This window comes from Pseudomonas sp. R5(2019), from assembly GCF_009905435.1.
GTDB lineage: Bacteria > Pseudomonadota > Gammaproteobacteria > Pseudomonadales > Pseudomonadaceae > Aquipseudomonas.
The window spans coordinates 1-48,603 of record NZ_JAAAMT010000046.1 but is presented as its reverse complement, the minus strand read 5'-3'; the positions used below and the strand labels follow the sequence as shown (position 1 = coordinate 48,603).

The window sequence follows — 48,603 nt, the reverse complement described above, 5'->3', positions numbered from 1 at the left end:
CCAATGTTGGCCAGAAGCCGAAGACGGCTTCCTCGAATAGGCCTGATACATAGATGCAAGCCGGGCAGCAGTGTTTGAAAGTGGGTTGACTGAGGAGGCGAGTCCATACATAGGAGCAAGGCTTGCCTGCGATGAAGACACCGCCTTGTATCAGGAGCACCGCGGCGCCTGTATCGCGGCGGTTCGGCGCTCCGACAAGCCCGGCTCCTACAGTTGGTAAATTTGGGTTTGTCAGCAGTCTGAAAAAAGCCCTCATCGAGGGCTTTTTGCGTTCGAGTGGATCAACCCAGCTCGACGATTTCGTAGTCGTGGGTGATCTCCACTCCGGCACGCCCGAGCATGATCGACGCTGAACAGTATTTTTCTGCTGACAGCTCAACCGCCCGCTTGACCTGGGCTTCCTTCAAGCCACGTCCCTTGACCACAAATTGCAGATGGATCTTGGTAAATACTTTCGGATCTTCATCGGCCCGTTCGGCTTCCAGGAAGGCTTCGCAGCTTTCCACGGCCTGGCGCGACTTTTTCAGAATGCTGACCACATCGAAGTTGCTGCACCCGCCCAGGCCCAGCAGCAGCATTTCCATAGGGCGCACGCCCAGATTGCGGCCGCCGCTTTCGGGTGGGCCGTCCATTACGACCACATGGCCGCTGCCCGACTCACCGAGAAACATGGCCTCACCGGCCCACTGGATACGCGCCTTCATCACCAGGACTCCACTGTAAAAAAGGTCGCCAGCTTAGCACAGCGCCCCATAACGCCGACGAACGCGCTTCAGAACGAAGTAAAGGAATCGATCAAGTATGTGCAGATACAAGCCAAGGCCTCTGCTAAGCTGCGCCAAATCGCTGGCGTCAAGCCGAAGGCGACTTGAATAAGAACTGTACTGCTTCGGTTTCACTCAATTCCGGGATAGCGCCATGGTCGTTCCAACCCTTGCACCCAAAATCAAAAATGTCGACAAACTCCTCGCTCACTGCCAACGTCGTCGCTATGCGGCCAAGAGCAGTATCATCTGCGCCGGTGATCGCTCTGAAACCCTGTCATTCATAATCAAAGGCTCGGTCACTATCCTGATCGAGGATGATGACGGCCACGAGATGATCATTGCCTACCTCAACGCTGGGGATTTCTTCGGGGAACTGGGCCTGTTCGAGCCGGCCGGTCAGGAACAGCAGCGCAGCGCCTGGGTTCGCGCCAAGTCCGAATGCGAAGTTGCCGAGATTACCTACGCCAAATTCCGCGAACTGGCCGAACAGGAGCCGGAAATACTGTATGCCCTGGGCAGCCAGATGGCTCAACGCCTGCGCAATACCACCCGCAAGGTCGGTGACCTGGCCTTTTTCGATGTCACCGGACGGGTTGCCCGCTGCCTGCTCGAGTTGTGCAAGCAACCCGATGCCATGACCCACCCTGATGGCATGCAGATCAAGATCACCCGCCAGGAGATTGGCCGGATCGTCGGTTGTTCACGTGAGATGGTTGGCCGCGTCCTCAAGGACCTGGAAGAACGCAGCCTGGTTCACGTCAAAGGCAAGACCATGGTGGTCTTCGGGACGCGTTAAGCGTCGACAGGGATGGCGTCGAGTGTTTCCCGGTATACCTGAAGCAGGTGCTCGATCAAGGGCGCCTGGGGAAATACTTCATGCAGCGCGATGTGGCTCTCGGCACGGCAGCGTTGCTCAAGATTGCAGATTTCATTGAACTGATTGACCGCAAAGACCATCGACTCACGCTCGTTATCCAGCAGCAAGGCACCGTGCACCAACACCACTGGACGCTTGCTACCCATGCCCTGGCGCCAGCGCTGGGCCGTACCGACGAGTTTTCGGCCATTCAAATTGACGTTATAGCGACCGTCACAGAATGCGCCCTCGATCGCACCGACACCCGCCTCACCGCCCCACTCGCTCAACAGACCACACAAGGGTTGGCAAAGTCGCTCGTAGGCAGCTTCGATCCGGCCATGGTCACCTTCGCTGCGCGGCGCGGCGTACACCAATGCGAGGTTCAGCACGGCAGGTGATTGGGGCACCGGCTCGCCACCGGTTTCACGCAACAGCACTGGCCAGCCGGAAATTGCCAGCTCACCGCAGGCCTCTTCGAAATCAGCCAACCGGCTCATGCGCCGAGGCATCACCAGCGCACGATCCGTCGGCTGCCAGCACAGCAAGCCATGGGATTGCTCGCCCGCACACACGGCAGCCAGCAAATCCTGTTCGGCATGCAGACCGGCTTCGACGGTCAAGGCAACAGGTTCAAACGTCATATCAGCAACCTTATCGATGCAAAAAAGCCGGCATCGCCGGCTTTTCAGTGGATCAGTCCAAAGGTGAAACGGTGATAGCCGCGGCGCGCTCCGGGAAGAACAGCCGCTGTAGCTCAAGCCCTGGGTCTTCGGCACGCATGAAGGCTTCACCGACCAGGAACGAATACACTTCGTTGATTTCCATCAACTCGACATCGGCACGGTTGAGGATACCGCTCTCGGTAATGACCAACCGATCACGCGGTACGCGGGGCAGCAGGTCCAGCGTGGTTTCCAGGCTCACCTCGAAGGTGTGCAGGTTGCGGTTGTTGATCCCCACCAACGGCGTATCGAGGATTTTCAACGCACGCTCCAGCTCATCGCCATCATGCACTTCAACCAGCACATCCAAGCCGACGCCCTTGGCCACCGACGCCAGTTCGGCCATTTTCACGTCATCCAGGGCGGAGACAATCAACAGCACACAATCGGCGCCCAATGCCCGGGCCTCGACGACCTGGTATGGGTCGATCATGAAATCCTTGCGGATGACCGGCAACCTGCACGCGGAGCGCGCCTGCTGCAGGTAGAGGTCAGCACCCTGGAAATAATCGATATCGGTCAACACCGACAGGCAGGTCGCACCGCCCTTTTCGTAGCTCACGGCGATTTCATCAGGGATGAAATGTTCGCGAATCACGCCCTTGCTCGGCGAAGCCTTCTTGATCTCGGCAATGATAGCCGGTTGCTTGCGCGCCGCCTGGTCGATCAGCGCCTGGGCGAAGCCACGGGGCGCGTCGGCCTGAGCTGCCAGACGCTCAAGCTCCAGCAGACTGACCTTGGCTCGCCGCTCGGCTACTTCCTCGGCCTTGCGGGCAAGAATGTTCTCCAGAACCGTCGGTACACTCATCCTTCATTCTCCTGCTTGAACACCGCGGTAAAGGCACCCAGCTCTTCGAGCTTTTCCCGGGCCAGGCCGGTGTGCAAGGCGTCGTGGGCCAGAGCCACACCTTCCCTGAGGCTCGATGCATGGTCAGCCGCATACAGCGCGGCACCGGCATTGAGCACGATCATTTCCGCGGCCTTCTGGCCATGTTCAGTCTTGCGTCGCCCCAGGGCGTCGCGGATCAATTCCAGCGAGGCAGCCGGGCTATCAACCACCAAGCCGTAGAGGCTCTGGCTCTTGATGCCCAGGTCTTCTGGCTGCACCCAGTATTCGGTGATCTGGCCGTCTTTTAGTTCCGCCACAAAAGTGGGGGCTGCGAGGCTGAATTCATCCAGGCCATCCTGCGAATGCACCACCAGTACATGCTTGCTGCCCAGACGCAGCAGCACTTCGGCCAGCGGCCGGCACAGGGCCTGGTTGAACACGCCGACGACCTGATGACGAACCCCGGCCGGATTCGTAAGCGGGCCGAGCATATTGAACAAGGTCCGCAGGCCCAGATCACGGCGCGGACCGGCTGCATGCTTCATGGCGCCGTGGTGCGCCTGGGCAAACATGAAACCGATGCCGACGCTCTCGATACAGCGTGCAACCTGTACCGGCGTCAGGTTCAGGTAGATACCGGCGGCCTCAAGCAGGTCCGCGCTGCCACTCTTGCCCGACACCGCCCGGTTGCCATGCTTGGCCACGGTGCAGCCCGCCGCCGAGACCACGAAGGCCGAGGCGGTGGAGACGTTGAAAATATTGGCGCCATCGCCGCCAGTCCCGACCACATCGACAACACCATCCAGGTTCTGCAGCTCGACCTTGTCGGCCAGCTCGCGCATGGCCGAGACCGCGCCGACGATCTCGTCGATGCTCTCGCTTTTCATGCGCATGCCCATCATGAAAGCGCCAATCTGGGCTTCAGTGCATTGGCCGGTCATGATTTCGCGCATGACGTCGCGCATTTCTTCGGTGCTCAGGTCCAGCTGGCTGACAATACGGTTCAGCGCGCTCTTGATATCCATGATCCGATCCTTAGCGGCTGCCGCCGGTCTGCTTGAGGAAGTTGGCGAACAACTCGTGGCCTTGCTCGGTGAGAATCGATTCAGGGTGAAATTGCACCCCTTCGATGTTCAGGGTTTTGTGCCGCAGGCCCATGATTTCGTCGACCGAGCCGTCTTCCAGCGCAGTCCAGGCAGTTACTTCCAGGCACTCGGGCAGGGTTTCGCGCTTGACCACCAGCGAGTGATAGCGAGTCACGGTGAGCGGGTGATTAAGGCCTTCGAACACGCCCTGGTCTTCATGAACGACCGGGCTAATCTTGCCATGCATGGCCTGGCGGGCGCGAACCACATCACCGCCGAAGGCCTGGCCGATGGATTGGTGCCCCAGGCAAACGCCCAGAATCGGCAGCTTGCCGGCGAAGTGCCTGATCACCTCCAGCGACACACCGGCTTCGGTCGGTGTGCACGGGCCTGGCGAAACGACGATGCGTGCAGGATTCAGCGCCTCGATCTGGGCGATGGTCATTTCGTCATTGCGGATCACTTTGACGTCCGCCCCCAACTCGCCGAAGTACTGGACGACGTTGTAGGTAAAAGAATCGTAGTTGTCGATCATCAACAGCATGGTCTGTTCCTCAGGCGTCGGACGCGGGGGTTTGTTCGGCGAGCGCAACGGCGCGGAACATCGCGCGGCGCTTGTTCAGCGTCTCCTCCCACTCCAACAGCGGCACGGAATCGGCAACGATACCGCCCCCGGCCTGTACGTGCAGTTCACCGTCCTTGATCACCGCGGTGCGAATGGCAATGGCGGTGTCCATGTTGCCATTCCAGGCCAGGTAACCGACTGCGCCGCCATACACGCCGCGCTTGACCGGCTCCAGCTCATCGATGATTTCCATGGCACGGATCTTCGGCGCCCCCGACAAGGTGCCGGCCGGCAGGATGGCACGCAGAGCGTCCATTGCCGTCAGGCCTTGCTTGAGCTGGCCGGTGACGTTGGACACGATATGCATGACGTTGGAATAACGTTCGATGACCATTTGCTCGGTGACCTTGACCGAGCCGATTTCCGACACGCGACCGGTGTCGTTGCGGCCCAGGTCGATCAGCATCAGGTGTTCGGCAATTTCCTTGCTGTCCGACAGCAGGTCTTCTTCCAGCGCGAGGTCAGCTTCTTCGGTCGCACCGCGTGGGCGAGTGCCGGCGATCGGGCGGACGGTGATCAGATTGTCTTCAACCCGCACCAGGACTTCCGGCGAACTGCCAACGACATGGAAGTCGCCGAAATTGAAGAAGTACATGTAAGGCGTCGGGTTAAAGCAGCGCAACGCGCGGTAAAGGTCGATGGGCGCGGCCTTGAAGTCGATCGACATGCGCTGCGATGGCACCACTTGCATGCAGTCGCCCGCCAGGATGTACTCCTTGATGGTGTCGACGGCCTGCTCATAGTCAGACTGGGTGAAGCTGGAGCGGAACACCGGCTCGGCGGCTTGTTGACGGGCCAGGTCCAGGCCGCGGCGCGGGGTGATCGGCTGGCGAAGTTTTTCCATCAGCCCTTCGAGTTGGACCAGGCCTTGCTCGTAGGCGCCTTCGTTGGCCGGGTCGACCAGCACGATCGCGTGCATCTTGCCGGCGAGGTTGTCGAACACCACCACAGCGTCCGACACCATCAGCAGGATATCCGGCACGCCCAGCGGATCCGGGTTCGGGCATTTGCCCAGGCGCTTTTCAACGTAACGCACGCAGTCGTAGCCGAAGTAGCCGACCAGGCCACCGTCGAAACGCGGCAAACCGGCGATGGTCGGTACCTTGTAGCGGTTTTTGAAGGTCTCGACGAAATCCAGTGGGTCTTCAACGTCGTGACGTTCGACCTCGTTGCCGTCCTGGGTCACGACCACCTGATGGTCGTGAACGCGCATCACTGTGCGGCATGGCAGGCCAATGATCGAATAGCGACCCCATTTCTCGCCACCCTGCACCGACTCCAGCAGGTAGGAGTTGGGCGCATCGGCCAGTTTCAGGTAGATCGACAGCGGGGTGTCGAAGTCGGCCAGGGTTTCGCGGGCAAGGGGAATGCGGTTATAGCCGGCAGCGGCCAAACGCAGGAATTCTTCGCGGGTCATGATCAGCCTCGTGGCATGAGGTAAAAACGGTCAGGTATGCAAACGCGCCGGACAAGCCGGCCAGAAAGTAATCAGGCGCGCCAACGCCAACGGGCCAGGGCCTTGATGACTTTCATCCAGAGTTTGCGAGTGACCACCACGATGGAATCTCTTTGAGGGGGGGCTTCAACGTCCGCCAACGTTATCCCAGTGGCTGCATCTAAGCAACCGGGGAGCAATACGCGCAGGTCGTCTATGACCAACGCAGGCGACTCCTCGCTGATCGGGCGACCGTGGTTGTAGCCGTAGGTCAGCGCCACACAGGCCACGCCGGCGGCTTTTGCCGCCAGCACGTCGTTGCGCGAATCGCCGACGAACAAGGCCTGCCGAGGCTCTACCCCGGCCATTTTCATCACAAACAGCAAGGCTGCAGGATCAGGCTTTTGCTGCGGCAGGGTATCGCCGCCGATAATCCAGCGGAAATAGCGGCCAAGCTTGAGCTCGTCGAGCAAGGGCGCGACGAAGCGCTCAGGCTTGTTGGTGATCAGGGCCATTTCGACGCCTTGCTTGTGCAACCATTTCAAGGTGTCTCGTACGCCGGGATAGACCTCGGTGAGGTCATGGCTGTCGGCGTAGGAATCCATGAAGAGCGCCAGCGCCTGCTCGGTCTCGGCCTCGCCGATGTCGGCATGATCCAGGTCATTGGCCAGCGCACGACGCACCAGAACCCGGGCGCCGTTGCCGATCCAGAGCCGCACCGCGTCGATGCCGACCGGGGCGCGGCCCAGGGCGAGCAGCATTTTCTCCACCGCGGCGGCAAGGTCTGGGACTGAATCGACCAACGTACCGTCCAGGTCGAACATCACCAGCCTAGGCAAACTTCCCGGGAACAGCTGCTCGAAGCCACTCATGGCCGTGCCAGCGCCAGTTCGGCACGCATTTTCTCAATCACTTCGCGGTAGTCCGGGGTGTTGAAAATCGCGGAACCGGCCACAAAGGTGTCGGCGCCGGCTTCGGCGATTTCACGGATATTGTTGACGTTGACGCCGCCGTCGATTTCCAGACGAATGTCGCGGCCCGAAGCGTCGATCAAGGCCCGGGCTTCGCGCAGCTTGTCGAGGGTGCCGGGGATGAACTTCTGCCCACCAAAGCCTGGGTTGACGCTCATCAGCAAGATCATGTCGACCTTGTCCATGACGTATTTGAGCGCATCCAGCGGCGTTGCCGGGTTGAATACCAGGCCGGCCTTGCAACCGCCGTCGCGGATCAACTGCAGCGAACGGTCCACGTGCAACGTGGTTTCCGGATGAAAGGTGATGTAGGTGGCGCCAGCTTCGATAAAGTCGCCGATGATGCGGTCAACCGGCGAAACCATCAGGTGCGCGTCGATGGGTGCGGTAATGCCGTATTTGCGCAGTGCCGTGCAGACCATCGGGCCGATGGTCAGGTTAGGCACATAGTGGTTGTCCATGACATCGAAGTGAACGATGTCGGCGCCAGCGGCAAGGACATTGTCGACTTCTTCGCCCAGGCGAGCGAAATCCGCGGACAGAATGGACGGAGCAATAGCGAAGGGCTGCATGGCGAACCTGTTTTGGCTGAATCACGATGGCGCGCATTGTACCTCAGCCAAAGCGTTGCGGGCCGTGACCATCGCCAAAGCTGACGACGGTCACGGCCCGCCTGGCGCTCAAGGCAATCGACGCCTTATGCCACCTGCGTGCGCAGCTTCTCGCTGCGACCGCGCAGCCACTCCAGGGTCAGCAGCAGCACCACCGAGAAGGCAATCAGCAGGGTCGCGGCTGCGGCGATGGTCGGGCTCAGGTTCTCGCGAATCCCGCTGAACATTTGCCGTGGCAACGTGGCTTGCTCGGGGCCGGCCAGGAACAGCGTGACCACTACTTCATCGAACGAGGTCGCAAAGGCAAACAGGGCCCCGGAAATCACCCCCGGCGCAATCAACGGCAAGGTCACGCGGCGGAAGGTGGTGAGCGGCGAGGCGCCAAGACTGGCCGCCGCTCGCACCAGATTCTGGTTGAAGCCCTGCAGCGTGGCCGACACGGTGATGATCACAAAAGGTACACCGAGCACGGCGTGCACCAGGATAAGCGAGATGTAGCTGTTACCCATGCCCAGCGGGGCAAAGAACAGGTAGCTGGCCACACCGATAATCACCACCGGCACGACCATCGGTGAAATCACCAGCGCCATCACCAACGACTTGCCGGGGAAATCACCGCGGGTCAGGCCGATCGAGGCCAGGGTGCCAAAGACCATGGCCAGTACGGTGGCGGCCGGCGCCACAATGATGCTGTTTTTCAGTGCGCGCATCCATTCGGCCGAACCGAAGAAATCCTGATACCAGTGCAGCGAGAAGCCTTGCAGCGGGTAGACCAGAAAGCTGCCGGAGTTGAACGACAGCGGCACAATGACCAGCACCGGCAGAATCAGGAACAACAGCACCAGCCCGCAGAGTATGCGCAAGGTATAGAACCAGACCCGTTCCACGGGCGAAATGTAAGGGCTCAACATTTTGATTCTCCTCAGCTCAGGCGCAGGCGGCTGGCGCCGACCAGCCAGCTATAGATCAGGTACAGGATCACGGTGGCGAGCAGCAACAGCCCGCCCAGCGCCGTGGCCATACCCCAGTTGATGCTGGTGTTGGTGTAGAACGCAACGAAGTAGCTGACCATTTGATCGTTCGGGCTGCCGAGCAAGGCCGGGGTGATGTAGTAACCGATGGCCAGGATGAACACCAACAGGCAACCGGCCCCTACGCCTGCATAGGTCTGCGGGAAATACACACGCCAGAAGCTGGCAAACGGATGGCAACCCAGCGAGATCGCTGCACGCATATAGGTTGGCGAGATCCCTTTCATCACGCTGTAGATCGGCAGAATCATGAACGGCAGCATGATGTGCACCATCGAGATGTAAACCCCGACCCGGTTGAACACCAGTTCCAGCGGTTTATCGATAATACCCATGGCCATCAGTGCACTGTTGATCAAGCCACCGGACTGCAAGAGCACGATCCAGGCGGCGACTCGGACCAGAATCGAGGTCCAGAACGGCAGCAGCACCAGAATCATCAGCAGGTTGCTTTGACGAGCCGGCAAGTTCGCCAACAGGTAGGCCAGTGGGTAGGCCAGCACCAGACAGATGGCGGTGATCACCAGGCCCATCCAGAAAGTACGGGCGAAGATGTCCAGGTAGATGGCCTGATCGGGGGTGGCAGGTGCCAGTTCGCCCAGGTCATCGATACGGTGGTCGACGGCGGCCAACAGGTAGTAAGGGGTCACGCTGCTGGTGTTGCGCCGGATCGTCTGCCAATAGGCCGGGTCGCCCCAGCGCTCGTCGAGATTTTGCAGGGCTTCTTTATAAGAGGCCGGCTCGGTCTTGAACGGCAAGGCACGAGCGGTTTTTGCCAGCAGGCTGCGGTAGCCGGCCAGTTCCATGTTCAGACGCTTGGACAAATCGCCCAGGCTTTGATTTTTGCGGGACTCGGCCAGGTCTTCACTCAAGGCCTTGTACACCTGCTCATCGGGCAGGCTTTTGCCATCCCAGGCGGCCACGGCTTCAACAGTACGCGGCAGCCCATTGACCACTTCCGGGTTGCCAACGCTTTTGTAGAGCAGCGCAACGATCGGCACCAAAAAGACCAACAGCAGAAACAGCACCAGCGGCGCGATCAGGGCCTGGGCCTTCCAGCGGTTGACCCGCTCGGCACGAGCCAGACGCTGCTTCAGGTTGGGGCTGGCGTCCTGTTTCATAGGCACTGCGATGGCCATAGCGAACTCCGAAATCTTCTACGAGGGAAGCGTCACCCCGCGGGTGACGCTTCAACGACACTGTTACTTGGCAGCCCAAGCGTTGAAACGTTGCTCCAGTTGCTCGCTGTTGTCGGCCCAGAAGGCCACATCAATTTGCACCTGGTTGGCGATGTTTTCCGGCGTGGTCGGCATGTCCTGGAGGATGGCCTTGTCCAGCAGTGGCACTGCCTGGGTGTTGGCCGGCCCGTAGGCGATGTTCTGCGAGTAGGTTTTCTGCTGCTCGGGCTGAACGGTGAAGGCGATGAATTTCTTCGCCGCCTCAACGTCTTTGGCACCCTTTGGAATGGCCCAGGCGTCGAAGTCGTAGATGCCGCCGTTCCAGACTACTTTCAGGTTGCTTTCTTTTTGTACCGCGGCGATCCGGCCGTTATAGGCGGAGCTCATCACTACGTCGCCCGAGGCCAGGTACTGCGGTGGCTGAGCACCGGCTTCCCACCACTGGATGCTGGGCTTGAGCTCGTCGAGTTTCTTGAAAGCACGGTCCTGGCCTTCTTTGGTGGCCAGCACTTTGTAAACGTCTTTAGGCGCGACGCCGTCGGCCATGAGGGCGAATTCGAGGGTGTACTTGGCGCCCTTGCGCAGGCCACGTTTGCCCGGGAACTGCTTGGTGTCCCAGAAATCGGCCCAGCTGGTGGGTGCGGCTTTCAGTTTGTCGGCGTTGTAGGCCAGTACGGTCGACCACACAAAGAAGCCGACGCCACACGGCTGGATGGCGCCTTTGATGTAGTCTTCTTCCTTGCCGAACAGAGCCGGGTCGAGCTCTTCGAACATGCCCTCGTCACAACCGCGCGCCAATTCCGGGGATTCGACCTCTACCAGGTTCCAGGACACGCTCTTGGTATCGACCATGGCTTTGACCTTGGCCATTTCGCCGTTGTACTCACCGGCGACGATCTTGCCATTGCCGGCTTTTTCCCACGGCTCATAGAAGGCCTTGACCTGCGCCGCCTTGTTGGCGCCGCCGAAAGACACCACGGTCAGATCGGTTGCCGCCATCGCCTGGGCCGCGCCCAGCAAGCCCAATGTCAGGGCTGTGAATTTCAAGTGTTTGAGCATTTATTATTCTCTCCACAGTGCAGGGTTGGTGAAGCAGTCCTTCAGTTGACTTCCAACGGGTCGAGCGCCCGCGCGTGCTCGACCTGCCAGCCAAGCGGCACCACATCGCCCACGGCCAGGGCCGGGTCGAGTTCGGCGATTGGCTGTTTGACGAAGAAGTCGGTTTTGCCGCAAACCTCCAGGCGCACCCGCACGTGATCACCCAGGTAAATGAATTCGGCGACGCGCCCGGAGAACCGGTTGGCGCAGTTTTCGCTATGGCCATTGAGGCGTATGCGCTCAGGGCGAATCGACAGGGTCACCGGCTCACCCGGCTGGCCAACGTTGACGGCCAGCGCCTGGACCTTCTCGCCACGCGGCAAGGCAATCACGCATTGGTCACCGTTCTGGCTGAGCAACTGTCCGCTGATGCGGTTGTTTTCACCGATAAAGTTGGCGACGAAAGTGTTCTTGGGCTCTTCGTAGAGGGTGCGCGGGTCGGCAATCTGCTGGATTTCGCCCTGGTGGAACACCGCCACGCGGTCGGACATGGTCAGGGCTTCGCCCTGATCGTGAGTCACATACACCACGGTCAGGCCGAGGCGCTGGTGCAGGTGCTTGATTTCCATCTGCATGTGTTCGCGCAGTTGCTTGTCCAGTGCGCCCAGGGGTTCGTCCATCAGCACCAGCTGAGGCTCGAACACCAGCGCCCGGGCCAAGGCCACCCGCTGCTGCTGGCCACCGGACAATTGCGCCGGGTAACGCAGGGCAAAGGCGTCGAGCTGAACCATGTTCAACACCTTTTTGACCCGCTCGCTGACGTCGGTCTTGCTCAAGCCGCGCACGGTCAGCGGAAAGGCCAGGTTCTCGGCCACGGTCATGTGGGGGAACAAGGCGTAGTTCTGAAACACCATGCCGATGTCGCGCTTGTGCGGTGGCACGTTGTTGATGGCTTTGCCGGCCAGCTTGATTTCGCCAGCGGTCGGGGTTTCGAACCCGGCCAGCATCATCAGGCTGGTGGTCTTGCCGGAACCCGAAGGCCCAAGCAAGGTGAGAAACTCGCCTTTGCGAATTTCCAGGTTAAGGTCTTTGACGATCAGGTTTTCACCGTCGTAGCTTTTTTGCACGCCACGAAAGCTGACCAGAACCTCACCTGCCCCAGCGCTCGAATTCACCTCGCTCATACCCACACCTTTTATTGGATGACTGCCGTGGATCAAGCCTAGTGAAGGCTGCAGCAGGCGCAAATCGGGGGGCAAGAGAGATTGATATCAGCGTCTTGGAAGCAACGGGGTAGGGATTGCCCTACAGAGATGGCGTTTTTTGGATAGCGTCCAACGTGCGGAAATGGCGCTTGTGGTGTGTCAGGTAGATCACATCCAGCCTTTCGCGGCTGAAGCCGCTCCCACAGGGTTATGCGAAACGGGTGGAGACGTCGTTTTTAGAACAGGGCTGGCTTACACCAGCTTGTGCTCCATGGCGTACTTGACCAGTTCAGCCAGTGAGTTGACGTTGAGTTTCTGCATCAGGCGAGCCTTGTGGGTGCTGATGGTCTTGTTGCTCAGCGCCAGCTGTTGGGCAATATCGTTGACGTTGGCGCCCTGCGCCAGACGCTCGAAGACCGAGAACTCCCGCTCGGAAAGCAGCGAGTGCAAAGGCCGGGCGTCGGTCAGGCCGACTTCGAAGACCATCCGGTCAGCCAGTTCCGGGTCGATATAGCGCCCGCCATTGCCGACCCGGCGGATCGCGGTCAGCAGCAAGGCTGGATCGCTGTCTTTGGTCGCATAACCTGCGGCGCCGATTTTCAAGGCGCGGGCGGCCATCTGGGCTTCGTCGTGCATCGACAGCACCAGAATCGCCGGCGGGTTATTCAACGCCCGAATCCTGGGTATAGCCTCCAGGCCATTGACGCCAGGCATCGAGATGTCCAGCAGCACCACTTCACAGGGCGTGTGCCGCAGGGCCTCGAGCAGCTGTTCGCCATTGCCGGCTTCACCGACCACGAGCAGGTCCTTGGCCAGCCCGATCAGCTGCTTGATGCCTTCCCGAACGATGGTGTGATCTTCCGCTACCAGTACCCGAATCACTGCCGTTCTCCTGCATCAAAAGGGATGCTTACGCTCAAGGTTGTACCTTCTCCCGGCTCGCTGTCGAGCTCAAGGCTGCCGCCCAGCATCAATACCCGCTCGCGCATGCCGACCAGGCCAAAGGAGGTGGGCCGGCTTGTGGACGCCGCAAAGCCGCAGCCGTCGTCACTGATGGTGAGACAGAGCATCGAGCCATCCAGTTTCAGGCTGATGTGCACAGTATGCGCCTGGGCATGGCGCATTACATTGGTCAGCGCCTCCTGCAGGATCCGGAACAGGCCGATCGCCTTGGCATCACTCAAGGCTGGCAAATTATCCGGCACCTGCACCAGGCAGGGGATATGCGTGCGAGCTTCAAACCGCCGCGCCTGCCACTCGATGGCCGACCCGATCCCCGCGTCCAGGATCGGCGGGCGCAAGGCCGTGGCCACGTCGCGGATCAGCTGGAACAGCTGGGCGATCAGGCGCTTCATGCTGTTCAGCCGTTCGTTCAGGCCCGGGTCGAGGTGGGCGTAGGCCAGTTCGCACATGGAGGTTTCCAGCTTGAGTACGGTGAGCATCTGCCCCAGCTCGTCATGAACTTCCCGGGCGATACGGGCCTTTTCTTCTTCGCGAACGCTCTCCAGGTGCGCCGACAGCTCACGCAGTTGCTCCTGGGAGCTGGCCAGTTCATGTTCGATGCGCTTGCTTTCACTGATGTCCCAGACAATGCCATCCCAGACCACCCTTCCCTCGCCCAGTCCACGGGTGATGGCCTTGATATCCGCCCACCGTTCTTCGCCCTGGCGGGTCAGGATCCGGCCCTGCCACGACCAGTCGCTGTCGGTGTCCAGGGCTTGATCCTGGGTACGGTGATAAGCGGCGCGGTCGTCCGGATGGACGAGGCTGCGCAAGCCCATGTCCGGATGGCGCAAGGTGGCCGGAGAGTATCCGACCAGCGCCTCGCTGCCCTCGCTGATGTAGGCAAATTCAAGTTCGGCCCCGGGGCGCAACCGCTCCAGGCGAAATACCAACCCCGGCACGTTGGCAGCGATGCCCTGCAAGCGCGCTTCGCTTTCCTGCAGGGCCGCCAGCGCACGACGGCGCTCGGTGACATCGGTCAGAAACACCACCAGGTATTCGGCATCGCGAAAGCGCAGAAAACTCAGCGACACGTCAGCCGGCAACACGCTGCCATCGGCCCGCACGCAATTGGTTTCGAAGGTCGGCAACAGGTCATCGCTCGAGCGCGCCCGCCGCCACAGGCTCAACCAGCGATCCATGTGCAGGGTCGGGTCGAAATCGATCAAGGGCCGGTCAACGACTGCACCGGGCAAGTAGCCGAGCATGGCTTCGGCCGCACGGTTGGCGTAGCGCACATGGCTGTCCCAATTGACCCAGAGAATGCCCACGGTGCTCTGGTCGATCGAGAACTGGGCCAGGCGCAGCGCTTCTTCACTGGCGCGATGGCGCGCCAGGTCCTCGCGCGCGCCCAGCAAGCGCTGCTCCAGCCCACGCTTTTGCCGACGCAACAACATCACCACGACGGCGCTCGCAAACAACAGCCCGCCGAGCACCAGGCAGAGGTTCTGCCAGAACCGCGTGGAGTCGGTCAACCGCGGGTATCGGGGTTGCAGCCAGCGCTCGTGAAGCTTCTCCAGGTCCTTAGCCGGAACGGCCAGCAACGCTTGTTCGATGATCTCGGCCAACTGTGGCCAATCCCGCCGTGAAGCAACGCGCAATAACTGTGGCAAGCCGATATCACCCACCACCACCAGGTCGGAAAATTCCGCCTCGCGCGACAAGCGGCTCAACTGAGCCTCATCGATGACCGCATACCGGGCCTGATCGCTGAGCAGCAATTGCAGGGCCTGGCGCTCCATCGGTACGCCTTGCAGGTTCAGATTCGGATACGTGCTGCGCAGGTAGTCAGCTACCGGGCTTGGCATGCGCACGGCAACCCGGTCGCGGCTGTCGAGCTTTTCCAGGTCGACTGCCACGGCGCTGATGCGCGGGCCCACGACCAGTTGCGGCACCCGCATATAGGGATCGGAGAACAACCACAAACGCAGGCCTGCAGGCGTCTGGGTCATGCCCGGGGCCATATCGATCTCGCCGGCGCGCAAGGCTTTCTCCAGCGTCTCCTGGTCGGGGAAGTTACGCCAGGTCAGCTCCAGGCGCAGCAATCTGGCGATCCACTCGATCAACTCGACATTGGGCCCCGACAGCTGCTGCAGGCGCCGGTCAAACTGCGCATAGGGTGCTTGCAGGACCAGGCCAACCCGTATGTTCCGATGCTCCTGCAGCCATTGCTGCTGGGCCGGATCGAGCCGGACAACAGCGCCGGAAGCAGCTTCATCCGCCCAGGCAATCAAGGGAAAACACAACCAGCCGATAACCCACAGGCAGCACAAACGCATCATCTTGTGTCTCATCAATGAAGATCGCAGCTATTGCAGGCCATGGCTGTCCCTGACAAATACTATTAGGCTGCCGGTATTATTTCCGGCCTGGGTTTTCCAATGTTGCACACCTACCGCACACCGCTCATGGCGATGTGCCTTGCACTGATACTACCTTGTGCCGCCCAGGTCATGGCGGCCGACAGCGCAGACACCGCTCCCTCCGAACAGACACCCACCGAGCGCCAGCCACTGCCCGAGCGTAGCCAGGAAGACGCCGTGGCGCTGGAACGGCAATTGCCTGGTCAGGAACAGCAAACCCTGCAGGCGGGCAGCGATAACTTCCTCGCGCTCTTCAAACCGGCCAACAGCAGTGACCCACAGGGTGCGGTGGTGATTGTCCCGGGCACCGGGGAGAGCGCCGACTGGCCCCAGGCAATCGGCCCGCTTCGGCGCAAACTGCCCGACGCCGGCTGGCACAGCCTCAGCCTGACCCTGCCGGACCTGCTCAGCAGCGCTGCCCAATCGCGGGTCGAACCCACGGTCGCGCGCGTCGAGCAGAGCACACCTGCGACCCCCGCCGATACCGTCACCAACATTGAACAAGCCACTGCCGCCGAATCGGATGCTGCCGAAACCAGCCCGGCCCAGGACACGATCACCGATCTGGGCAATGAAGATGCGCAGCGGATCTTCGCACGGATCGATGCCGGCATTGCCTATGCCCAGCAGCAAAAGGTGCGCAGCATCATTCTGCTTGGACACGGCAGCGGCGCTTACTGGACCGCACTCTATGTGCAGCAGCGTCAGCCAGCACAGGTGCAAAAACTGGTGATGGTGGCCGCGCAGACACCGGCGATCGCCAATCAACGCCTGGATGATCTGATCGCCAGCCTGAAAATCCCGACCGTCGATGTGCTCTACGCCGGCACCCCACAGGCCGCCAAGGCAGCGCTTGAGCGGTTGCAAGCCAGCAAGCGGCAGAAGGACAGCGGCTATCGCCAGATCAAACTGAACACCCTGCCCGGCAACCAGGCCGCCGAGCAGGACCAGCTGGTGCGCCGCGTCCGGGGCTGGGTGGCACCCGCCGACAGCTGATCCAATACTTAGAAATCCCGGCGCTGGCGAACCAGCGCATAGGCCTGATGCAGATCGCGGGTGCGCTCGGTGGCCTCGCGCACCTGAGCCGGTGTCGCCCCATTGCCGGTCAGTTTGTCCGGATGATGGCGGCTGAGCAGACGCCGGTATGCGCGCTTGATTTGCGCCGGCTCCGTATTGGCCGCCACGCCCAGCAGGCGCAAGGCATCCTGGTAGTGGGTGCCGCGCCCGGCGGGCACGGCTTTCTGCGGTTCGTACTCCAGCGACAACCCCTGCACCCGGACCTGGCCCCAACCCAGCCATTTGCCCCACTGCACAATCAGCTCGCGCTCCTCCCGAGTGGCTCGACCGTCCGCCCAGATCATCCGCCAGCACGCCCGCAGCAGGCCTTCTGCCGTATTGGGTTGACGGCTCAGACGCAGAAGGTGCCCGCGCAAGCGATCACGTCCGGCCTTGCCGCGATTGAACGCGGTGATCGCCCGTTTGCGTGATCCGCCTTCCAGCCCCAACCGACGCATTTCCAGCTGGGCCTGCTGAATATGGCCATCGACGACCCGGCCTGAACTCTTGGCCAACCGCCCAAGCAATACAAACAGCACTTCGTCATCGCGCAGCGCCGAGCGGCCGCTGAGCCGCTCGAGCAGGTCAGGCCAGTCCTGCACGCGAAGTTGGCGATCCATCGCCTGCCCCAACAAGGCCCCCAGCAACGTACCGGGAATGCTCGCAATCGCAAACCCGGCTGCCGCGCCGATCAGGGTGACAGGCCACAGCATTCAGCGTTGCTCGGCCAGCAAGTATTCGACCTCGGCCAGACGCTCATGGGTGCCGACATCGACCCAGCGGCCGCCGAATCGCTCACCCGTGACCCGCCCCTGTGCCATCGCCCTACGGAGCAGCGGTGCCAGCTTGAAGGCCCCCGAACCTGCGCCATCGAACAATGCCGGATCCAGCACGGCAATGCCGCTGTAGGTCAGCTTTGGGTCTTCACCGTCGTCCCGTACCTGCCCATCGACCAGGGCAAAGTCACCGGCCGGGTGGTGCACCGGATTGTTCACCAGCACCAGGTGCGCGTGACCTGCCAGTGGCTTGCGCAGGGCACGGAAGTCGTAATCGGTCCAGACATCGCCGTTAACGATCAAAAACGGCTCATCGCCCAGCAGTGGCAGCGCCTTGAAGATGCCACCGCCGGTTTCCAGCGGCTCGCCTTCGGCCGAGTACTGGATGCTCAGGCCAAATTGCGCACCGTCGCCCAAATGGTCTTCGATCTGCTGCCCAAGCCAGGCGTGATTGATCACGATGTCATGAAACCCGGCGGCCGCCAGTGCGCGCAGGTGATACTCGATCAACGGCACGCCGGCCACCGGTACCAATGGCTTGGGGGTATGCAGGGTCAAGGGGCGCATCCGTTCGCCTTTACCGGCGGCCAGAATCATGGCCTTCATGACGAGGCCTCTGTGGCTACATTCAGGCTGGCGATCAGTTTGCCCAGTTCGGCCAGTTCCGGGCGGCAGGCGACCACAGTCTCTATGTAAGCAAAGAAGCGCGGCACATCGCTCAGGTAGCGCGGCTTGCCGTCACGGTGGCAGATGCGCGCGAAGATCCCGATCACCTTCAAGTGGCGCTGTACGCCCATCAGGTCACTGGCGCGACGGAAGTCTTCGAAGTCAGGCTGGACTGGAATATCCCGGTCACGAGCCTCATTCCAGTAGCGCTGGAGCCAGGCGCGCACGCGCCCTTCAGGCCAACTGAGGAAGGCATCCTTGAACAGGCAAGTGATGTCGTAAGTGACCGGGCCATACACCGCATCCTGGAAATCCAGCACACCGGGGTTGGGCTCGCTGAGCATCAAGTTGCGCGGCATGTAGTCGCGGTGCACCAGCACCTTGGGCTGAGCCAGGGCGCTGTCGATCAACAGGTCGCTGACGCGCTGCCACAGGGCTTGCTGGGTGGCGTCGAAACCATGGCCCAGGTGCTGGCGCACGTACCACTCCGGGAACAGCTCCAGTTCACGGCGCAACAAGGCCACATCGTAGCTGGGCAACGGCGCATCCATCGGCAGCTGCTGGAACGCCAGCAGCGCCTCGATGGCGTCATCGAACAGCGCATCGGCATTCTCGGCATTGATGACATCAAGGTAGGTCTGATTGCCCAAATCGTTCAGCAACAGGAACCCGCGTTCAAGATCCTGGGCATGAATGACCGGCACGTTGACGCCGGCAGTCGCCAGCAAACGGTCGATATCCACGAAAGGCTTGCAGTTTTCCTGCGGTGGTGGCGCATCCATGACGATAAAGCTGCGGCCTTCACCCTGCCAACGGAAGTAACGGCGAAAGCTCGCGTCACTGCTGGCGGCGGTCAGGGTTGCCGCGGGAACCGCACCCCAGCCGTTGATCAGGTAGAGCTCGGCCAATTGTTCTCCGAGCCATACTTCGAGGTGTTGCAAACGTACATCGTGTTCAGGCATTACAAGGGTCTCCGACGGCGCTAGCCGTCAAGCGGGTCATGCTTTATTATCCAGCATCTTTTTCAGACCATCGAGAGGCGTGCGGCCCCACACGCGGGCAGATGGCACGCAGGAAGCCCGGACTAACAAGATGGCATTGAAATCCCCCGCGTTTCGTAAAAAATTCCCGTTGCTGGTCACTGGCGGTTTGCTGGCGATGCAACCTCTAGCTGTACCATTCGTGGTTGCCGCGGATCAGTTTGACTGCCAAGTCTCTGCTTCCGGTGCCTGGGACTGCAAGCCCAAATCCAGCAATGCCGTATTGCCTCCTCGACCTGTGCAGACCGAAAGCCCCGTCAGTTCCGCCAGCGAATCCGCTGAGCAGAGCGCTGGCGAGGCCGTTGCCGAGGAAAAAGGCCCGACCCCGGTACTGGTCACCGAAAGCAAAGGCCGCGCCCTGAAAGCTCGCAGCGCAGACTATAGCCACCTGGACTGGGTCGCGCGCGACAAACTCACACCTGCCCAGCTGGCCGAAACCGCGCCTTACTGCGCCGGAGCCTACGTCGAGCCGATCCGCCCGGGCATGACCGACAAAACGCCGAAAGACGAAGCCCCGACCTTTATCGGTGCCAAGGCTTCGCGCTACGAGCAAGAGCAGCAAGTTGCCACGCTCGCCGGTGATGTGGTCATGCGCCAGGGCAGCATGCAGGTGGAGGCCGACGAGGCCAGCCTGCACCAGGCCGAAAACCGTGGCGAGCTCAATGGCAACGTCAAGCTGCGCGACAACGGCGCACTGGTGGTCGGCGACCATGCCGAAATCCAGCTCGATACCGGCGAGGCGAAGATCGACAACGCCGAATACGTGCTGCACAAGTCCAATACTCGCGGCAGCGCGCTTTACGCCAAGCGTGCTGAAAACGCCATCATCCGCCTCAAGGATGGTACGTACACCACGTGCGAGCCGAACAGCAACGCCTGGCAGCTCAAGGGCAACAACATCACCTTGAACCCGGCGACCGGCTTCGGTACCGCAACCAACGCAACACTACGGGTGAAGAACATTCCGATCTTCTACACCCCGTACATCTACTTCCCGATCGACGACCGTCGTCAGTCCGGTTTCCTGCCGCCGTCCATCAGCACCAGCAGTGACACCGGCTTTGCGTTGACCACGCCGTACTACTTCAACCTGGCGCCGAACTATGACGCCACGTTGTTTCCGCACTACATGGCCAAGCGCGGCCTGTTGATGGAAGGCGAGTTCCGCTACCTGACCCCGAGCAGCGAAGGCCAGTTCGGCGGCGCGTACCTGAACGATGAAGACGACTCGCGCGAACTGCAGTCCGATTACGACAAGCAGCGCTGGATGCTCAACTGGCAACACAAGGGCGGCCTGGACTCGCGTGTCCTCACTGAAGTTGATTACACCGACATCAGCGATCCGTACTACTTCCAGGACTTGAAGACCGATCAGATTGGTGTCGACACCAGCGATTACATCAACCAGCAAGGTGCTGTCAGCTACCGTGGTGATTCTTATGTTGCTCGCCTGAACGTACAGTCGCTGAAACTGGCCACGGTTTCTCAGATCACCCCGTATGACCGTCTGCCGCAAATCACCTTCAACGGTGCGCTGCCGGTTCATCCGGGTGGCCTGGAGTTCAGCTACAACACCGAATTCGTACGTTTTGACCGCGACCTGCGTACCGGCGACTACATCAACGACCAGGGCATCGCGGAATCCCGCCTCGACAACAACGTGACGGGGCTGGCGCGCGCTAACGGCAACAGAACCAATCTCGAACCAAGAGTCAGCCTGCCACTGGAATGGACCTTTGGCTTCCTGAAACCGTCGATCAAATACGGTTTCACCAACTACGACCTGGATCTCGATCAAACGGGCCAAAACACCTTGCTGGCTGATGAGCAGTTCAGCAGCAGTCAAAACCGTGGTGTCCCGGTCTACAGCATCGACAGCGGCCTGTATTTCGACCGCAACACCCAATGGTTCGGCAATAACTATCGCCAGACCCTGGAACCGCGCCTGTTCTACCTCTATGTCCCGTATGAAGATCAGACCGATATCCCGATCTTCGATACCTCCGAGTCGACCTTCAACTACTCGTCGCTGTTCCGTGAAAACCGCTTCTATGGCTCCGACCGCATCGGTGACGAAAACAAATTGTCGCTGGGCGTGACCAACCGCTGGATCGAGGACAACGGCTTCGAGCGTCAACGCTTCAGCATCGGCCAGGCCGTGTACTTCCAGGATCGCAAGGTCCAACTGCCAGGCATCGACTACCTCACCCGCGCCGATGCCCAGGCCAATGTGTCGCCGTACGCACTGGAATATGAATATCGCTTCAACCGCGACTGGCGCCTGAGTTCGGACTTCAACTGGGACCCGGACAGCCGCAGCACCCGTTCGGGCAGCGCGATGTTCCACTACCAGCCTGAAGACAACCCGAACAAGGTCATCAACCTCGGCTATCGCTACCGCAACGACCTGGTCCGTTACGACTCCACGACCGGTAGATGGTCGGTGGGTGGCGGCGACTACGGCACGCCGGGTGATCCGAACTACATCAAGGACTACTACAAGATCGAACAGCATGACTTCTCGGTCATCTGGCCGATCGTCCCGCAGTGGAACGCCATTGCTCGCTGGCAGCATGACTACAACCGCAACCGCACCCTGGAAGCCTTTGGTGGCTTCGAATACGACAGCTGCTGCTGGAAGCTGCGCCTGATCAACCGTTACTGGGTCGACTATGACGAGTTCAGTCAATTCGCACCGCAGAACGAGAAAGGCGACCACGGCATCTTCCTGCAAATCGTGCTCAAAGGCCTTGGTGGCATTACGGGCAACAAGGTCGAGGGCTTCCTCGACCAAGGCATTCAAGGTTATCGCAAACGTGAAGATCAAGCTTACTGATTGTCTGCGCCCGCTGATGTTGGGCGCGCTGTTGATGGGTTCCGCGGCACATGCCGAGGTGCAGTCCCTGAACAAGATAGTGGCCATCGTCGATAACGACGTCGTCATGAAGAGCCAACTGGACCAACGCGTCCATGAAGTTCAGCAAACCATCGCCAAACGGGGTGCAGGCCAGCCTCCGGTTGGCGCGCTGGAGCAGCAGGTACTCGAACGCCTGATCATCGAGAGCCTGCAACTGCAGATTGGCGAGCGTTCGGGCATTCGCATCACCGACGAGGAACTGAACCAGGCCATCGGCACCATAGCCCAGCGCAATAACATGACCGTGGCACAGTTCCAGGCCGCCCTGGCCCGTGATGGCCTGTCGTACAACGATGCACGTGATCAGGTCCGTCGGGAAATGATCATCAGCCGTGTTCGTCAGCGTCGCGTGGCCGAGCGTATCCAGGTGTCCGAGCAGGAAGTGAAGAACTTTCTCGCCTCCGACGCGGGCAAGATGCAGCTCTCTGAAGAGTTCCGCCTGGCCAACATCCTGATCCCGACCCCGGAAAGCGCCAACTCCGACGCAATCCAGACCGCGGCCCGCAAGGCTGAAACGGTCTACAAGCAGCTCAAGCAAGGTGCCGACTTCGCGCAAATGGCTATCTCCCAGTCAGCCAGCGACAACGCACTGGAAGGTGGCGAGATGGGCTGGCGTAAAGCGGCCCAGCTGCCTCCACCGTTCGACCGCGAGCTCGCCTCGCTGGCAGTGGGCGACGTGATGCAACCCGTTCGCACCCCGGGTGGTTTCATCATCCTCAAGCTGCTGGAAAAACGCGGTGCCGGCGCTCAGATGCGCGACGAAATCCATGTGCGTCACATCCTGATCAAGCCAAGCGAAATCCGCAGCGAAGCGGAAACCAAGCTGCTGGCCGAGCGTCTCTACGAACGCATCACGTCAGGCGAAGATTTTGCCACGCTGGCCAAAAGCTTCTCGGAAGACCCAGGTTCGGCACTCAACGGTGGCGACCTGAACTGGATCGACCCGAACGCCCTGGTGCCCGAGTTCCGCGAAGTCATGGCCAGGACGCCTCAGGGCGAACTGTCCAAGCCGTTCAAGAGCCCTTACGGCTGGCACGTGCTGGAAGTCCTTGGCCGTCGCGCCACCGACAGCACCGACCAGGCCCGCGAGCAGCAAGCCATGTCGGTATTGCGTAACCGCAAATACGACGAAGAACTGCAAACCTGGCTCCGTCAAATCCGTGACGAGGCCTACGTGGAAATCAAGCTGTGACCCCCACGCGCTTTGCCCTCACACCCGGCGAACCGGCGGGCATCGGTCCTGACCTGTGTCTGCTGATCGCCTCGCAACACCAGCCTCACCCCCTGATCGCCATCACCAGCCGTGACCTGCTCGCCGAGCGGGCCACCGAGCTGGGGGTGGCTGTCACCCTCGTTCCGGTCACGCCCGATGCGTTCCCCAACACACCCGCAGAGGCGGGTAGCCTGTATGTGTGGGACACCCCCTTGGGCGCTCCAGTGGTCACAGGCCAGTTGGACAAGTCTAACGCCGCCTTCGTCCTCGAAACCCTGACGCGTGCGGGCCAGGGCTGCCTGGATGGGCATTTCGCCGGGATGATCACAGCCCCTGTGCACAAGGGCGTGATCAACGAAGGCGGGGTGGCGTTTTCCGGTCATACCGAGTTTCTGGCGGAGCTGACCGAAACCGAGCAGGTCGTGATGATGCTGGCCACCGGCAACCTTCGGGTGGCGCTGGCGACCACTCACCTGCCCCTGCGCGAAGTGGCCGACGCCATCACCCCTGAGCTACTGGAACGGGTGACCCGTATCCTGCACGCCGACCTGAAGCACAAATTCGGCATTGCCCAGCCGCGAATCCTGGTGTGCGGTCTCAACCCGCATGCCGGTGAAGGCGGTCATCTGGGCCGCGAAGAAATCGACATCATTGAGCCGGCGCTGGAGCGCTTGCGTGGCGAAGGCATCGACCTTCGCGGCCCGCTGCCCGCCGACACCCTGTTTACCCCCAAATATCTGGAGCACTGCGATGCAGTGCTGGCGATGTACCATGACCAAGGCTTGCCCGTGCTCAAGTACAAGGGCTTCGGCGCTGCGGTCAATGTGACCCTGGGCCTGCCCATCATCCGTACTTCCGTCGACCACGGCACCGCACTGGATCTGGCCGGCACCGGCAAGATCGACACCGGCAGCCTGCAGGTCGCACTGGAAACCGCCTATCAGATGGCCGAGACCCGACTATGAACCAGCCTTACCAACACCGGGCGCGCAAGCGCTTCGGCCAGAACTTCCTGCACGACGCCGGCGTCATCGACCGTATCCTGCGCTCCATCCATGCCCGCCCGGGTGACCGCATGCTGGAAATCGGCCCGGGCCAGGGCGCGCTCACCGAAGGCCTGCTGGGCAGCGGTGCGCAGCTGGACGTGGTGGAGCTGGACAAGGACCTGGTACCGATCCTGAACCAACAGTTCGCCGGCAAAGACAATTTCCGCCTGCACCAGGGTGATGCCCTGAAGTTCGACTTCACCACCCTGGGTGCCGAGCCCGGCACGCTGCGGGTGGTCGGCAACCTGCCCTACAACATCTCGACGCCGCTGATATTTCACCTGCTGGACAACGCCCACCTGATCCGCGACATGCACTTCATGCTGCAAAAGGAAGTGGTCGAGCGCCTGGCCGCAGGGCCTGGCGGTGGTGACTGGGGCCGGCTGTCGATCATGGTTCAGTACCACTGCCGCGTAGAACACCTGTTCAACGTCGGCCCGGGCGCGTTCAACCCGCCGCCCAAGGTGGATTCGGCGATCGTTCGGCTGGTCCCGCACGAGGTGCTGCCACATCCCGCCAAGGACCATCACCTGCTTGAACGCATCGTTCGCGAAGCGTTCAACCAGCGCCGCAAGACCTTGCGCAACACCCTCAAGGCCCTGCTCGACAACAGCGCCATCGAAGCGGCCGGCGTAGACGGCAGCCTGCGTCCGGAGCAACTGGACCTGGCCGCCTTCGTCCGTCTGGCCGACAAGCTGGCTGAACAGACCCACACCAACTGAAGTAGCACGCCCGAACCGGGTGATCGGCACACCGCCCTCACCCGCCTCGAGCCAATCAACTAGACTGACCCCACCGGTCATTGACCCGCGTTCGCTTGAAAGGCCTCTTGAATGTCAGATCCCCGTTATCAGATCGACGTCAGCGTCGTCACTCGCTACCTGGCAGAACAATCGCAGCCCGAAGACAATCGCTTTGCCTTCGCCTACACCGTGACCGTGACCAACAACGGCCAGCTCGCGGCCAAGCTGCTGTCGCGACATTGGGTAATCACCGACGGTGACGGCCATGTCGAAGAGGTCCGCGGTGCCGGCGTCATCGGCCAGCAGCCGCTGATCGATGCGGGCAAGAGCCACACCTACAGCAGCGGTACAGTGATGACGACCCGCGTCGGCAACATGCAGGGCAGCTACCAGATGCTGGCCGAAGACGGCAAACACTTCGACGCCATCATCGCCCCCTTCCGACTGGCCGTGCCTGGAGCCCTGCACTGATGGCGGTGTACGCAGTCGGTGATCTACAGGGCTGCCTGCAACCGTTGAAGTGCCTGCTTGAGCGTGTTCGGTTCAATCCGGCCAGCGATCGCTTGTGGTTGGTCGGCGACCTGGTCAACAGGGGCCCGGAGTCCCTGGCAACGCTGCGCTTTCTGTACCAGATGCGCGACTCGCTGGTCTGCGTGCTGGGCAATCATGACCTGCACCTGCTGGCCGCCCATCACAACATCGAACGCCTGAAAAAAGCCGATACCTTGCGCGAGATCCTCCAGGCCCCCGATGCCAAGGATCTGCTCGACTGGCTCCGCCAGCAAAAGCTGATGCATTTTGACGAGCAACGCCAGGTTGCCCTGGTGCACGCCGGCATCCCGCCCCAGTGGAGCCTCTCCAAGGCCCTGCGCCATGCGAATGAAGTCGAAGAGGTGCTGCGCGATGACAACCGCCTCAAGCCCTATCTGGACGGCATGTACGGCAACGAGCCGAGCAAGTGGGACAAGAACCTCAAGGGCGTGACTCGCCTGCGCGTAATCACCAACTACTTCACCCGCATGCGCTTCTGTACCGCCGATGGAAAGCTCGATCTCAAAGGCAAGGAAGGCGCCGACATGGCCCCTCCAGGCTATGCACCCTGGTTCCAGCACAAGCAGCGCAAGACCCGCGGGCTGAAGATTATCTTCGGGCACTGGGCGGCCCTGGAAGGCCAGAGCAACGAGCCTGGCATTTTTGCCCTGGACACCGGTTGCGTATGGGGCGGCGCCATGACACTGCTCAATGTCGACACCGGTGAGCGGCATGCCTGCGACTGCAGTGAAGGCGGTCATGTAGCGCCGGCGGCAGCACTGCGCGCAACAAGCTAGAATGTTCCGTCAGCCCCAACAGGATCCCCCTTCATGACCGAATTCAAACGCATCCCGCCAGAGCAGGCCCAGCGCCTGCGCGAACAAGGTGCCGTCGTGGTCGATATTCGCGACCCGCAGACTTACGCGAGCAAGCACATCAGCGGATCCCGGCATCTGGACAATCACTCGTTGCACGACTTCATTGCCAAGGCCGATCTGGACGCGCCTCTGGTAGTGGTCTGCTACCACGGAAACTCCAGCCAAAGCGCGGCGGCCTACCTGGTCAGCCAAGGCTTTTCGGACGTCTACAGCCTCGATGGCGGCTTTGAATTGTGGCGCACGGTTTACCCTGCCGAAACGGCCGAAAGCACCCCCGAATAAAAAATTTCATATCGCCAAGCCCGCGAGATACGCGGGCTTGCGCCCTTCCTGACGAACGGTACGGGTGAAACTAACGCCCTACTTGCCTTGACCTCTCGGATAACCAACTATCCTTAAGCCCAGGCCATCCAAAAAGGGGAGAGCCGGTACACCGGCGTGCGGGTCATCGGTAGGACTTTTAGGTGTTCTGGGGGGTTAACAGCAGCCAGTTTTCTGGTTGTATGCCAGCATCAACTGCTGATCCGGCGTCGGCTCCACGTATCGAGCGAGGTGACGTCATGAGTATTTTTAGCCACTTCCAACAACGTTTCGAATCCACTCGTCAGGAAGAGCTATCGCTGCACGAGTATCTGGAACTCTGCAAAAAGGATCGCAGCGCCTATGTCTCTGCGGCAGAGCGCCTGCTGATGGCGATCGGCGAACCGGAGTTGCTCGACACGTCCACCAATTCCAGACTGTCGCGCATCTTCTCCAACAAGGTCATCCGGCGCTATCCGGCGTTCGAGGATTTCCATGGGATGGAGGAATGCATCGACCAGATCGTTTCCTACTTCCGCCATGCCGCCCAAGGCCTGGAGGAGAAGAAACAAATTCTGTACCTGCTGGGCCCGGTAGGGGGTGGTAAGTCGTCCCTGGCCGAGAAGCTGAAACAATTGATGGAGAAGATTCCCTTCTACGCCATCAAAGGCTCTCCGGTTTTCGAATCACCCTTGGGGCTGTTCAATGCCACAGAAGATGGCGCGATTCTCGAAGAGGACTTCGGGATTCCACGGCGTTACCTCAATACCATCATGTCGCCTTGGGCCACCAAGCGACTGGCCGAGTTCGGGGGAGACATCAGCCAGTTCCGCGTGGTCAAGCTCTACCCTTCGATCCTCAATCAGATCGCCGTGGCCAAGACCGAGCCAGGCGATGAAAACAACCAGGACATTTCAGCTCTGGTCGGTAAGGTCGATATCCGCAAGCTCGAAGAGTTCCCGCAAAACGACGCCGACGCCTACAGCTACTCGGGCGCTCTCTGCCGGTCCAACCAGGGCCTGATGGAATTCGTCGAAATGTTCAAGGCCCCGATCAAGGTCCTGCACCCGTTGCTGACCGCGACCCAGGAAGGCAACTACAACAGTACCGAAGGTCTCGGTGCGATTCCCTTCACCGGGATCCTGCTGGCCCACTCCAACGAATCGGAATGGCACAGTTTCCGCAACAACAAGAACAACGAGGCGTTCATCGACCGGATCTACATCGTCAAGGTGCCGTACTGCCTGCGCGTCAGCGATGAGGTCAAGATCTACGACAAGCTGCTGTTCAACAGCTCCCTCGCCAAGGCCCACTGCGCACCCGACACACTCAAGATGCTGGCCCAGTTCACCGTACTGTCGCGTCTCAAGGAGCCGGAAAACTCCAACATCTACTCCAAGATGCGCGTCTACGACGGGGAAAACCTCAAAGACACCGATCCAAAGGCCAAGTCGATCCAGGAATACCGCGACAGCGCGGGCGTCGATGAAGGCATGAATGGCCTGTCGACCCGGTTCGCGTTCAAGATCCTGTCCAAGGTCTTCAACTTCGACCCGCATGAAATCGCTGCCAACCCGGTTCACTTGCTGTACGTGCTCGAACAGCAGATCGAACAGGAGCAATTCCCGGCCGAAATGCGCGAACGTTACCTGCGCTACCTGAAGGAATACCTGGCGCCGCGCTACATCGAATTCATCGGCAAGGAAATCCAGACGGCTTACCTGGAGTCTTACAGCGAATACGGTCAGAACATTTTCGACCGCTACGTGCTGTACGCCGATTTCTGGATCCAGGACCAGGAGTACCGCGATCCGGAAACCGGCGAAATCCTCAACCGCATTGCGCTCAACGAAGAGCTGGAAAAAATCGAGAAGCCGGCCGGGATCAGCAACCCGAAAGACTTCCGCAATGAAATCGTCAACTTTGTCCTGCGGGCCCGTGCCAACAACAATGGCAAGAACCCGACCTGGCTCAGCTACGAAAAACTGCGGGTGGTCATTGAGAAGAAAATGTTCTCGAACACCGAGGATCTGCTCCCGGTCATCAGCTTCAATGCCAAGGCCAGCAAAGAGGACCAGCAAAAACACAACGACTTCGTCACGCGGATGGTGGAACGAGGCTACACAGACAAGCAAGTCCGTCTACTTTCGGAATGGTACCTGCGGGTCAGAAAATCCCAGTAAACCGCTACCGGAAGAACCGGTTGTCGTTAGCCCGGAGCCTGTGACAGCAATTTCTGCTAAACAGGCTCAAGGGAGGTGTTTGAAAAAAGCGGCGGCGAGGCTTTGGCGATGCACACGTGATTCGGGGAGCCCTGGCCTGGGCACCCGGGTCCATCCTGCCCGGCATCGGCCCGTTCGACCCTTTTTCAAGACAGCTTCTAAGGAGCAGTCATGAGCTATGTGATCGACCGACGTCTCAATGGCAAGAACAAGAGCACGGTAAACCGCCAGCGTTTCCTGCGGCGCTACCGTGATCACATCAAGAAAGCTGTTGAAGAAGCAGTAAGTCGCCGTTCCATCACCGACATGGAACATGGCGAGCAGATCAGCATTCCCGGCCGCGATATCGACGAGCCGGTGCTTCACCATGGCCGTGGGGGCAAGCAAACCGTCGTGCACCCCGGCAACAAGGAATTCACCGCTGGCGAACATATCGCACGGCCACCGGGCGGTGGCGGCGGTCGTGGCCCCGGCAAGGCAGGTAACTCGGGTGAAGGGATGGACGAATTCGTCTTCCAGATCACTCAGGAAGAGTTTCTCGAATTCATGTTCGAGGACCTGGAATTGCCCAACCTGGTCAAGCGTAACCTGACCGGCACCGACACCTTCAAGACCGTGCGCGCCGGGATCAGCAACGAAGGCAACCCGTCCCGGATCAACATCATCCGCACCTTGCGCTCGGCCCACGCCCGGCGCATCGCGCTGTCTGGCAGCAGCCGGGGCAAATTGCGCCTGGCGCAGGAAGAACTGGAACGCCTGAAACGCGAAGAGCCGGACAACTTCGGCGATATTCAGGAACTGGAGGCAGAAATCGAGCGGTTGCGGGCGCGGATCTATCGCGTGCCGTTTCTCGACACCTTCGACCTCAAGTACAACCTGCTGATCAAGCAACCCAACCCCAGCTCCAAAGCGGTGATGTTCTGCCTGATGGACGTATCCGGGTCGATGACCCAAGCCACCAAGGACATCGCCAAGCGCTTCTTCATCCTTTTGTACCTGTTCCTCAAGCGTAACTACGACCGTATCGAGGTGGTTTTCATTCGCCACCACACCAGTGCGCGCGAAGTGGACGAAGAAGAGTTTTTCTATTCCCGGGAAACCGGTGGCACCATCGTCTCCAGCGCCCTCAAGCTGATGCAGGAGATCATGGCCGAACGCTACCCGACCCACGAATGGAACATCTACGCGGCCCAGGCTTCCGACGGCGACAACTGGAACGACGACTCACCGATCTGCCGGGAGATCCTGTCCAAGCAAATCATGCCGTTCGTCCAGTACTACACTTACGTGGAGATCACCCCACGCGAACATCAGGCGCTATGGTTCGAATACGAGCGCATCGGCGAAGCCTTTGTCGACACGTTCGCGCAGCAGCAATTGGTAACGGCCGGTGATATTTATCCGGTCTTCCGTGAACTCTTCCAGCGCAGGTTAGCCACATGACCGCCAGAGAGCAGCACAAGCGCCAACCCATTTCCACGGGTTCGGAGTGGACCTTCGAACTCATACAGGCCTATGACAGGGAGATCAGCCGCCTCGCAGATCGCTATGCGCTCGATACCTATCCAAACCAGATAGAGGTCATCACCGCCGAACAGATGATGGATGCCTACGCGTCGGTGGGCATGCCCTTGGGCTATCACCACTGGTCCTACGGCAAACACTTTCTGAGCACTGAAAAATCCTACAGTCGTGGCCAGATGGGTCTGGCGTACGAAATTGTGATCAACTCCGACCCGTGCATTGCCTACCTGATGGAAGAAAATACCATCTGCATGCAAGCATTGGTGGTGGCTCATGCCTGCTACGGGCACAACAGCTTCTTCAAGGGCAATTACCTGTTTCGCACCTGGACCGACGCCAGCTCCATCATCGATTACCTGGTGTTCGCCAAGCAGTACATCTCCCAGTGCGAGGAGCGCCATGGCATCGATGCGGTGGAAGACCTGCTCGATTCCTGCCATGCCCTGATGAACTACGGCGTAGACCGCTACAAACGGCCCTACCCTATTTCTGCCGAGGAAGAACGCCGACGCCAGAAAGACCGTGAAGAACACCTGCAAAAGCAGATCAACGACCTGTGGCGCACCATCCCCAAAGGCGCGGGCAAAGGCAGCGAGCGTGACAATGCGCGTTTCCCGGCCGAACCCCAGGAAAACATCCTCTATTTCATCGAAAAACACGCGCCGCTGCTGGAGCCCTGGCAGCGCGAGGTCGTGCGGATCGTGCGCAAGATCGCCCAATACTTTTATCCACAACGCCAGACCCAAGTGATGAACGAAGGCTGGGCCACGTTCTGGCACTACACGTTGATGAACGACCTTTACGATGAAGGCCTGGTCACCGACGGCTTTATGATGGAGTTTCTGCAATCACACACCAGTGTGATCTATCAACCCGGCTTCGATAGCCCCTATTACAGTGGCATCAACCCTTATACCCTGGGTTTTTCCATGTACCGGGACATCCGTCGGATCTGTGAAGAGCCAACCGAAGAGGATCGCCGCTGGTTCCCGGATATCGCCGGCAGTGACTGGTTATCGACGATCAAGTTTGCGATGAGCAGCTTCAAGGATGAGAGCTTTATCCTGCAGTACCTGTCACCGAAGGTGATTCGCGACCTCAAGCTTTTCAGCATCCTGGATGACGATCAGCGCGACGACCTGCTGGTGCCAGCGATCCACGACGAATCGGGCTATCGGACGATTCGCGAAACCCTGGCGGCCCAGTACAACCTGGGTAATCGTGAGCCGAACGTGCAGATCTGGAGCATTGACCGTCGCGGCGATCGCTCCCTGACCTTGCGTCACCAGCAACACGATCGTAAACCCTTGGGCGAGTCTACCGAGGAGGTGCTCAAGCATCTGCACCGCCTCTGGGGCTTCGATATTCACCTTGAAACGCTGCAGGGGGACCAAGTGATGAGAACGCATCATGTCCCCCCAAAGGCTGACCACGGCGAAGGCGACTATGGCCGCCTCGATCTCACCGTGGTGCACCTCTAAGCCATGACCTGCCTCCATTGACGCGTTACAGGTATCCTGTTGCGTCAATGGAGGTGTTACATGCAGATTTATAAAGTCGGCGGCGCGGTCCGCGATCGACTGCTCGGCCTACCGGTCACCGATATCGATCGGGTGGTAGTGGGGGCCACGGTCGAACAGATGCAGGCCCAGGGCTTTCGCCCGGTCGGTGCCGATTTCCCGGTGTTTCTCCACCCGAGCACGGGCGAAGAATATGCGCTTGCCCGCACCGAACGTAAAAGTGGCCACGGGTATGGCGGCTTCGTATTTCACGCAAGCCCCGACGTCACCCTCGAAGAAGACCTGATTCGCCGCGACCTGACCATCAACGCCATGGCAGAGGATGATCACGGGCAGATCACCGACCCCTATCACGGCCAGGACGACCTAAAGGCACGCCTGCTTCGCCATGTATCCCCAGCGTTTGCCGAAGACCCTCTGCGCGTTTTGCGCGTGGCTCGCTTTGCCGCCCGTTATGCGGGGCTCGGTTTCACCGTCGCGCCGGAAACACTGGAACTGATGCGCCAATTAAGCGAGTCCGGTGAACTGCAAGCCCTGACCGCTGAACGTAGCTGGAAGGAAATTTCCCGCGCGCTGATGGAAGATCGTCCCGACGTGTTTATTCAGGTGCTGCGCGACTGTGGTGCGCTCAAGGAGCTGATGCCCGAGGTCGATGTTTTGTTCGGCGTACCCCAGCCCGAAGCTCATTATCCGGAAGTGGATACCGGTGCGCACATCCTCGCGGTACTGCAACAGGCTGCCCGCCACCAACTGCCGCTCACCGTGCGCTGGGCCTGCCTGACCCACGACCTGGGCAAGGATCTGACGCCCCCAGGGCTATGGCCAAGGCACATTGCCCATAAACGCCGTGGCCTGAATCTGATCAAGGCGATAAACGAGCGCTTCAAGGTACCCAGGGATTGCCAGGAGCTTGCGCTGCTCGTCGGTGAATATCACACCCATGGTCATCTGGCATTGGAGCTGAAGGCTTCAACCCTGCTTGAGCTGCTGCAAAGTTTTGACGTTTACCGTCGTCCACAACGCTTCCATGACTTCCTGGCGGCGTGCGAGATGGACGCGCGCGGACACACCGGGCTCGAGGATCGGGATTATCCACAGGCCGAGTATCTGCGCGGCGCAGCCAAAGTGGCTCTGGCGGTGGCTGTGCCGCCACTGGTAGAGCGCGGCCTGCAAGGTAAGGCGCTGGGTGAGGCCTTGCAACTGGAACGCCTCAAGGCGCTGCAGTCCTACAAGGAAAGGTACTGACATTATGCACCCGATGCAGGAGCCGGATTTACCCGCGAAGAGGACGCCGCAGTGTTTCAGGAATTACGCGTCACCGCTCATCGCGAGCAAGCTCGGCTCCTACAGGTGTCAGTTGCTGGCCGCGCCACTCAAAGGCGAACGGCGCCAGCACCTGATCGATCTCGGCCTCACTCCACAGTTGGCGGAATGTCTTGCCGACACCCGGATGCACCCTGTCGGAGGCAATGAGCGACAACGGCCACAACACAAACGCATTCTTCAGGATCTCGGCGCGCGGCAGCACCAGCCCATCGAAGTTGCCAACCTGCTCGGCATACAGCAAGACATCGATATCCAGCGGCAGCCCCTTGCGCTCCGGGGCGTAGCGACCGTTGTCGGCTTCGATGAACTTCAACCGGCGGTCCAGCTCCATCAGTGGCAATGCAGTCAATCCCGATACCACCAGGTTCAGGAACGGGCCACTCTTGATCCCCACCGGCTGGCTCTCGAACACCGGCGAGCAGTGCATGTCCTCGAGGAACCCGGCCAACGCATCAAGCCCGGCACACAGGTGTGTGTCGCGCTCGATATTGCTGCCGAGCCCAAGATAAACCCTGGTCAGAGACATCCGCGCTCGATCTCCACGCCTACGCCACCCTTGGCAGCCGGCACCGCGCCGGGCTTGGTCAGCTTCAGGCGCACCCATGGGATCTGGAACTCGCTCATCAGGGCCTCGACCAGGCGCTCGGCAAAAGTCTCGACCAGCTCGTACTGGGCGCTCTCGGCAAACGCCAGAATCCGACTGGAAACGCTGGCATAGTCGAGCGCCAGGGTCAGGTCGTCGCCGGCCGCAGCCGGACGGTTGTCCCAGGCAAAACTCAGGTCCAGCCGCAGGCATTGCCGAATCCCGCGCTCCCAGTCGTAGGCACCGATCACGGTGTCGACCTCAAGCCCCTCGATAAACACTCTGTCCAAGCACTTCTCTCCGCAGCACGACAAGGGCGCATTGCGCCGTTAGAATCAGGGGCGTCCTTGCCCGGAATAGTTAGCATGTTTTGGTTGCTGGCGATGTTCGCCTACCTGCTCGGCTCGCTGTCCTTTGCCATCGTCCTCAGCCGCCTGACCGGCAGTCCCGACCCTCGCATGAGTGGCTCCGGGAATGCGGGTGCAACCAACATGCTGCGTCTGGCCGGTAGGAAACTGGCCACCCTTACCCTGCTTGGCGACCTCTGCAAGGGCGTGTTGCCCATCCTCATCGCCATCATGGCCGGGCTTTCCCTGCAGCAACAAGCCTGGATCGGCGTGTTCGCGGTACTCGGCCACCTGTTTCCGGTCTACTTTTGCTTCCGTGGTGGCAAGGGTGTCGCCACTGCCGCCGGCGTCCTGCTGGGGCTCTACCCGCCGGCCGCGTTACTGGCGGTTGGCGCCTGGCTGCTGGTGTTTCGCCTGACCCGTACCAGTTCGCTCGCAGCGCTGATCGCAACCCCCCTCACCTTGCCGCTGTTCGCCTGGCAACAGCCTGAAGCGTTGCTGGCGATGAGCGCATTGACGGTGCTCATCGTCTGGCGTCATCGCGGCAATCTACGCGACCTTTTTGCCGGACGCGAACGGCATTTCTGAATCCAGCCCATGAACCGCGCTCAAGTTACAAGGCCGACAGCTGCTCCATTGGCCAGCGGGCCTGCACGCTGATCGCCAGGCTTTCGTGCTGGCCTGCCTTGAGACGCTGGCAACCAGCAAAGGCAATCATCGCGCCATTGTCGGTGCAAAACTCCGGGCGGGCGTAATAGACATTGCCCTTGAACTCGCCGAGCATTTTTTCCAGAGACTCACGCAGCGCCTTGTTGGCACTGACGCCTCCAGCGATCACCAGGCGCTTGAGCCCGGTCTGCTTGAGGGCGCGACGGCACTTGATGGTCAGAGTCTCCACCACCGCCTGCTGGAAGGCCAGCGAGATGTCGCAACGGGTTTGCTCTCCATCGTCTCCAGCGTCCTTGCACTGCTGCCAGGTATTGAGGGCAAAGGTTTTCAGGCCGCTGAAGCTCAGGTCCAGACCGGGGCGATCGGTCATGGGCCGCGGGAACACGAAACGCCCTGGCACACCCTGAGTGGCCAAGCGAGCGATTTCAGGCCCGCCGGGGTAGTTGAGGCCAATCAGCTTGGCGGTCTTGTCGAAGGCTTCACCTGCGGCATCGTCCAGGGTTTCGCCCAGCAACTGGTATTGCCCGATGCCATCGACGCGTACCAGTTGCGTGTGGCCACCGGAAACCAACAAAGCGACGAACGGAAATTCGGGCGGCTGCTCTTCCAGCATCGGCGCCAACAGATGGCCTTCCATGTGGTGCACACCCAGCGCCGGAACGTCCCAGGCAAACGCCAGTGCCTGGGCGCAGGAAGCGCCCACCAGCAAAGCGCCCACCAGACCGGGGCCGGCGGTATAGGCAATGGCGTCAATCTCGGTGGCTGCACAGTCGGCCTCAGCCAACACTTGGCGGATCAAGGGCAGCATGCGTTTGACGTGATCACGCGAGGCAAGCTCCGGAACCACGCCGCCATAGACGCGGTGCAGGTCGATCTGGCTGAATAATGCATCAGCCAGCAGGCCGCGTTCGCTGTCGTATAAAGCGACGCCGGTTTCATCGCAGGATGTTTCCAATCCCAGTACTAACATGGGTCTACGCCTTGTCGAGGCTCAATTAGAAGGCGCGAATAATAGTCGTCGCGTACCGAGCCGACCAGCGGTTTTCGATCAGAGGCTTTGCATTCCTGCCGCCTAGGGGTTAACATCCGCAACCCTTAAAAACCGACGTACTCCAGCACACACAATTGCCAGGAGAACGTTGATCCCGGTAATGAATGAAGGTAGCTCTGGATGCCAGCCGTCAAAGTTAAAGAGAACGAACCCTTCGACGTAGCTCTGCGTCGTTTCAAGCGCTCCTGCGAAAAAGCCGGTGTTCTGGCTGAAGTTCGTAGCCGCGAATTTTACGAGAAGCCGACTTCTGAGCGTAAGCGCAAGGCAGCAGCCGCTGTCAAACGTCACGCCAAGAAAGTTCAGCGCGAACAGCGCCGCGCCGTTCGTCTGTATTAATTTACAGACGTCTGTCGCAAGCTTCTGCCTTGCCCGGCCTTAAAAGCCGGGCTGCCGGCAGTTGCAGCTGAAGTTTCAACCTCATGCCTTTTGGCAAGAGGATGTTTCGAACGCCTCGGCATTTCGAAACAAGCCTGCCCAAACGTCAGAACTGGCATCTTTGCCAGGTGCGCGTCGACACTGACGAGCCTTCACCGGCTACAGACGAGCACACCCTTACCTTCCCTTCGGAAGGTTCAGGTAACCCCATAGTCTTTTTTCTCATTCGACATCAGCCCCGGCTGACCTCGGATGCGACGTCGTTGCTATCGCATTAGCGATACACTTGAATCCAATGCGTTGTCGGCCCCCACCGCCACAGCGTTGTCGCCTGATGATGAGAGCACCATGGCCGGGCTGATTCCCCAAGGTTTTATCGACGACCTCCTGAACCGCACCGACATTGTCGATGTGGTGACGTCCCGCTTGCAGCTGAAAAAAGCCGGGAAGAACTACACCGCCTGCTGCCCGTTTCATAAAGAAAAAACGCCTTCTTTCAGCGTCAGCCCCGACAAGCAGTTCTATTATTGCTTCGGCTGCGGCGCAGGCGGTAACGCGCTGGGCTTCATCATGGACCACGACAACCTGGATTTCCCCCAGGCGGTCGAGGAGCTCGCCAAGGCCGCCGGCATGGAAGTCCCCCGCGAAGAAGGCGGGCGCAGCCACAAGCCACGGCAACCGACAGATTCACCGCTCTACCCGCTGCTTGAGGCCGCCGCCGAGTTTTATCGCCAGGCACTCAAGAGCCACCCGACCCGCAAGTCTGCCGTCGAGTACCTCAAGGGCCGCGGGCTCTCGGGGGAAATTGCCCGGGATTTCGGCCTGGGTTTTGCCCCACCTGGCTGGGACAACCTGTTCAAACACTTGAGCAGTGATACCCTGCAGCAAAAGGCGATGATCGATGCCGGCCTGCTGATCGAGAACGCCGAGTCGGGCAAGCGCTACGACCGCTTCCGTGACCGGGTCATGTTCCCGATCCGCGACAGCCGTGGCCGGGTGATCGCCTTCGGCGGCCGGGTGCTGGGCGATGACAAGCCCAAGTACCTGAACTCGCCGGAAACCCCGGTGTTCCACAAGGGCCAGGAGCTGTACGGCCTGTTCGAAGCGCGCAAATTCAACCGCAACCTCGATGAGATCATCGTGGTTGAAGGCTATATGGACGTCATCGCCCTGGCCCAACAAGGCTTGCGCAATGCCGTGGCCACGCTCGGCACCGCCACCAGCGAAGAACACCTCAAGCGCCTGTTCCGGGTCGTGCCCAGCGTGTTGTTCTGTTTTGACGGCGACCAGGCTGGCCGCAACGCGGCATGGCGCGCACTGGAGGCTGCGCTTTCGAGCTTGCAGGACGGTCGCAAGGCGCGGTTCCTGTTTCTGCCCGAAGGCGAGGACCCGGACACCCTGATTCGCGCCGAAGGCACCGATGCCTTCCGCGCCCGCATCAACCAGCATGCGCAGCCGCTGGCAGACTACTTCTTCCAGCAGTTGACTGAAGAAGCCGACCCGCGCTCGCTGGAAGGCAAGGCCCATATGGCCACGCTGGCAGCACCGTTGATCGACAAAGTCCCAGGGGCAAACCTGCGGACGTTGATGCGCAACCGGCTCAAGGAAATCACCGGGCTGAGCCTTGATGACATGAATCAGCTGGCGCAGTCGGCACCGACTGAAGCGCCGCCCAGTTATGACCCGTCCATCGACTACAACGCTGTTCCGGATTTCACCCCTGACTACAGCGATTATCACCACCATGACGCTTTCCAGCCTGCCCAGCAGGAATGGACTCCCAAGCACAACGGTGGCCAGAAGAAGTGGGAAGGCAAGCCCTGGGATAAAAAGGGCAAGCCATGGGACCGCAACGGCAAGCGCCAGGATTTCCAGCCTCGCGCCCCCAGGGTTCCGACCAGCGTAGAGCCGCCGACCCTGAGCGCGCTGCGCACCTTGCTGCACCACCCGCAACTGGCCGGCAAGGTCGAAGGTGCCAGCCATTTTGCCGACGAAGACCATGTCTACGCCCAGCTGCTGGTCGCACTGCTCGAAGCCCTGCAGAAGAATCCTGGGCTACGCTCTTTACAATTGATTGCGCGTTGGCACGGCACCGAACAGGGTCGTTTGTTGCGCGCACTGGCAGAAAAGGAATGGCTGATCGATGCCGACAACCTTGAACAACAGTTTTTCGACACTATAACTAGCTTGTCCGCCCGCCAACGCGAGCGAAGCCTGGAACATCTGCTCAGGAAAGCACGTCAAAGTGAACTGAGCGCAGAGGAAAAAAATCAGCTGCGCGACCTGCTTAGTAGGAATGTTCCCGCACAAACCCCGACCTCAACTGGCGCGTGAGGTCCATGCTCGGGTATAATCCTCGGCTTGTTTTTTTGCCCGCCAAGACCTTCAGTGGATAGGGTGTTATGTCCGGAAAAGCGCAACAGCAGTCTCGCATCAAAGAGTTGATCGCCCGTGGTCGTGAGCAGGGTTACCTGACTTACGCGGAGGTCAACGACCACCTGCCGGAGGATATTTCAGATCCGGAACAGGTGGAAGACATCATCCGCATGATCAACGACATGGGGATCAACGTATTCGAGAGTGCTCCGGATGCGGATGCCCTTTTGTTGGCCGAAGCCGATACCGACGAAGCAGCCGCAGAAGAAGCGGCGGCAGCGTTGGCGGCCGTGGAAACCGACATCGGCCGCACAACCGACCCGGTACGCATGTACATGCGTGAAATGGGTACGGTGGAGTTGCTGACCCGCGAAGGCGAGATCGAAATCGCCAAACGCATCGAGGAAGGCATCCGTGAAGTGATGAGCGCAGTCGCGCACTTCCCTGGCACGGTCGAGCACATCCTCAGCGAATACGATCGCGTCACCAGCGAAGGCGGTCGGCTGTCCGACGTCCTCAGCGGTTACATCGATCCGGACGACGGCATTGCGCCGCCGGCCGAAGTGCCACCGCCCATCGATACCAAGACGGCCGTCGCCGAAGAAAAGGACGACGACGACGAAGAAAGCGACAGCGATGACGAGGAAGAGGCCGAAAGCGGTCCGGACCCGGTCATCGCAGCGCAGCGCTTCGGTGCAGTCGCCGAGCAACTTGAAGCCACCAGCAAGGTTCTCAAGAAGCACGGTCGCGCCAGCAAGCAAGGCATCGCCGAGATGCTGCTGCTCGCCGAACTGTTCATGCCGATCAAGCTGGTTCCCAAGCAGTTCGAAGCGCTGGTCGAGCGCGTTCGCAGCGCCCTGGAGCGCCTGCGCGCTCAAGAGCGGGCGATCATGCAGCTGTGCGTTCGTGATGCACGCATGCCGCGCGCCGACTTCCTGCGTCTGTTCCCGAGCAACGAAGTCGACGTGACCTGGAGTGGTGACCTCTCCAAGCGCAGCACCAAGTGGGCTGAAGCTCTGGGCCGCCTGGATGCCGACATCGTTCGCTGCCAGCAGAAACTGATCGCACTGCAGGATGAAACCGGTCTGACGATCGCCGAGATCAAGGACATCAACCGTCGCCTGTCGATCGGTGAGGCCAAGGCCCGCCGCGCGAAGAAGGAAATGGTTGAAGCAAACTTGCGTCTGGTGATCTCCATCGCCAAGAAGTACACCAACCGTGGCCTGCAATTCCTCGACCTGATCCAGGAAGGCAACATCGGCTTGATGAAAGCGGTGGACAAGTTCGAATACCGTCGCGGTTACAAGTTCTCGACCTACGCCACCTGGTGGATTCGTCAGGCGATCACCCGGTCCATCGCGGACCAGGCACGCACCATCCGTATTCCGGTGCACATGATCGAGACGATCAACAAGCTCAACCGTATCTCCCGCCAGATGTTGCAGGAAATGGGGCGTGAGCCGACGCCGGAAGAGCTGGGCGAGCGCATGGAGATGCCTGAGGACAAGATCCGCAAGGTACTCAAGATCGCTAAAGAGCCGATCTCCATGGAAACCCCGATCGGTGATGACGAAGATTCGCATCTGGGTGACTTCATCGAAGACTCGACCATGCAGTCGCCAATCGATGTCGCCACGGTAGAAAGCCTCAAGGAAGCCACGCGTGACGTGCTTTCCGGGCTGACCGCTCGTGAGGCAAAGGTCTTGCGGATGCGTTTCGGTATCGACATGAACACCGATCACACCCTCGAAGAGGTCGGCAAACAGTTTGACGTAACCCGTGAGCGGATCCGTCAGATTGAAGCCAAGGCGCTGCGCAAGCTGCGCCACCCGACGAGAAGCGAGCACCTGCGCTCCTTCCTCGACGAGTGATACACCAGAACCCCCGGCCATGCCGGGGGTTCTGCGTTTCAGGGCCGCTGAAACAGAGCCAAAATACTTGTGAAGAATTAAGACCCGCAACTCTCCCGCCGCCACGCCAGCACGTCTACACTCGAATCAATTTGCTGGAGCAACGAGGCCGCCATGCCCAACCTGCGGGCCCTTCTGTTGCTGTCTTTGCTTGCATGGACTGCAACCACCCACGCACTGTCCCTGACGGACGAGGAGCACGCCTGGCTTGCTGCTCACCCGGAACTGCGCCTTGGCGTGAATGCGTCGTGGCCGCCCTTCGAGTACCGGGATGTTGAAGGGCGCTACCAGGGCCTGGCCGCCGATTACATGGCCTTGATCCGTGAGCGGCTGGGGGTCAATCTCAAGCCGATCGAGCCGATCAGTTGGACGGCCGCGCTGGAAGAAGCGCGTAACGCACGCCTGGACTTGCTGCCGGGAATCATGTCGACACCTGAACGGCAAAATTTTCTGTCGTTCACCCGCCCCTACCTGGATTTCCCGATCGTCATCCTCGCCCACAAGGGTGGCCATCAACCGCACAACCTCAAGGACCTGTATGGGCTCAAGGTCGCCGTGGTGGAAAACTATGCTCCCCACGAATTGCTGCGCACTCACCATCCCGACCTGAATCTGGTGGCGCTGCCTAACGTCAGCTCGGCCTTGCAGGCCCTGGCGACAGATAAAGTCGATGCCGTGGTGGGCGATCTGGCTTCCAGCGTCTGGAGCCTGCGCCAGCTCAAGCTTGAAGGCCTGTATGTGAGTGGCGAAACGCCCTACCGCTATCAACTGGCAATGGCGGTGCCGCAGAACAACAAGATCCTGATCGGCATTCTCGACAAAGTGCTGGCCGACATGAGCCCGGCAGAAGTCAGCAATATCCAGGAGCGTTGGGTGGGCAAGGTGCTTGACCATCGCACCTTCTGGTATGACCTGCTGCTGTATGGCCTGCCCGGTCTGATTTTGCTCGTGGCCTTTCTCGGCGGCGTTATCCGGATCAATCGCCGACTCAGCTCGGAAATTTCCCGGCGTATCTCGCTCGAACAGGAGTTGCGCAGCAGTGAGTATCACTATCGCGGGCTGGTCGAAAGCCTCTCCGCGATTGCCTGGGAAGCCAACGTCGACGATTTTACCTACAGCTACGTCTCCCCCCAGGCCGAAGACCTGCTCGGCTACCCGGTCAATCACTGGCGCAAGCCCGGCTTCTGGCTCAGCATCCTGCACCCGGACGATGCCGCCTGGGCCCAGGCCTTCTGCAACAGTGAAACCCAGGCCTGTCGCGATCACAGCCTGGATTACCGGGTTATCGCAGCCGACGGTCGCTGCTTGTGGGTGCGCGATATCGTCAGCATGATCGAGCAGGGGCATCAGCCTGTGATGCGCGGGCTGATGATCGACATCAGCGAAACCAAAAAAACCGAAGAAGCCCTGCGCCTCTCCGAGCAGAAATTCGCCTCGGTGTTCAAACAGTGCCCGGATATCCTGTTGATTGCCCGGCTCAGCGACGGTTACTTGCTGGAGGTCAACTCGGCCTTTGAAGAACAAATCGGTTTGCGCGCCGTGGATGTCATCGGCAAGGCCGCCACCGATCTCAATATCTGGGGTATCAACGGCATCGGCCCAAACCTGCTGCAGCGGCTCCAGGCCGGCAGTATCCGCAACCTGGAGATGCCCTTTCGCCGCCATAACGGGCAGGTATTCACCGGCCTCATCTCTGCCGAACCCTTCAAACTCGACACCACCCCCGCTCTGGTGGTCGTAGTGCGCGACATCTCGCAACTCAAGGAAACCCAGCAGCAGTTGCAAATTTCCGAGGAGAAGTTTGCCAAGGCCTTCCACGCTTCGCCGGACGGCCTGCTGCTGTCGCGACAGAGCGATGGCTTGCTGATTGAGGTCAACGAAGGGTTCAGCCGCCTGACCGGCTACTCCAGCAGCATATCGATCGATCACTCGTCCCTGGACCTGGGCATGTGGGTCGACCTGAACGAGCGCAAGCGGCTGTTGGAGCTGCTCCATCGGGACGGGTTCGTGCGCGATTTCACCTGCCACATTCGCCGCGCGGACGGGCAGGTCCGACTCTGCGAAATGTCCGCGCGCCCGCTGCCGATCGGTGGCGAGGATTGCATGCTGACCATCGCCCGCGACATTACCGAACGCCACCTGATGCAGGAAAAACTGCAATTGGCCGCCACCGTGTTCGAGAGCACTGCTGAAGGCGTACTGATCACTGACACCACACAACGCATTACGGCGGTCAACCGTGCCTTCAGTGAAATCACCGGCTACAGCGAAGCCGAAGCCCTGGGCCAGACCCCACGTTTGCTGGCGTCCGGACAGCACGACAGCGCCTTCTACGTGGCCTTGTGGCATCAACTCACGGCCGAAGGCCACTGGCAGGGGGAAATCTTCAACCGGCGCAAGAACGGCGAGCTGTATCCCAGTTGGCTGACCATCAGCGCGGTGCGTAACAGTGAGCGGGTCATCACCCACTTCGTGGCGGTGTTTGCCGATATTTCCAGCCTCAAGCATGCCCAGGCCAAACTCGATTACCAGGCCCACCACGACCCCTTGACCGGCCTGCCCAACCGCGCGCTGTTTGAAACGCGGCTACAAGCGGCGCTCACTAACCAACACGAAGCCAATGGCCAGGGCGCGGTCTTGTTTCTGGACCTGGACCGTTTCAAGCATATCAACGACAGCCTCGGCCACCCGGTCGGCGACCTGCTGCTTAAAGGTATCGCCCACCGCCTGAAAGATCAGGTGCGCGACATCGACACTGTCGCGCGGCTGGGCGGCGACGAATTCATCATCTTGCTCCCCGGCCTGCAGCAGGCCAGCGACGCCGAATATATCGCCAACAAACTGCTGGCCTGCTTCACCGCACCGTTCCAGGCCGGCGAGCACGAGTTCTTCACCAGCGCCAGCATCGGCTCCAGCCTGTTCCCCCAGGACGGCACAGACGTCGCCAGCCTGATCAAAAACGCCGACGCCGCCATGTATTGCTCCAAGGCCAAAGGCCGCAATCGGGTCGAGTCCTATACCCGCGATCTCACCGCCCAGGCCAGCCAGCGCGTGGCGCTGGAGCACGAGCTGCGCCGGGCCATCGAGCGCGATGAACTGAGCCTGTGCTACCAACCCAAGTTCAGCCTCAAGACCCAAAGCCTGGTTGGCGCCGAAGCCCTGATCCGCTGGCACCACCCCACTTTCGGCGAGGTTCCACCCGAGCACTTCATCCCGCTGGCCGAAGAAAATGGCATGATTCTGCAATTGGGGGAATGGGTGCTCGAACATGCCTGCAAACAAATGCGTGACTGGAACCGCGCCTATAAACCCTTCGGCCCACTGTCGGTCAACCTGGCCGGTGCCCAGTTACGCCAACCGAACCTGGTTCGGCGCATCGATGGCCTGTTGCGCTCGCTGCACCTGCAGCCTGACTGTCTGCAACTGGAGATCACCGAAAACTTCATCATGAGTCAGGCCGAAGAGGCCCTGGCCGTCCTGCACCAACTCAAACGCCTGGGTCTGCAACTGGCCATCGATGACTTCGGCACCGGGTATTCCTCCCTCAGTTACCTCAAACGCTTGCCCCTGGACACTCTCAAGATCGACCAATCCTTCGTCCGCGGCCTGCCCGACGACCCCCATGACGTCGCCATCGTCCGCGCGATCATTGCCCTGGGGCGCAGCATGCAACTGACCGTGATTGCCGAAGGCGTCGAGACCCAGGCCCAGCAGCAATTCCTGGCTTACGAGGGCTGCGAACAGATCCAGGGCTACATCGTCAGCCTGCCGTTACCCCCTGGAGAATTCGCCGCAACCTTCCTTCAGACAACTCTTTCCGATTTTTCGGATAGCACTGCTGAGAAACCATCGTTATAATCCGCGACCTACTGGGGGCCTATAGCTCAGTTGGTTAGAGCAGGGGACTCATAATCCCTTGGTCGCAGGTTCGAGTCCTGCTGGGCCCACCACCTTCAAAAGCCGCGCTGATGCGCGGCTTTTGCGTTTTTGGGTTGGTCCCTGTCGGTACAGCCCTACGCTCCAAGGGTACGGATTGAGTACAGTGCTGAATCTCCAGCCACTCAGGCGCCCCCTCTCCGGTGGCTACAAGGCGCTGATCCGCAAACTGGCTGGCCAACTGCGGCTAAAACCTTGGGCAGCAAACGTGATGCGTTGGCTAAGGTGATGAGGTTTATGCCGCAATTTCGCAGGCGAAAAACCCTCAACGCGATCTGCGCCCCCCAGCGTCAGCCAATACATGTTGCAGATCATCCCTGCTCTTAAGCACTTCCCAAGGCCCGTCTGCCACAATCCTTCCTTCCTCCAACACGATAACGCGATCAAATAAGCGAAGAGCCTCAACATCATGAGTAACGCAGACTAATCCACGATGGCAAAAGACCTCAAACAGCGTGTTCCATACCGCGATAGATAGTTCTCGGTCCAAAGAAGCGGTCGGCTCATCGAAAAAATTAAAAGTTCCCGGCCGATTAATCAGCCTTAACAAGCTCAATCGCTTGGCTTGACCGCCGGAAATATTGGTCGCACCTTCATTTAAATCAAGGTGGTCGATCAAAGACCCTAACAATAGGCTTTTTGTCTTAACCCATAGGTGTGGATCTATCGGGTGTCCATAAATGACTCCGGAATTCATATCTCCTGGCAAAAATGAAGGGCTTTGGGGGCAATACCTAAGTGCTCGGAGCTGGGAACTCCCTCGGATATCCTCTACACGAATACCGTCCAGATTGAGGTACTGACGATAGTCTCGTTGTATTCCAGCCAACAGCTCCAGCAGTGTGGATTTCCCCCCGCCGCTCGGCCCTGTAATGGCAACGCTCTGGTCTGAGTAGAAAGACAGCGGTTGGTCCATCGTCAATTGCCTTCCCGGCACGGCGCAACTGGATAGCTTTAAAGAAGACCGCGAACGCAAGGGAGGGTCGACTGTTCGCCCTGCGCACTCAAAATTCGGCAAATCAAGGGTTTGCTGCAGCTTCACTTTGTCGGCGAGAAATTGGTGGGCTGAGCGATAGGCCTCAGCGAGCCCTGATATGTTCGTCAGAAATCCCGCAGCAATGGAACTGATGGCAACCAGCGCACCGATCGTGATGGCGGGCTCTGGGGCCTGTTGACCTTGAACTCCCCAAATGAGAAGTCCGCATGTCGACAGACCGACGAACAGTATTTTTGCCGAGCCGAGTGCGGCAGCAGAGCTGGCGACTGTTGTGGCAGCACGCGCGTAGCGTTCGAAGGCGGTATCAAGAGGTTTGAGAGCGTGATCCTCAACTCCTTCTAACTTTATGGAAGAGGCCGCGCGCAGCGTGCTGAACAACAGACCAGAGACCTGGTCTTCGCTATCGTTCACAGCATTGATGTGCTGGGTGCGCCACAGGATAAGGCGATGACAACAGAGCAGATAGACAGCCGACGCTATCAGCAACAAAGCGAACAACGTCACACCGCCGAAATGGATGAAGAGTAGGGTGACAATAGCAATTTCTATGAGTAGCGGTAGCCCAGCGGTTACAAAAAAACTCAGTATTTTTTCATGTGCCGTGATCCCCCGATCGGTGGACTTTATCAACTGCCCAATACTCATGCTTGAGAAATGTTCGAATTCCTTTGCCAGTATCGCGGCGGTCCATTCAACAGATCTCTCTTTTACTGTCTGTTGGACCAGACGAGTCAGGCAGTAAGTCTGAAGCGGGTTGATGAATGCTTGCATCAGCGTCACGCCAGCATATCCCGCCAGTAAATAAATGATGAGATTGTCGCGCGCCCCTTGGTCGACAGCCAAATTGTCGATAATGGCACCCAGTATAAATGCGGGCACCAGTATCGAGACCTTCAAGACTATGACCGCTATAAAGGTTCCTGTGAAAAGCAGCGGGTGGTCAGAGATTGATTTTTTGATGAAATCTTTCATTGCCTTTATTCGTCCTGGTGTCCCTGTCGACTACATGCGGGAGTGCGAGAGCTGCGGAGAATATGCTGGGGGGCGACGGGCGACCCTGCTCTAATAATGTTAAACCGCTCCATACCCGGTATATAGACTTGCGTCACAAAACAGCCATTGCTGAACTGTTTCAAGACGCGATAAAACTGGCGATAACCCGTATGTTTCAGCCGGGTGGTGATGAGTTTGATCTGCTCCTCAACGCAAAGCGCTATGTCTGGTGAAAGTCTCAGGCATGGTAGAGAGTCTGTCCGGATCGCGTTCAAGCTTATGAGCGAGCGAAACGTAGGGTTAGCGTCCAATAGGTCATAAGCCAACCCATCCGACTCTGCTTCGGATTCGTCATACAAAGCCATTGCCTGTAACAGTTCAGTTATTGATCTTTTTACTGCGATCACCGCTGACACCGAGCAACCCGAGCCGATAGGGTGGAGGATGAATTTAGAATTGGATTTGATAGGAGTTGCGACCGAGAAGAATACACCGGCAGTGGTCTTGCTGAGTAGGACGCGCATACTTTTGACATGGGGTGCGGCGGTTGGAATTTCCCGTAATACAGCCTTCATTAGTGAGGGAGAGGGCTTGTGGATAAGTACGGGAACATGTTGATTGCACAGCTGCATATACAATACGGATAGCATGTGCCGTTCAATCACCTCGTTCAGGCCATGGAGTATGGCTTCGTTGAAACTGCATCCAAATGCAGTACCTGAGTTGGTCGAATAACGAGCTAAAAAACCAGTAAATGGACAATCCAAAGTTTTTTGGAGCGAATCCTCGTTGGTCGACACGATGGCTGCAGGAACATACACGGACGTATTTGAATGAAGGCCTTCCAGTTTGATGCAGGGTATGCGCAGCTCCGTAGCTGGCAAATTTCCGATTATTTCGTCTGCTACTATATGGCCTTGCATCAGAATGTCATTGCACGTAGCAAGGTCGATTTGCTCGTCGGTGGAGTTCAGCATAATGTAGTGCTCAAGGCTTTCTGCAAGTGCACCAACCTCACAGTCTTCACCCTTACCCGCACCGCTGGAAACGATGTTGTCGTTAATGTCAACAAGTGTCGCAGAGGCAACCAAACCTAACGGATCTTGCTGATGTATGGCATAACGCAGCCCGAGCGATTCTATGCAATAGATAATCTTTTTCAACGAATCGTGCCGCTGAAATTCACGTTCTGTCATGTTGATTTCCTTTTCAATCATGAAAGCCTGAGGGTGGGCCCTTGCCCTCAGGCGGTATAGCTCCGGCTACTATCAGGCGTCAAATTGACTGAAGAAGCTGGATTCACTGGCCAGGAAGTTGACCTTGTAGTCGCTCAGGTTGCGAAAAATGTCGAGCATGTTGATTTCAGTACGTTTGCTTCCCATTTTGTATCTCCTTTAGTATTTTCAGGGCTCAGCGAGAAACTAACCCCTGTCTCGCAGGATGTTTGCGAGATGGATAGAAATATCAATTGGCCGAAAGCATTACAACAAGCAAGCAACGCTTTCTGGCTTCAAAACATGAATGGAAAATCTACTTTCCCTGTAGGTAACTTTGATTTATTCGTAGGACGTTAAATTCAACTATCACATATTGTTCACGTTTTTCTGTAGGACGGCCATGCAAATAGTTTAATCTCGTCGTAATGTGGATAGAACATGACTTACTGGTCAACAGTACATCTAACAACCTCGCCACGCCGACCAGGCCGATGCCAGGGGTATACTTTTGTCGACACCAACTTCAAAAGCCGCGCATTGCGCCAATGCTGTTCACTTAAGGATTGTTGACTAATCCTTGAACAGCTGGAGAATCCGGAGTCCGATAAGGATTCCGGATTTTTTATGTCTGTTGCACAGGATTTGAGCACCGTTTTGGAAACCGCTGGGC

40 protein-coding genes and 1 tRNA gene are annotated in these 48,603 nt (G+C 59.5%); 19 read left to right on the top strand and 22 right to left on the bottom strand.

Annotated elements, in window-relative coordinates; all coding sequences use genetic code 11:
- Positions 1-281: 281 nt before the first annotated feature.
- A complete protein-coding gene (locus GUY40_RS22975; RefSeq protein ID WP_166571203.1) occupies positions 282-704 on the bottom strand; it encodes an OsmC family protein in 423 nt (140 codons plus the stop codon).
- Positions 705-918: 214 nt separating this feature from the next.
- Between GUY40_RS22975 and crp the strand changes: the two genes are divergently transcribed.
- The gene (crp, locus tag GUY40_RS22970; RefSeq protein ID WP_166571202.1) at positions 919-1,563 is read left to right on the top strand and encodes a cAMP-activated global transcriptional regulator CRP; all 645 of its coding nucleotides are present in this window, start codon (positions 919-921) and stop codon (positions 1,561-1,563) included.
- Here the strand turns inward: crp and GUY40_RS22965 are convergent.
- The 13 genes from GUY40_RS22965 to GUY40_RS22905 all read right to left on the bottom strand — a co-directional run bounded on the left by GUY40_RS22965 (position 1,560) and on the right by GUY40_RS22905 (position 15,640).
- Positions 1,560-2,267: a lipoate--protein ligase family protein gene (locus GUY40_RS22965; protein WP_166571201.1), complete on the bottom strand. Its 708-nt coding sequence runs from the start codon at positions 2,265-2,267 to the stop codon at positions 1,560-1,562. The two genes, crp and GUY40_RS22965, sit on opposite strands and share 4 nt — an antisense overlap.
- 52 nt (positions 2,268-2,319) lie before the next feature.
- Positions 2,320-3,156: an indole-3-glycerol phosphate synthase TrpC gene (gene trpC / locus GUY40_RS22960; RefSeq protein ID WP_166571200.1), complete on the bottom strand. Its 837-nt coding sequence runs from the start codon at positions 3,154-3,156 to the stop codon at positions 2,320-2,322.
- Entirely contained in the window at positions 3,153-4,202 is a 1,050-nt protein-coding gene (gene trpD / locus GUY40_RS22955; RefSeq protein ID WP_166571199.1) for an anthranilate phosphoribosyltransferase, read from the bottom strand. The genes trpC and trpD overlap by 4 nt, the downstream gene beginning before the upstream one ends.
- A 10-nt stretch (positions 4,203-4,212) precedes the next feature.
- Positions 4,213-4,806 (bottom strand): aminodeoxychorismate/anthranilate synthase component II, encoded by a 594-nt coding sequence (locus GUY40_RS22950; RefSeq protein WP_166571198.1) that lies wholly within the window; start codon positions 4,804-4,806, stop codon positions 4,213-4,215.
- A 10-nt stretch (positions 4,807-4,816) separates the two neighbouring features.
- A complete protein-coding gene (gene trpE / locus GUY40_RS22945) occupies positions 4,817-6,304 on the bottom strand; it encodes an anthranilate synthase component I (RefSeq protein ID WP_166571197.1) in 1,488 nt (495 codons plus the stop codon).
- A 71-nt stretch (positions 6,305-6,375) separates the two neighbouring features.
- Positions 6,376-7,194: a phosphoglycolate phosphatase gene (locus tag GUY40_RS22940; RefSeq protein ID WP_166571196.1), complete on the bottom strand. Its 819-nt coding sequence runs from the start codon at positions 7,192-7,194 to the stop codon at positions 6,376-6,378.
- Complete coding sequence (gene rpe, locus GUY40_RS22935) at positions 7,191-7,865, bottom strand: ribulose-phosphate 3-epimerase (protein ID WP_166571195.1); 675 nt, start codon at positions 7,863-7,865, stop codon at positions 7,191-7,193. The genes GUY40_RS22940 and rpe overlap by 4 nt, the downstream gene beginning before the upstream one ends.
- 125 nt (positions 7,866-7,990) lie before the next feature.
- A complete protein-coding gene (locus GUY40_RS22930; RefSeq protein WP_166571194.1) occupies positions 7,991-8,815 on the bottom strand; it encodes an ABC transporter permease in 825 nt (274 codons plus the stop codon).
- A gap of 11 nt (positions 8,816-8,826) precedes the next feature.
- Complete coding sequence (locus tag GUY40_RS22925; protein WP_166571193.1) at positions 8,827-10,074, bottom strand: ABC transporter permease; 1,248 nt, start codon at positions 10,072-10,074, stop codon at positions 8,827-8,829.
- Positions 10,075-10,137: 63 nt separating this feature from the next.
- Positions 10,138-11,172, bottom strand: a complete 1,035-nt coding sequence (locus GUY40_RS22920) for an ABC transporter substrate-binding protein (protein ID WP_166571192.1) — start codon at positions 11,170-11,172, stop codon at positions 10,138-10,140.
- Between the two features lie 41 nt (positions 11,173-11,213).
- Positions 11,214-12,335, bottom strand: coding sequence for an ABC transporter ATP-binding protein (locus tag GUY40_RS22915; RefSeq protein WP_166571191.1), 1,122 nt, complete (start codon positions 12,333-12,335; stop codon positions 11,214-11,216).
- A 273-nt stretch (positions 12,336-12,608) separates the two neighbouring features.
- Positions 12,609-13,238, bottom strand: coding sequence for a response regulator transcription factor (locus GUY40_RS22910; protein ID WP_166571190.1), 630 nt, complete (start codon positions 13,236-13,238; stop codon positions 12,609-12,611).
- Complete coding sequence (locus tag GUY40_RS22905; protein WP_166571189.1) at positions 13,235-15,640, bottom strand: PAS domain S-box protein; 2,406 nt, start codon at positions 15,638-15,640, stop codon at positions 13,235-13,237. The genes GUY40_RS22910 and GUY40_RS22905 overlap by 4 nt, the downstream gene beginning before the upstream one ends.
- Positions 15,641-15,739: 99 nt before the next feature.
- Between GUY40_RS22905 and GUY40_RS22900 the strand changes: the two genes are divergently transcribed.
- Positions 15,740-16,717: an alpha/beta hydrolase family protein gene (locus GUY40_RS22900; RefSeq protein WP_166571188.1), complete on the top strand. Its 978-nt coding sequence runs from the start codon at positions 15,740-15,742 to the stop codon at positions 16,715-16,717.
- An 8-nt stretch (positions 16,718-16,725) separates the two neighbouring features.
- Here the strand turns inward: GUY40_RS22900 and GUY40_RS22895 are convergent, their stop codons facing one another.
- From GUY40_RS22895 to GUY40_RS22885, 3 genes are read right to left on the bottom strand one after another with little or no spacing between them, the layout of a single operon-like run.
- A complete protein-coding gene (locus GUY40_RS22895) occupies positions 16,726-17,490 on the bottom strand; it encodes a DnaJ domain-containing protein (protein WP_166571187.1) in 765 nt (254 codons plus the stop codon).
- Entirely contained in the window at positions 17,491-18,159 is a 669-nt protein-coding gene (gene murU / locus GUY40_RS22890; protein ID WP_166571186.1) for an N-acetylmuramate alpha-1-phosphate uridylyltransferase MurU, read from the bottom strand.
- Positions 18,156-19,181 carry an aminoglycoside phosphotransferase family protein gene (locus tag GUY40_RS22885; protein WP_166571185.1) on the bottom strand — a complete coding sequence of 342 codons (1,026 nt, stop codon included), beginning with the start codon at positions 19,179-19,181 and terminating at the stop codon, positions 18,156-18,158. The genes murU and GUY40_RS22885 overlap by 4 nt, the downstream gene beginning before the upstream one ends.
- Positions 19,182-19,311: 130 nt before the next feature.
- Here GUY40_RS22885 and GUY40_RS22880 point away from each other — a divergent pair, with 130 nt between their 5' ends.
- The 11 genes from GUY40_RS22880 to GUY40_RS22830 all read left to right on the top strand — a co-directional run bounded on the left by GUY40_RS22880 (position 19,312) and on the right by GUY40_RS22830 (position 33,398).
- Complete coding sequence (locus GUY40_RS22880) at positions 19,312-22,095, top strand: LPS-assembly protein LptD (RefSeq protein WP_166571184.1); 2,784 nt, start codon at positions 19,312-19,314, stop codon at positions 22,093-22,095.
- A complete protein-coding gene (locus GUY40_RS22875) occupies positions 22,076-23,368 on the top strand; it encodes a peptidylprolyl isomerase (protein ID WP_166571183.1) in 1,293 nt (430 codons plus the stop codon). The genes GUY40_RS22880 and GUY40_RS22875 overlap by 20 nt, the downstream gene beginning before the upstream one ends.
- Complete coding sequence (gene pdxA / locus GUY40_RS22870) at positions 23,365-24,354, top strand: 4-hydroxythreonine-4-phosphate dehydrogenase PdxA (RefSeq protein ID WP_166571182.1); 990 nt, start codon at positions 23,365-23,367, stop codon at positions 24,352-24,354. The genes GUY40_RS22875 and pdxA overlap by 4 nt, the downstream gene beginning before the upstream one ends.
- Positions 24,351-25,157, top strand: a complete 807-nt coding sequence (gene rsmA, locus GUY40_RS22865; protein WP_166571181.1) for a 16S rRNA (adenine(1518)-N(6)/adenine(1519)-N(6))-dimethyltransferase RsmA — start codon at positions 24,351-24,353, stop codon at positions 25,155-25,157. The genes pdxA and rsmA overlap by 4 nt, the downstream gene beginning before the upstream one ends.
- Positions 25,158-25,268: 111 nt before the next feature.
- Positions 25,269-25,649 (top strand): Co2+/Mg2+ efflux protein ApaG, encoded by a 381-nt coding sequence (gene apaG / locus GUY40_RS22860; RefSeq protein ID WP_166571180.1) that lies wholly within the window; start codon positions 25,269-25,271, stop codon positions 25,647-25,649.
- Positions 25,649-26,506 (top strand): symmetrical bis(5'-nucleosyl)-tetraphosphatase, encoded by an 858-nt coding sequence (locus GUY40_RS22855; protein WP_166571179.1) that lies wholly within the window; start codon positions 25,649-25,651, stop codon positions 26,504-26,506. The genes apaG and GUY40_RS22855 overlap by 1 nt, the downstream gene beginning before the upstream one ends.
- Positions 26,507-26,539: 33 nt before the next feature.
- The gene (gene glpE / locus GUY40_RS22850; protein WP_166571178.1) at positions 26,540-26,869 is read left to right on the top strand and encodes a thiosulfate sulfurtransferase GlpE; all 330 of its coding nucleotides are present in this window, start codon (positions 26,540-26,542) and stop codon (positions 26,867-26,869) included.
- A gap of 278 nt (positions 26,870-27,147) precedes the next feature.
- Entirely contained in the window at positions 27,148-29,070 is a 1,923-nt protein-coding gene (locus GUY40_RS22845; RefSeq protein WP_166571177.1) for a PrkA family serine protein kinase, read from the top strand.
- Between the two features lie 210 nt (positions 29,071-29,280).
- The gene (locus GUY40_RS22840; protein WP_166571176.1) at positions 29,281-30,552 is read left to right on the top strand and encodes a YeaH/YhbH family protein; all 1,272 of its coding nucleotides are present in this window, start codon (positions 29,281-29,283) and stop codon (positions 30,550-30,552) included.
- Positions 30,549-32,114 carry a SpoVR family protein gene (locus tag GUY40_RS22835; RefSeq protein ID WP_166571175.1) on the top strand — a complete coding sequence of 522 codons (1,566 nt, stop codon included), beginning with the start codon at positions 30,549-30,551 and terminating at the stop codon, positions 32,112-32,114. Before GUY40_RS22840 ends, GUY40_RS22835 begins: the two co-directional genes overlap by 4 nt.
- Positions 32,115-32,174: 60 nt before the next feature.
- Positions 32,175-33,398 carry a multifunctional CCA addition/repair protein gene (locus GUY40_RS22830; protein ID WP_166571174.1) on the top strand — a complete coding sequence of 408 codons (1,224 nt, stop codon included), beginning with the start codon at positions 32,175-32,177 and terminating at the stop codon, positions 33,396-33,398.
- 70 nt (positions 33,399-33,468) lie between these two features.
- Here the strand turns inward: GUY40_RS22830 and folK are convergent, their stop codons facing one another.
- Both folK and folB read right to left on the bottom strand, forming a co-directional pair.
- A complete protein-coding gene (gene folK, locus GUY40_RS22825; RefSeq protein ID WP_166571173.1) occupies positions 33,469-34,005 on the bottom strand; it encodes a 2-amino-4-hydroxy-6-hydroxymethyldihydropteridine diphosphokinase in 537 nt (178 codons plus the stop codon).
- Positions 33,996-34,352: a dihydroneopterin aldolase gene (folB, locus tag GUY40_RS22820; protein WP_166571172.1), complete on the bottom strand. Its 357-nt coding sequence runs from the start codon at positions 34,350-34,352 to the stop codon at positions 33,996-33,998. Before folB ends, folK begins: the two co-directional genes overlap by 10 nt.
- A gap of 75 nt (positions 34,353-34,427) precedes the next feature.
- Here folB and plsY point away from each other — a divergent pair, with 75 nt between their 5' ends.
- A complete protein-coding gene (plsY, locus tag GUY40_RS22815) occupies positions 34,428-34,997 on the top strand; it encodes a glycerol-3-phosphate 1-O-acyltransferase PlsY (RefSeq protein WP_166571171.1) in 570 nt (189 codons plus the stop codon).
- Between the two features lie 25 nt (positions 34,998-35,022).
- Here plsY and tsaD read toward each other — a convergent pair whose 3' ends face one another.
- Positions 35,023-36,048, bottom strand: a complete 1,026-nt coding sequence (gene tsaD, locus GUY40_RS22810) for a tRNA (adenosine(37)-N6)-threonylcarbamoyltransferase complex transferase subunit TsaD (protein ID WP_166571170.1) — start codon at positions 36,046-36,048, stop codon at positions 35,023-35,025.
- 201 nt (positions 36,049-36,249) lie between these two features.
- On the opposite strand from tsaD, the gene rpsU reads away from it, so the two are divergent.
- The 5 genes from rpsU to GUY40_RS22785 all read left to right on the top strand — a co-directional run bounded on the left by rpsU (position 36,250) and on the right by GUY40_RS22785 (position 44,740).
- Positions 36,250-36,465 (top strand): 30S ribosomal protein S21, encoded by a 216-nt coding sequence (rpsU, locus tag GUY40_RS22805; RefSeq protein ID WP_002551877.1) that lies wholly within the window; start codon positions 36,250-36,252, stop codon positions 36,463-36,465.
- A 387-nt stretch (positions 36,466-36,852) separates the two neighbouring features.
- Positions 36,853-38,838: a DNA primase gene (gene dnaG, locus GUY40_RS22800; protein WP_166571169.1), complete on the top strand. Its 1,986-nt coding sequence runs from the start codon at positions 36,853-36,855 to the stop codon at positions 38,836-38,838.
- Positions 38,839-38,906: 68 nt separating this feature from the next.
- Positions 38,907-40,751, top strand: a complete 1,845-nt coding sequence (rpoD, locus tag GUY40_RS22795) for an RNA polymerase sigma factor RpoD (RefSeq protein WP_166571168.1) — start codon at positions 38,907-38,909, stop codon at positions 40,749-40,751.
- 153 nt (positions 40,752-40,904) lie between these two features.
- Positions 40,905-44,648 carry an EAL domain-containing protein gene (locus tag GUY40_RS22790; RefSeq protein WP_166571167.1) on the top strand — a complete coding sequence of 1,248 codons (3,744 nt, stop codon included), beginning with the start codon at positions 40,905-40,907 and terminating at the stop codon, positions 44,646-44,648.
- A 15-nt stretch (positions 44,649-44,663) separates the two neighbouring features.
- Positions 44,664-44,740 (top strand) — tRNA-Ile (locus GUY40_RS22785).
- A gap of 251 nt (positions 44,741-44,991) precedes the next feature.
- Here GUY40_RS22785 and GUY40_RS22780 read toward each other — a convergent pair.
- Positions 44,992-46,695 carry an ATP-binding cassette domain-containing protein gene (locus GUY40_RS22780; RefSeq protein ID WP_166571166.1) on the bottom strand — a complete coding sequence of 568 codons (1,704 nt, stop codon included), beginning with the start codon at positions 46,693-46,695 and terminating at the stop codon, positions 44,992-44,994.
- A gap of 5 nt (positions 46,696-46,700) precedes the next feature.
- Positions 46,701-47,912 (bottom strand): YcaO-like family protein, encoded by a 1,212-nt coding sequence (locus tag GUY40_RS22775; RefSeq protein WP_166571165.1) that lies wholly within the window; start codon positions 47,910-47,912, stop codon positions 46,701-46,703.
- Between the last annotated feature and the right edge of the window lie 691 nt (positions 47,913-48,603).

Coding starts and splice junctions, on each gene's coding strand:
- crp (WP_166571202.1), top strand. CDS start 919: ATGGTCGTTCCAACCCTTGCACCCAAAATCAAAAATGTCGACAAACTC.
- rpoD (WP_166571168.1), top strand. CDS start 38,907: ATGTCCGGAAAAGCGCAACAGCAGTCTCGCATCAAAGAGTTGATCGCC.
- dnaG (WP_166571169.1), top strand. CDS start 36,853: ATGGCCGGGCTGATTCCCCAAGGTTTTATCGACGACCTCCTGAACCGC.
- trpD (WP_166571199.1), bottom strand. CDS start 4,202: ATGGATATCAAGAGCGCGCTGAACCGTATTGTCAGCCAGCTGGACCTG.
- GUY40_RS22780 (WP_166571166.1), bottom strand. CDS start 46,695: ATGAAAGATTTCATCAAAAAATCAATCTCTGACCACCCGCTGCTTTTC.
- GUY40_RS22840 (WP_166571176.1), top strand. CDS start 29,281: ATGAGCTATGTGATCGACCGACGTCTCAATGGCAAGAACAAGAGCACG.
- murU (WP_166571186.1), bottom strand. CDS start 18,159: ATGAAGGCCATGATTCTGGCCGCCGGTAAAGGCGAACGGATGCGCCCC.
- rpsU (WP_002551877.1), top strand. CDS start 36,250: ATGCCAGCCGTCAAAGTTAAAGAGAACGAACCCTTCGACGTAGCTCTG.
- plsY (WP_166571171.1), top strand. CDS start 34,428: ATGTTTTGGTTGCTGGCGATGTTCGCCTACCTGCTCGGCTCGCTGTCC.
- GUY40_RS22880 (WP_166571184.1), top strand. CDS start 19,312: ATGGCATTGAAATCCCCCGCGTTTCGTAAAAAATTCCCGTTGCTGGTC.
- GUY40_RS22895 (WP_166571187.1), bottom strand. CDS start 17,490: ATGCTGTGGCCTGTCACCCTGATCGGCGCGGCAGCCGGGTTTGCGATT.
- GUY40_RS22930 (WP_166571194.1), bottom strand. CDS start 8,815: ATGTTGAGCCCTTACATTTCGCCCGTGGAACGGGTCTGGTTCTATACC.
- GUY40_RS22790 (WP_166571167.1), top strand. CDS start 40,905: ATGCCCAACCTGCGGGCCCTTCTGTTGCTGTCTTTGCTTGCATGGACT.
- GUY40_RS22965 (WP_166571201.1), bottom strand. CDS start 2,267: ATGACGTTTGAACCTGTTGCCTTGACCGTCGAAGCCGGTCTGCATGCC.
- GUY40_RS22775 (WP_166571165.1), bottom strand. CDS start 47,912: ATGACAGAACGTGAATTTCAGCGGCACGATTCGTTGAAAAAGATTATC.
- folK (WP_166571173.1), bottom strand. CDS start 34,005: ATGTCTCTGACCAGGGTTTATCTTGGGCTCGGCAGCAATATCGAGCGC.
- GUY40_RS22855 (WP_166571179.1), top strand. CDS start 25,649: ATGGCGGTGTACGCAGTCGGTGATCTACAGGGCTGCCTGCAACCGTTG.
- apaG (WP_166571180.1), top strand. CDS start 25,269: ATGTCAGATCCCCGTTATCAGATCGACGTCAGCGTCGTCACTCGCTAC.
- GUY40_RS22915 (WP_166571191.1), bottom strand. CDS start 12,335: ATGAGCGAGGTGAATTCGAGCGCTGGGGCAGGTGAGGTTCTGGTCAGC.
- rpe (WP_166571195.1), bottom strand. CDS start 7,865: ATGCAGCCCTTCGCTATTGCTCCGTCCATTCTGTCCGCGGATTTCGCT.
- trpC (WP_166571200.1), bottom strand. CDS start 3,156: ATGAGTGTACCGACGGTTCTGGAGAACATTCTTGCCCGCAAGGCCGAG.
- GUY40_RS22905 (WP_166571189.1), bottom strand. CDS start 15,640: ATGATGCGTTTGTGCTGCCTGTGGGTTATCGGCTGGTTGTGTTTTCCC.
- GUY40_RS22950 (WP_166571198.1), bottom strand. CDS start 4,806: ATGCTGTTGATGATCGACAACTACGATTCTTTTACCTACAACGTCGTC.
- rsmA (WP_166571181.1), top strand. CDS start 24,351: ATGAACCAGCCTTACCAACACCGGGCGCGCAAGCGCTTCGGCCAGAAC.
- GUY40_RS22835 (WP_166571175.1), top strand. CDS start 30,549: ATGACCGCCAGAGAGCAGCACAAGCGCCAACCCATTTCCACGGGTTCG.
- GUY40_RS22920 (WP_166571192.1), bottom strand. CDS start 11,172: ATGCTCAAACACTTGAAATTCACAGCCCTGACATTGGGCTTGCTGGGC.
- GUY40_RS22940 (WP_166571196.1), bottom strand. CDS start 7,194: ATGAGTGGCTTCGAGCAGCTGTTCCCGGGAAGTTTGCCTAGGCTGGTG.
- GUY40_RS22845 (WP_166571177.1), top strand. CDS start 27,148: ATGAGTATTTTTAGCCACTTCCAACAACGTTTCGAATCCACTCGTCAG.
- GUY40_RS22975 (WP_166571203.1), bottom strand. CDS start 704: ATGAAGGCGCGTATCCAGTGGGCCGGTGAGGCCATGTTTCTCGGTGAG.
- glpE (WP_166571178.1), top strand. CDS start 26,540: ATGACCGAATTCAAACGCATCCCGCCAGAGCAGGCCCAGCGCCTGCGC.
- GUY40_RS22885 (WP_166571185.1), bottom strand. CDS start 19,181: ATGCCTGAACACGATGTACGTTTGCAACACCTCGAAGTATGGCTCGGA.
- trpE (WP_166571197.1), bottom strand. CDS start 6,304: ATGACCCGCGAAGAATTCCTGCGTTTGGCCGCTGCCGGCTATAACCGC.
- GUY40_RS22900 (WP_166571188.1), top strand. CDS start 15,740: ATGTTGCACACCTACCGCACACCGCTCATGGCGATGTGCCTTGCACTG.
- GUY40_RS22830 (WP_166571174.1), top strand. CDS start 32,175: ATGCAGATTTATAAAGTCGGCGGCGCGGTCCGCGATCGACTGCTCGGC.
- GUY40_RS22925 (WP_166571193.1), bottom strand. CDS start 10,074: ATGGCCATCGCAGTGCCTATGAAACAGGACGCCAGCCCCAACCTGAAG.
- tsaD (WP_166571170.1), bottom strand. CDS start 36,048: ATGTTAGTACTGGGATTGGAAACATCCTGCGATGAAACCGGCGTCGCT.